The sequence below is a fragment of the Synechococcus sp. CS-1329 genome (genome assembly GCF_025128055.1).
In the GTDB taxonomy this organism is placed as follows: domain Bacteria; phylum Cyanobacteriota; class Cyanobacteriia; order PCC-6307; family Cyanobiaceae; genus Regnicoccus_A.
Map to the genome: position 1 here is coordinate 1 of NZ_JAHLYS010000001.1, position 55,354 is coordinate 55,354.

A 55,354-nucleotide genomic window follows, 5' to 3' on the forward strand; every position below is an offset into this window, starting at 1 on the left:
CCGGTGGGGCCCCAGCGGCAGACGGCAGGGAAGTTGTTCTTCGCGCAGAGCGGTGGCCAGCCGCAGCACGGGGCCCTGGTGGCGCACCACCTCTGTGAGTTCAGCGCCAGCCGCCCGCTGCAACGCGAACACCGGACTGCTGGCTTCCCCCACGGGTGGCAACTGGGCGGGATCGCCCACGAACACCAGCCGGGTGCCGTAGGGGTGGGCCCCCTGCAGGCTGAAACGCAGCAGGCTGCCATCCACCATCGAGGCCTCATCGATCAGCACCAGTCCGAGGTGCTCCAGGGCCAGGGCGGTCTGGTCGGTCTCCTCGCAGACCTCACGCCCCCCCTGGCGGCGCAGCTTCAGCCGCAACAGCCGATGCAGGGTGGAGGGGTGCCAGGTGGGGCGCAGACCCGCCAGCTCCAGATAGCCCCGCAGCACCCCGACGGCCTTGTGGGTGGGCGCCACCGCCGTCCAGCAGAGGCCCCTGGCTTCGGCCGCAGCCAGAAAGACCATCGAGAGGAAGGTCTTGCCCGTGCCGGCGTAGCCACTGAGCACGAAGGGTTCGTCCCGGGCGGGCCGCGCCAGCCATTGGCTGAAGGCCTCCACGGCGCGGCCCTGGCAGGGGGTGAGCTCCTGGTGGCCAGCGGGAGGGCTGTCGTTCAGGCCAGGGGCAGCCAACCCCACCCCTGGGCGATCTGCAGTGGTGAGCCAGCCAGCGCCAGCCCGGTGAGGGCGATCGCTGGGCCCAGCAGGCTGCCGGCCAGCACCTCAGCGCGGGTGTGGCCAAGACTTTCCTTGAGACGATCCAGCGGCGCCACCGCAGTCGTTGGCTGGGGGGGCGTGGTTTGCGCAGAGGGCTCGGTGGTCCAGAGCGTGGTGGGCAGGGCATTGAGGCGGGCAGCCTGCAGGCCCGCGGCCCGGCGCACACCGCTGGCGTCGTACATCACGATGAAGGCGATGGTGCAAGCGAAGGCGAAGAGGGGATCGGCCAAGCCCAGCTCCCAGCCGATGCCGGCGCAGGCACCGGTGACGAGGGCGGAGTGGCTGGAGGGCATGCCACCGGTTTCGAACAGCACCGCCGGCCGCCAGCGGCCATGCTCCACCAGTTCCACCAGCAACTTGCCCAGCTGGGCCAGACCGCAGGCGATCAGGGACCAGGCCAGCACACCGTTATCGAGCAACTGAATCAGGGGGCCATCCAAGAGAGAGCTACCGATCATCGGTCGCGGCTGGTGATGTAGTCGGCCAGGGCCAACAGGGGCTGGGCGCTGGCCTGCCAGGGCTGGAGGGCGGCCTTGGCCTCCGCCACCAGGGCATCGGCCCGCTGCCTGGAGGCCTCCAGGCCCAGCAATTTGGGGTAGGTGGTCTTGTCGGCGGTGAGATCCTTGCCGGCGGTCTTGCCCAGCACCTCGCTGCTGGCAGTCACATCGAGGATGTCGTCGATGATCTGAAAGGCCAGGCCGATGCCGCGGGAGTAGGTGCGCAGGCCCTCCAGCAGAGGTTCAGGAGCGCCGGCGATCATGGCGCCGGTGAGCACGCAGGCCTGCAGCAGGGCACCCGTCTTGTGCAGGTGGATGTACTCGAGGGTGGCGAGGTCCACGTCCTTGCCCTCCGATTCCAGGTCGACCACCTGACCACCCACCAGCCCCGGTGCTCCGGCGGCGAGGGACAGCTCACCCACCACCTGCAGCAGACGTTCTGCCGGCACGCCGGGGCTGCGCAGGGCCACCATCTCAAAGGCCCTGGTCAACAGGGCATCACCGGCCAGGATCGCCTGGGCATCGCCGTAGACCTTGTGGTTCGTGGGGCGGCCGCGACGCAGGTCGTCGTTGTCCATGGCGGGGAGATCGTCGTGGATCAACGACATCGTGTGGACCATCTCCAGCGCCACCGCCGTGGGCAGGGCCAGGGCCACCTCCCCGCCGGCCAGCTCACAGGCCGCCAGGCAGAGAATCGGCCGCAGGCGCTTCCCGCCCGCCAGCAGCGAGTAGCGCATGGCCTCGCGCAGCGATTCGGGCCGCTCTGGGCCCAGAGAGGCCTCAAGCGCCAGCTCCACCTGCGCCCGAGCCGACTCCAGGTAGGCGGCGAAATCAAATTCCGTGCTCACCGCCACGGCCATGGGTACCAGCGCGCTGGCGGGGATTCTCTCAGGCCATCGGCCCAGCGGTGGCTCAAGGCAACAGATCAGCCAATGGATGGTCCTGGCAGAGCGGCCCTGGATCGCCCCCCTCCGTCCGCTTCCACCAGCTCACCACGGTGTTCACCAACAGCATCGTCACCGTCATCGGGCCCACACCACCGGGCACCGGTGTGATGGCGCTGGCCAGCGGCTCCACCTCCTCAAAGCGCACATCACCACAGAGGCCGCCCTCCAGACGGTGAATGCCCACGTCCACCACCACCGCTCCGGGGCTGATGTGCTCGGCGCCCAGCAGGCGTGGCCGGCCGGCCGCCACCACCAGGATCTCCGCCTGGCGGGTGAGTGCCGCCAGCTCCCGGGTGCGGGAATGGGCCACGCTCACGGTGGCATCGGCGGCCTGCAGCATCAGGGCCATCGGCTGGCCCACGAGGATGCTGCGGCCCACCACCACCGCCCGCCGGCCGGCGGGGTCGATGCCATGGCGGGCCAGCAGGGCCATCACCCCGGCCGGCGTGCAGCTGCGCGGCCCCGGCTCGCCCTTGAGCAGCCGACCGAGGTTGAGGGTGTGCAGGCCATCGGCGTCCTTGGCCGGATCGATCGCCGCCAGCAGGGGAGCCTCCTCCAGCCCGGCGGGCAGGGGCAGTTGCAGCAGGATCCCATCCACCGCTGGATCCCGGTTGAGCGCCGTGATCGCGGCCAGCAGCTCCGCCGGTGCGGAGTCGGCCCGGAGATGCTGCACGCGGCTGTGGAGGCCCACCCGGGCACAGGCCTTGACCTTGTTGGCCACATAGACGCCGCTGGCGGGATCGTCCCCCACCCGCAGCACCGCCAGGCCGGGGGGACGGCCGGCCCTCCCCAGCCCCTCGCTGATCACGGCGCGCAGGCGGTTCTCCAGCTCCGCCGCCAGTTGGCGGCCGTCGAGGCGAAGGGCCATCAGTTCATGCTCGCGTTCGGCTCCAGCATGCAGGGGAGCGTGCGCAGGCGCCCTCGCTAGCGTTTGGTCTCAAGCGACAACAATGGTGCTGCGACGAGGTCGCCTCAAGAACTTCTGGCGGCGGCTGCTGCGGCAGGAACGCCCATGCCAGGCCCTCTGCTCCTGGGGTCGACTCGACTGGGCGATGATTCTGCTGGCCAGCGTGCTGGTGGCCGTCATCTCCAGCTGGCCCTGGCTGGTGGAGCCCAGCCTGCGCCCGGGCATCCCCGCCCCAATCAGCGTCAGCGCTCCCGCGGACGCCACCGTGCTCAACACGGAGGCACTGGAGCAGCGACGCTCCCAGCTGGGCACCCGCACCCATGTGCAGGTGGTGGATCTGGAGGCCAACCAGATGCTGCAGGAACGGCTGGAACGTCAGCTCAAGGAGCTGGATCTGGTGTCGCGCAGCAACCAGTCCCGGGTGGGACCGCTCAACCTCAGCCCCCTGGAGCAGGCCTGGCTGGTGGGGCGTGACGCCAAAGACCTCAACGGCTGGAAGCTGGCCCTGCGCAAGGCCCAGCAGCGCATGCTCAGCCAGGGGATCGTGGGCAACCTGGCCAAGCGTCAGCTGGAGCAGGCCGCCCGCCTCCAGCTCGCACCGATGGAGGAACCGGGACTGGGCCTGGGGGGCCGCCTGCTGGCGACGAACCTGCAGGGCCGCACCAACCTGCGCACTGATCCGCTGATGAGCCAGCAGCTGATCGAGGAGCTGCTCAACCAGCAGGGCATTCCCCGCATCGTCGTCAAGCAGGGGGATCTGATCGCCCGCCAGGGGGAACCGATCAGCCCCCAGGCCTACGACGTACTCGATTATTTCGGACTGGTGAACCGCCGGCCCCTGCTCTGGGCCTGGCTGGGCTATTTCCTCGAAGCCCTGGCGGGCTGCGTGGTGATGGTGCTGATCCTGCGGCGCTGGCGCTGCAGCCTGGAGCCCCGCCATGGTCTGCTGGCGCTGGCGATGCTGGCAGTGGTGCAGGGTCTCAAGCTCTGGCTGGGCAACGCCGCCAGCCCGCTGGCGTTGCTGGTGCCCCCCACGCTGCTGTTGGCCCAGGCCCTGGGAACGCCTGCGGGCCTGGGCTGGCTGGCGGTGGCCAGCCTGCTCTGGCCCCAGCCGCTGGATGATTTCAGCGAAGTGCGGCTGCTGGTGGCGGCCCTGGTGGCGGCGGCGGCGGCGGTGCTGGCTGGACGCCAGCGCAGCCGGGCCCAGCTGGTGCAGCTGGCGATCGTGCTGCCGATCGGCGCCCTGGTGCTGCAGTGGCTTGTGCTGCAGAGCGTGGCCCTCTGGCATGGGCGCACCCGGGTGCCTCCGAGCGGCACCGAGCTGGCCGCCGAGGCCCTGCTGATGGGGGGGCTGCTGATGGGAGGTCTGCTCCTGGGACCGTTGGTGGAGAGCTTCTTCGGGTTGCTGACCCGCGCCCGTCTGCTGGAGATGGCCGATCTGGAGCTGCCGCTCCTGCGCCGGCTGTCCACCGAAGCACCGGGCACCTTCGAGCACACGCTGATGATCTGTGGTCTGGCGGAGGAGGGCGCCCGGGCGATCGGCGCCGACGTGGATCTGATCCGAACGGGTTCGCTTTATCACGATGTAGGCAAACTGCACGCGCCCCAGTGGTTCATCGAGAACCAGTCCGAGGGTCCCAATCCTCACGACGAGCTCAATGATCCCTTCGGCAGCGCCAGGGTTCTGCAGGCCCATGTGGATGAGGGCCTCAAGCTGGCCCGCAAGTACCGCCTGCCCCGCCCCCTCGAAGACTTCATTCCCGAGCACCAGGGCACCCTGCGGATGGGGTATTTCTTCCACCAGGCCCGTGAGCGCGACCCCTCCACCCCGGAGTCCGCCTTTCGTTACCGCGGCCCCACCCCCCAGAGCCGCGAAACAGCGATCCTGATGCTGGCCGATGGCTGCGAAGCGGCCCTGCGTTCGCTGCCACCGGGCACTTCGGAGCAGGAGGCCGCGGCGATGGTGCGACGCCTGATCGATGCCCGCCGGCTGGATGGTCAGCTGCGCGACAGCGGCATCAGCCGCGGCGAACTGGAGCTGGTGATCCGCTCGTTCGTGAGGGTGTGGCGGCGCATGCGACACCGCCGCATTCCCTACCCGATTCCAGCGCGCAAGGCCTACAGCGCCTGAGGCTGGGCCAGGGCTCCATAGAGGTCGGTGCGACGGTCGGAGAGGTAGGTGGTGCCCTCGGGATGGCTGGGACCGTAATCGCCCGGGCGGCAATCGGCGATCAGCAGGGTGGGTTCATCGCTGGCCGCCAGCAGCAGCGTGCCATCGGGGGCCGCCACCACGCTGTTCCCCAGATAGGCCCCCCTGACCTGTCCGTCCACGCTCTCCTCGCCGCAGCGGTTGGCATAGGCCACGAAGCACTGGTTCGAGAAGGCATGGGCCGGCAGCAGGGTGCGCGACACATCCGGGTAGGGGCGGTCGGTGCGGCGCCCATCGGAGAGCAGCATCCAGGCATCGGCAGCGGTGGGAATCAGCACCAGCCGGGCCCCGGCCAGCACCAGCAAGCGGGTGAGTTCAGGGAATTCGCCTTCGTAGCAATTGAGCAGGCCCAGGGGAAAACCGTTCACCTCCTGCACCGTGTAGGCCGGTCCCTCCTCGGCTTCCCTGTAACCGGCCGTCCAGAGCAGGGCTTCATCGGGGCCCCACAGGTGGGTCTTGCGGTAATTGCGCAGCAGCTGTCCGCCCTGATCGAACAGGGCGATGGCGTCATAGAGGCACTCACGGCCCGCCACCACAGCCCGCTCCGGATAGGGGCAGGCGATGGCCAGACCATGGCGGCGGGCCGTGGCCGCCACCCGCTCAAGGCTGGGACCGTTGGGCGCTTCTGCCAGCCGCCAGGCCGCCTCGGCGCCGAGGGCATAGCCGGAGAGATAAAGCTCTGGGAAGGCCAGGAGCTGCACCTGATGGCTGGCGGCGCAGGCAGCCACGGATTCGAGGCGCTCGAGGTTCTCTACCAGGGCCTCGGGGGTACCGGCCGCCCCTGCTCCCTGCCAGAGGCCCAGACGAACTCCCTGGCCCCAGGCCGGCGGTTGGCGGCGGACAGCACTGCGAATGAGGGGATCGATGGAGTCGATGGCGACCAAGGAAGGCTCCATGGTTGAGGCGTGCTGGCGGACCCAGCACCTGGAAGTCTCCTCAGAGTGGGCCCCTGAGACACCCGGGTCATCAGCTGCTCGGCTCAGGGGCGCTGATCAGTGGCTCGGTTCAACCGCCAGAGACGGAAGCTCAACCCTGGAAGAAAAGGGTGCCCAGGCCGATCTGGTGGATGATTCCCTGGCCGGTGAGGGCTTCGGTGAGCACGCCGATCACAAAACCGAGCATGGCGGCACGGCCGTTGAACAGCTCCACGCGGCGCAGCTGCTCCTCATGAATCTGGGCGGCAGAGGCGTTCTCGTACCAGGACTGGCCTGCGGCAGCCGCGGCAGAGGAGGGGGAGCTGGTGGTGGTGGTCATGGATCGTGAAGCGAACTTGAAGCAATGTAACAGTATCTTGCGCAAGGTTGACAGCCCAGTGAGTCAGCCTGCCACTCGCTGCCCATCCAGGCTTCTGGGCTGCGCCAGGGGAGAGCGATAGGGTCGCTTGAGGCAGGATGGCCCATGGTTTCTTCTTTCGTGCAACCGCTCACGGCCCTTGGCCCCCACGGCAAACTCGGCGTGATGGTCTGCGGCCACGGCAGCCGCAACCGCCTGGCCGTGGCCGAATTCGCCCAGCTGGCCGAGGGGCTGCGTGAGCGCTTGCCGGGCGTGCCTGTCGACTACGGCTATCTGGAATTCGCCCGGCCGATCCTGCGCGATGGCCTCGACAACCTGCGCGCCCAGGGGGTGGAGCATGTGCTGGCGGTGCCGGGAATGCTGTTCGCGGCCGGCCATGCCAAAAACGACATCCCCTCGGTCCTCAACACCTATGCGGCCGAAACCGGCCTGCGCATCGACTACGGCCGGGAGCTGGGGATCGATCGCAAGATGATCCAGGCCGCCGCCGCCCGCATCAGCGCCTGCCTGGAGCAGGCCGACCCCTCGGTGTCACGGCACGACACGCTGCTGGTGGTGGTGGGCCGTGGCTCCTCGGATCCCGATGCCAACTCCAATGTCAGCAAGGTGACGCGGATGCTGGTGGAGGGCATGGGCTTCGGCTGGGGGGAAACCCTCTATTCGGGGGTCACCTTCCCGCTGGTGGAACCGGGCCTGCGCCACGCCCTCAAGCTGGGCTTCCGCCGCATCGTCGTCTTTCCCTATTTCCTCTTCTCGGGGGTGCTGGTGAGCCGGATCCAGCAGCACAGCCAGCGGGTGGCCGACGACCATCCCGAGATCGAGTTCCTCTCGGCCAGCTATCTGGGGGATCACACCCTGGTGCTGGACACCTTCCGCGAGCGGGTGGAGGAGGTGATCCGGGGGGACACGCAGATGAACTGCTCCCTGTGCAAGTACCGGGATCAGGTGCTGGGCTTCGAGAGCGAGGTGGGGGCCCCCCAGCGCAGCCACCATCACCACGTGGAGGGCCTGGTGGAGAGCTGCACCCTCTGCGAGCGGGAGTGCACCGGCGCCTGCCAGCCCGATGGGGTACCGATCCCCCTGGGCCACACCCACGACCACCACGGGCACGACCACAGCCATGACCACAGCCACGGTCCGGCTGGAGACCATGGCCCCGCCGGGGAGCACGCACACACCCATGCGCCCTACCCCCAGGCGGATCATCCCCTCGGCCCCCTCAGCCTCGCCTCAGCTGGCTCACCTGTCTCGATCCCAGCCGAGTCGCAGGAGACACGACAGGCATAAGCCCTGCTGATGTGTCAACGATTTCCCCAGGTCGAGGGGGTTTTCCCCAGGTCGAGAGGGGTTTTTCCACAGGTTGAGGGCCCGAACAGGCCGCCACGGCGTTGGGCCTGGGGATTCCGCCCTTCCCCAGGCCCGCAACTTGACAGTCCGCCGTCAGCCCTTTTCGCCCTCTGCCCAGGGGCTCGCCAAGGGGGCCCAGAGCGCTCATGGGCTGGCTGTCTCAGCCTTGGGCCGGATGGATTCACCGCCGCAGGGCCGCTTTGACGACACCCCCCTCCCCGTGGCTTTCTGGGTCCAAGCGAAAGGATCCATGCCCATGCATCACGATGGTCAAGAGCCCCGGGGCAGCGCTGACATCAGCCTGGAAGCGGAAATCCCCGAAGACCTCTTCAACGGCATGCACGAGTTCATGCGCAGCCACCCCCACTGGGATCAGTACCGCCTGATCACCTCTGCGCTGGCCGGCTTCCTCTTCCAGAACGGCTGCAGCGATCGCTGTGTGACCCAGCACTACCTCGATGGCCTGTTCATGAAGGCCGGCTCCAACTAGGGCACAACTGGGGCATATCTGGCACAAAAAAAAGCGGAAGCTGCCGCTCCCGCCGTATCTCCCTTGCCCGACCCGTTGAAAGGTCGCCCGCAGATTGTGCGGCCTGGGATCCAGAGCGGTTGTGGTGATCGACACCAGTTTGCGCCGCTGGTGTGCAGCCGCTCACAGAGCCGAGCCGCGCAGATCCGCCGCCGCCCGCTCACAGGCCCGCCAGGTGATCGCCATTTCGGTCAGCGTCGGGCTCTGCCAGCCGGCACTGGGCCAGCAGGAGCCATCGCTCACCAGCAGGTTCGGCGCCTGCCAGTGGCGGTTCCAGGGATCGAGCACACCATCCTGCGGGCGTGAGGCCATCCGAGCCCCGCCCAGCTCGTGGATGTAGTAGCCGGGCGGGGCCGCCGTGGGGGCCAGGGCCACGCCGCGGCAGATCAGGGGTTCAGCCAGGGGGAAGACGAACAGATCCTGGAGGGGGCGGATCTCGCCGCCGCCGGCCGCCACCACTTGCCCCATGCGCTCCTGCATGTGGGCCACCATGCGCAGCTCGTTCTCCCCCCAGTGGCAGTCGATGTGGGCGGCCGGCAGCCCCCAGGCATCTCGGAGCGAGGAGCTGAGCGTGAGCCGGTTTTCAGCCCGGGGCAGCACCTCACCGTGGCCGATCAGGAAGCCCACCGCCTCGCTGGGGTGGCGCTTGAGCGGCCCCGGTGGGTCAAAGCGCTGCACCCCCACCCAGAGGCCGTAACCACGCAGAAAGGGCAGATCAGCGCCGCTCCCGAGGTTCACCGTGTTGGGGATGAACGCGCTGCCGGCCCCGGAGAGCTCCACCGCCTCAGCCGGCGGCGGCTGATCGGGCAGGGCGAAGAAGCGACTGCTGGAGATGTGATCCATCAGGTACCGCCCCAGGCAACCGGAGCCGTCAGCCAGGCCCCCGGCCTGGTGCGCTTCGCCGGAGTGCAGCAGGATGCGCACGCTCTCCAGCGTGGAGGCGCAGAGCACCACCAGCCGGGCGCGGGCGCGCTGGCGCACACCGCTGAGGCGATCGAGAAAGACGACAGCTTCGGCGTGGCCGCCGGGGCCGATCTCCACATGGCTGACCACCGCATCGCTGCGCAGGCAGACCTTGCCGCTGGCCAGGGCGCGGGAGAGGGCACCGCCCTGGGCACAGGAGCGGGGCCAGGGGCTGGCAGCCGTGCGCCGCTGCAGCCGGAAACCGCGGGAGTGGATCAGGGGCAGGCCCAGCTCGCGGGCGACCGCACCACCCAGGTGCTCCTCGGCAGGGGTGAAGGGCAGGGGAGGCAGGTACTGGCCATCCGGAAGCTGGGGCAGACCGTCGCGCTGGCCATGGACCCCGAGCATGCGCTCCAGCCGGTCGTAGTAAGGGGCCAGATCCTCACCGGCGATCGGCCAGGGCAGGCCATGGCCATCCCGCTCGGCCGCCTTGAACTCGTGGTCGGAGAGGCGCAGGGTGATGCCGCCCCAGGTGAGGCTCCTGCCGCCCACCTGGCGGCCGCGGCTCCAGAGGAAGGGCCGCTGCTCGGGGGTGCTGTAGGGGTTCTGGATCTCATCGACATAGAGATCAGGGTTGGCCTTCCAGTACCCCGGGTGCTGGCTCTGCAGCTTCTGGCGACCACTGCTGAGGTTGGCCAGGCGCCGCAGGCTGTTGCCTGGCTCCCGGCCGAAGGCCTGCGCCGGGCTCAGGTCGGGGCCCGCCTCGAGCACCAGCACCCTCAGGCCCGCCTCCGCCAGCACCATCGCCGCCACCCCACCGGTGGCTCCAGAGCCCACCACCACCGCGTCGTAGGTGAGGGATGGATCGAAGCGGGGGGACACGGCAAGGCCAGACGACATCCGAGGGCTTCCCAGCCGGCAGCAGAGATCGAAGCTAGGCCAGGGCTTCAGAGGGAGGCTGAGCCTTGAGCTCAGCAGCAGAGATGGGCCGTGCAGCCATCAAAAAGCCCGGCCATCTGGGATGACCGGGCTTCGTGATGTGGTGGCGGGGAGGAGATTTGAACTCCTGACCTTCGGGTTATGAGCCCGACGAGCTACCAGACTGCTCTACCCCGCGGCGCCGAAATGAGAGTACCAGCCCGAGGTACCCGCCAGCAAACCCCTGCCCTCAGGAGCTGGCCGCGTCGAAGCGCAGCTCGCCGCTCACGGCCAGCTCCAGACCTTCACCGGGCACCAGGAACTGGCGCTTGAGATCCTCAAGGGTGATCGGCGTGAGCCAGTCGAGCTGCTCAAGCAGGTGCAGAGCCACGGCGTGTTTGGCGCGGCTGGCGCCGTCCTCCACCTTGATGGCCAGACCCAGACCCTCACCCACGCGGCTGAGGCATTGGATGCCCTCGGCACCGCCCTTGCTGATCACCATCCCGTGCCCCCCGGCCATCAGCTCGGTGTCGAAGCGACCTTCGCCGGCCACCAGCTCCGGGTGGGCCAGCATCGCCCGGCTGAGCCGCTCCAGGTCCGCGTGCTCCGAGGAGCCGAGGTGAGCAAAGAGCAGGGCCATCTGGGCCAGGGGCAATTGCAGGGTGGGGGCGCCGCAGTCGTCGCGGGCAGTGACCAGCTCAGCCCCCGGCAGCCCCAGCAGCTCGCCCACCCGGCGCAGCATCTGCTGCTGCAGCGGATGGTCCACGTGGAGGTAGCTCTCCAGCGGCCAGTGCAGGCGCCGGCAGGTGGTGAGAAAAGCCGCATGCTTGCCGGAGCAGTTGTGCTGCAGCGGACTGTCAGCCCCCACCGGGGTGGGGCACTGCAGCTGTTCGGCCTCGATGTCGGCGCTCCAGAGCAGCTTGAAGGCCTCGCGGGCATGGGCGGCGGTGCCGGCATGGGAGGCGCAAGCGATGGCCAGTCCGCGGTCGCCGCTGCCGGTCTGATCGGCGGCGCCGCTGCTGACGAAGAGCATGGCCTGGAACGGCTTCAGCGCCGAGCGCACAAAACTGAGCTGCTGGGGGTCACCGGCACGCATCAGCACCCGGCCGCGCTTGTCGCAGACCGCCGCATGGACGCGATGGAGCGACTCCGCGATGCCGTTGCGCAGCAGGCGCACCTCCAGGGGAGGGACCCCGGGGCGTTGGGGGCTGCCGAAGCTGGAGGACAGGGTCATCGGGGATCGAAGGGGACCGCGGATCGGGCGTTCACAGAGCCTGGCAGAGGCCAGCACCACCCAGGAGCAGAGCCAGGGCGAGGCTGAGGGCCTGGCGCAGACGCACCAGCACGGGCCGCACCTGGTGGCGCGCCACCAGCAGATCCTGCTGGCGCCAGGCCAGGGGTTTCTCCCACACCTGACCGTCGTACCAACCGGATTCCTCGTACTCCACCCGCTCGGAGATCAAGCGGCGGTTGACGTAGGACCAACCCAGCCACTGACGCGTCAGCAACAGCAGGGCCGGCAGCACCGCCGCCACCGCAGCTGAGGCCGCCAGCCGCAGCGGGTCGTGGCGCAGGGGCCAGCTGCCGTAACTGATCAAGGCGGTGAACGGCAGGGCCAGAACCCAGCTGATCAACAGCGGCTTGCGCAGCCCCGCGTTGGTGAGCGCCGGCCAGGCGAAGAACCAGGAGGCGCAGAGCTGGCGGTACTCCTCAAGGGGGCGCTGCTCGGGCGGCACCGGGCAGGGACTCTCCGAGCAGGCCTGATCCATGGCAGTCACAGGGACGTCCCCGGGAAGTGGCTGGGTTGATGCCGAGCGGTCCCCGGGGGACAGCTCATTGGGGCTGTGGCTCCTGCGAGCTTAGGAATGGCTCGTGCTCGCCGTGTCCCCAGAAGGATTCCAGGTCGTAGTAACGGCGCTCGGCCGGGGTGAGCACATGCACGATCAGCTCGCCGTAATCGAGCAGCACCCAGCGGCCTTCGCTCTGGCCTTCCTTGCGCAGGGGCAGGCGATCGGCCTCCAGCTCCAGCCGGTCTTCAACGGAGCGGGCGATGGCACGCACCTGCACATCGGAGAGGCCGGAGCAGATCACGAACCAGTCGGCGAGGGAGGACACCTCCTCCACCCGGATCATGCAGATCTCGACGGCCTTGCGGTCGTCACAGGCCTCGGCGGCCAGCAGGGCCAGGGCCCGGCTGTCAGCAGAGGCCACAAGGGCTGGACTGGGGGCTGACTCAGCCATAGACGTTCTCACTGGTCACGGACTCGCGGCTTCCCTGTTGCTGAGCCATCTCAGCTCTGGCACGGCCCGCACTCTTGCGCAGAGCCTCCAGCCGGTCTTCGTAGAACGAGCGCCGACGCTTCTTGCGGGTCTGCTCCAGCAGTTCCTTGAGGGCACCCCCCAGGCTCTTGTAGGCGTTGGGCAGGGTGTAGCCGAAACGGCAGGCCAGGGAGATGGCCCGCTCATCGGCGGCGATGGCCTCCTGCAGGCGCTTCTCGTTGTTGTTCTTGAGGTAGAGGCGGTAGCCGGCGAAACCGGAGAGCCCCAGGGCCATCATCAGCAGCAGCCCGTCCTGCACCCAGAGCTCACCGATGGCGCCGCCGAGGCCGATGGCCAGGGCCGCCATCTCCCAGCCGTCGCGAGGAACGGCATCGTTCTGGATGCGCCCCACCTCATGCCAGAAGAGCAGGTTGCGGTGGTCGAGGGCGAAGGGTTCCCACTTGAGCAGGTCCACCTGCACCTCCACCTCATCGCGGCCGATCTCCTCGATGGTGATCAGCGGGGGGTCAGCGGAGGCTGCCGCTTCCACGAACACCCAGCTCTGCATCTCCGGAGGGAGGAGCCCCTTCAGGCGCTGGAGTTCGCTCATGGAGCCACGACCTCTGATCACAAGATCCTCACGTTAGCGAGGACAGAGCACCCCACCGACCAGATCGGTGATGGGGCCGTGAGAGGCTGGCGTCGTTTGGCAGCTCAAGCTCCGCCCATGCCCCGCCGGTCGGATCTGCGTCGCATCCTTCTGCTGGGCTCGGGACCGATCGTGATCGGCCAGGCCTGCGAATTCGACTACTCAGGCACCCAGGCCTGCAAGGCCCTGCGCGACGAGGGCTACGAGGTGGTGTTGGTGAACTCCAACCCCGCCTCGATCATGACCGATCCGGAGATGGCGGATCGCACCTACATCGAGCCGCTCACCCCCGCTGTGGTGCGACAGGTGATCGAACTGGAGCGCCCCGATGCCCTGCTGCCCACCATGGGCGGCCAGACGGCCCTCAACCTGGCGGTGGCCCTGGCGGAGGACGGCACCCTCGAGCGCTTCGGTGTGGAGCTGATCGGCGCCAACCTCCAGGCGATCCAGAAGGCCGAAGACCGGCGCCTGTTCAAGGAGGCGATGGAGCGGATCGGCGTGGCGGTGTGCCCCTCGGGCATCGCCTCCTCCCTGGAGGAAGCCGAGCGGGTGGGTGCCGAGATCGACACCTACCCGCGCATCATCCGACCGGCCTTCACCCTGGGCGGCTCCGGCGGCGGCATTGCTTACAACCCCGAGGAATTCCAGGCTTTCTGCAAGAGCGGCCTCGAGGCCAGCCCGGTGAACCAGATCCTGATCGAGCGCTCGCTGATCGGCTGGAAGGAATTCGAGCTGGAGGTGATGCGCGATCTGGCCGACAACGTGGTGATCATCTGCAGCATCGAAAACCTCGACCCGATGGGGGTGCACACCGGCGACTCGATCACCGTGGCGCCGGCCCAGACCCTCACCGACCGGGAATACCAGCGGCTGCGCGACCAGTCGATCGCGATCATCCGCGAGATCGGCGTTGAAACCGGCGGCAGCAACATCCAGTTCGCGATCAACCCCGCCAACGGCGATGTGGTGGTGATCGAGATGAACCCACGGGTGAGCCGCTCCTCGGCGCTGGCCTCCAAGGCCACCGGCTTCCCGATCGCCAAGATCGCCGCCCGCCTGGCGGTGGGCTACACCCTCGACGAGATCCTCAACGACATCACCGGCGCCACACCGGCCTGCTTCGAGCCCACGATCGACTACGTGGTCACCAAGATTCCGCGCTTCGCCTTCGAGAAGTTCCGCGGCTCTCCGGCGGTGCTCACCACCTCGATGAAATCGGTGGGCGAGGCGATGGCGATCGGCCGCTGCTTCGAGGAATCGTTCCAGAAGGCCCTGCGTTCGCTCGAAACCGGCCATGCCGGCTGGGGCTGCGACCGGCCCGATGAGCCCCTGGAGCCCAGCGATCTCGAGCGGATGCTGCGCACTCCCTCGCCGGATCGCATCTTCGCCGTGCGATCAGCCATGGTGGCGGGCCGCACTGATGAGGACATCCACCAGCTCAGTGCGATCGATCCCTGGTTCCTGGCCAAATTGCGCCGCCTGATCGAGGCCGAGGAGCGGCTGCTGCGGGGCCGGTCTCTGGACCAGCTCTCGGCGGCGGATCTGCTGGAGCTCAAGCAACTGGGCTTCTCCGACCGTCAGATCGCCTGGGCCTGCGGCAGCGATGAGCTGAAGGTGCGCCGCAGCCGCCAGGGCCTCGGCGTCAAGGCCCTGTTCAAGACCGTGGACACCTGTGCGGCGGAATTCGCCTCCAGCACCCCGTACCACTACGCCACCTACGAGCGACCCCTGGAGCAGCTGGCGGCCGACGGCTCCCTGGCACCCCTGCCGCCGCAGGACGAGGTGCAGAGCGAAACCCGCCGCAAGGTGATGATCCTCGGCGGCGGGCCCAACCGCATCGGCCAGGGCATCGAGTTCGACTACTGCTGCTGCCACGCCTCCTTCGCCCTGCGGGCCGATGGCTTCGCCACGGTGATGGTCAACAGCAACCCGGAAACCGTCTCCACCGACTACGACACCTCCGACCGCCTCTACTTCGAGCCGCTCACCCTCGAGGACGTGCTCAACGTGATCGAAGCGGAGAAGCCCGAGGGAGTGATCGTGCAGTTCGGCGGCCAGACCCCGCTCAAGCTCGCCCTGCCGCTGCTGCGCTGGCTGGCAACACCAGAGGGCCAGGCCACCGGCACCAAGCTCTGGGGCACCTCACCGGAGTCGATCGATCAGGCCGAAGACCGCGAGCAGTTCGAGGCGATCCTGCGCCGTCTGGAGATCCGCCAGCCCCGCAACGGCCTGGCCAGAACCACCGACGAAGCCAGAGCGGTGGCGGCGGCTGTCGGCTACCCCGTTGTCGTACGCCCCAGCTACGTGCTCGGCGGCCGTGCCATGGAGGTGGTCTTCGATGAGGCGGAACTCAACCGCTACATGGTGGAGGCGGTGCAGGTGGAGCCCGACCACCCCGTGCTGATCGACCAGTACCTCGAGAACGCCATTGAAGTGGACGTCGATGCCCTGGCCGATCGGCAGGGCTCGGTGGTGATCGGCGGCCTGATGGAGCACATCGAGCCGGCCGGCATCCACTCGGGCGATTCAGCCTGCGCCCTGCCGGCGGTGTCACTCTCCAAGCAGGCCCTGGCCACCATCCGCCAGTGGACCGAAGCCCTGGCCCTGGCCCTGGATGTGAGCGGTCTGATCAACCTCCAGTTCGCCGTGCAGTCGCACCCCGTGGATGGGGATCGGGTGTTCATCATCGAGGCCAATCCCCGCGCCTCGCGCACGGTGCCCTTCGTGGCCAAGGCCACCGGTGTGCCCCTGGCCAAGATCGCCAGCCTGCTGATGGCCGGCCACAGCCTCAGCGAACTGGGCCTGACCAGCGAGCCGAAACCGCCCCTGCAGAACGTCAAGGAAGCGGTGCTGCCCTTCAAGCGCTTTCCCGGCTCCGACACCCTGCTGGGACCGGAGATGCGCTCCACCGGCGAGGTGATGGGCAGTGGCGCCAGCTTCGGCATGGCCTACGCCAAGGCCGAGATCGCCGCCGGCGAAGGTCTGCCCACCAGCGGCAGCGTCTTCCTCTCCACCCACGACCGCGACAAGCCCTCGCTGCTGCCCGTCGCCCAGCGCCTCTCTCAGCTGGGCCTGGCCCTGATCGCCACCAGTGGCACCGCCGCCGTGCTGCGGGAGGCGGGCCTGGAGGTGGAATCGATCCTGAAGGTGCACGAAGGCCGCCCCAACATCGAGGACGCCATCCGCTCCGGCCGCATTCAGCTGATCGTGAATACGCCGATCGGCCGTCAGGCCACCCACGACGACAAGTACCTGCGCCGAGCCGCCCTCGACTACGCCGTGCCCACCGTGACCACCCTGGCCGGCGCCCGCGCAGCCGTGGAAGCGATCGCCACGCTCCAGAGCCAGGAGCTCACCGTGGCCGCCCTCCAGGACATCCACCCCGGGGCTGCTCGTTAGGGTTGAGGGCCTTCGCGTCTGGATCCTTGACCGGTACCGCCACCCCCCCCATCAGCGCCAGCACCAGCGCCTCGATCGCTCCGGGCAGCGACATCCGCGAGCTGTTCCGCGCCGCCTACGAGAACCGTTACACCTGGGAGCCGGGCTTCGGCGGCTACCGCGGACGCTGCGTCTGGGAGCAGGGAGAGCAGCGGGCGGAGGGCCAGTTCCATGTGGGCGCCGATCTCAAGGCCAGCGTGGAGGGCATCGAAGATGAGGAGATCACCAAGGCGGTCGGCTCCCAGCTCTGGGAGGTGTGCATCCACCGGGTGCGCCGCAGCTTCGAGCAGACCCATGGCGCCAACACCTTCAGCGCCGGCGACAGCGACGCCGTGGGCCTTGAGGTGATCGTGGGCGGCAAGAACGCCGGGGATCGCTACCGCATCAAGGATTCGGTGGTGACGATGGTGCATCGCCAGATCCACGGCACCGTGGTGACGATCTTCACCGGCAGCACCACCGACACCGGAGCCGGCTACCTCAGCCACACCTACAGCAGCCAGTACAGCGATCCGGCCACGGGCGAAGCCCGCGGCGGCAAGAGCACCTTCACCGACACCTTCGTGCCCCTGGCGGGCGTGGGGCCCTGGGTGCTCTCCGAGCGGGTGATCAGCAGCGAGGATCCCGAAGCTCAAGGTGGCCAGAGCGTGCAGACCTTCCGCTTCGAGGCCCTCGAGCCGCTGCCCCAGGCGGCCCAGGAGACTCCCGCCTCCTGAGATGATCAGCGGCTGCTGATCAACCGTTCCGCTCAGACCCCGTCCGGCAGGGCGGGGATGGTCTTGAGCCGCTCGTTCAGCTGAAAGGCCATCGACTGGCGGCCCACCGCCAGCACCTTGAGGGTGTCCTCGTAGAGGCGCAGCTGGGCATCGGCCACCTGCATGCCCCGCACCAGTTCCTTGACATCGTCAGGAAGAACGTTGAGCTCGTAGCGCTTGCCCTCGAAGGTGAGCACGGGGGGCTGGTTGGAAGAGGCCGTCAAGGGTCACCACTTGTGTCGTCGGGGGCAGGTTAAGCCGCCCCCGGCGGGCCTTCGGCGGCTGGAGCGCTCAGCGACGGGCCGGCCGGAGGCAGCTTGGCCGGAGCGGGGCGACGAATCCGCTTGAAGAAGAACATCAGCAGCGGACCCACCTGGGCCGCCTCCACCATCTCCCAGCCCTCCTTACCCAGCAGATTCATGAAGAACTGCAGCTGCTCAGCCGGGTGGCGGGGGGTCTGGGTCTGGGAGGCGCCGTAGAACTCGGGAAATTCCCGGGCGATGAATTCAGGGCTGAGGATTCCCTGCAGCTTCTGGCTGGCGGCCTGGGGATCCGGCGGTTGGGGTGGGGAGGTGTTCTCCACATTGATGTGGATCACCCGGTACTCCCACTGGGGCATTTCAGCCATGATCGCTCGAGCGTGGAAGGGAACGGCGGAACCTGGAGGGTGGCCTCAGGAGTGGCCTCAGGAGTGGTCTCAGGAGTGGTCTCAGGAGTGGTCTCAGGAGTGGTCTCAACGGTGGCCGCTCAGGCAGCCACGCGGATCAATTGACGGTCGCACAGCTCGCGGTAGCGGCCGGGACGTGCCATCAGCTGATCATGACTGCCACGCTCGATGATGCCGCCACCCTCGAGCACCAGGATCTGGTCGGCCCCCTGCACCGTGGAGAGACGGTGGGCGATCACCAGCACGGTGCGCCCGGCCATGGCCTGCTTGAGGCCCTGCTGCACCGCCTCCTCCGCCTCGGCATCGAGGGCGCTGGTGGCCTCATCCAGCAGCAGCACGGCGGGATCGCCGAGCACCGCCCGGGCGATGGCGATGCGCTGGAGCTGACCACCGGAAAAATTGCTGCCCCGCTCCTCGAGGCGGGAGTGGTAGCCCTCGGGGAGGGCCTCGATGAAGCCGGCGGCATTGGCCAGCCTGGCCGCCTGAGCCACCTGCTCGTCGCTGGCGGGACGCCCGAAGCGGATCGCCTCGGCGACGCTGCCGGAGAACACCCGGCTCTGCTGGGGCACCAGGGCCACGGCCCGGCGCAGGTCGGCGGCCCGCAGGCTGGCCAGATCCTGGCCGTCGAGCAGCACCCGCCCACGCTGGGCGGTGTTGAAGCGCAGCAGCAGCGAAAACAGAGTGCTCTTGCCAGCTCCCGAGGGTCCCACCAGGGCCACCAGCTGGCCGGGCTGGGCGCAGAGATCGAGATCGCGCAGCACCGGTTGGTCGGCGTCGTAGCCAAACCAGACATGCTCCAGACGCAGCTCTCCGCGCACCGCTCCCAGGGGCTGGGCCGTGGGGCTGTCAGGGATCTCCACCGGCTCGCGCTCGATCTCGCGCAGACGGTTCAAGGAGGCCTGCCCCTGCTGCATCTCGTTGTAGTTGGTGGTGAGGTGGGAGATCGGGTCGATCAGCATCAGCAACGCCGCCACGTAGGAGCTGAAGCCCTGGCTGTCGAGCCCACCGGCCTGGATGCGGGCCGCACCGATCAGCAGCACCGAGAGAATGCCGGCCGCTTCGATGAAACCCACCACCGGATGCTGCAGGGCCAGCAGGCGCAGGGTGCGGTATTTGGCACGACGATGCAGATCGATCTCCTGCTCGAAGCGGTTCTGCAGCCAGTCTTCGGCGGCGAAGGCGCGAACCAGGGGCAGACCACCGATGGCCTCCGCCAGCAGCCCCGCCAGTTCGCTCACCTGTTTCTGGCTGCGCTCGGCCGCGCCCATCACCCGGGCGCCGAAGCCGCTCACCATCAGCGCCACCAGCGGCGCCAGCAGCAGGGTGGCCAGGGACAGCTTCCAATCAAGGAACACCATGTAGCCGAACACCACCACCAGCTGCAGCAGGCTGGGGGTGGTGTCCTGGATCGTCTTGTAGATCACCTCACCGACCCGGTCGGCGTCTTCGGTGAGGCGGTAGGTGAGATCGCCGGCCGAGAGCTTCTCCAGGGCCGCGAATTCCAATCGCTGCAACCGGGCGAACAGCTGACTGCGCAACGCCTGGCTCACCTGGAGCGCCGGTGAGGCCAGCAGGGTGTCCTGGCCGAACTGGGCCAGCTTCTGCACCAGGAACACCAGCAGCGCCAGGGAGATCGCCCGCAGCACCCCAGGAAAGTCGCCCGCGCCGATGGCCGGGATCAGCTGACCGGCCAGGGCCGCCAGCAGTGGCCAGCAGGCCACAAACACGAGCATGCAGAGCCCGCCGTCCACCAGCCTGCGGCGATGGGGCTTCAGCAGCGGCAGCAGCCCGCGAAAGCCGGCCGGTGGGGGTGCGAGCATCGGCGAACCTTATCAGCGCCGATCCGGCTCCCCTTCCCTTGCGGCTTGACCAATTCCTCAAGTACCAGGGCCTGGTGGCCACCGGTGGTGAAGCCAAGGTGAGGGTGCAGGCCGGCGAAGTGCGGGTCAACGGAGCGGTGGAGCGTCGCCGCGGCCGCCAGCTGTTGCCTGGGGACACGGTGGAGTTGGGGCGGGCCCGCGAGGTGGTCCCCACCGACACCTAAGTTGTGGGGCACTTCTGGGCGAGGACAATCCTGTGCGTCAAGCCGTGATTGCAGGCAACTGGAAGATGCACATGACCTGCGCCGAAGCGCGGGCCTATGTCGCCGCCTTCCTGCCGCTGCTGGGGGATCTGCCCAGCGATCGGGAGGTGGTGCTGGCTCCGCCGTTCACCGCCATTGCCGCCACCAGTGAGGCTCTGACGGGCAGCGTGGTGCGGATCGCCTCCCAGAACGTCCACTGGGACGATGGCGGTGCCTACACCGGCATGATCTCCGCGCCGATGCTGCTGGAGCACGGCGTCAGCCACACAATCGTGGGCCACAGCGAGCCGCGCAAGTACTACAGCGAAACCGACGAGCAGATCAACCTGCGGGCGCGCACGGCCCAGAAATCGGGGATGGTCCCGATCCTGTGCGTGGGCGAGAGCGATTCCCAGCGGGAGGCCGGCGAGGCCGAGCGGGTGATCCGCCGCCAGGTGGACCAGGGCCTTGAGGGCCTCGATCCCACCCAGTTGGTGGTGGCCTACGAACCGATCTGGGCGATCGGCACCGGCAAGACCTGCGGCGCCGAAGAGGCCAACCGCCTCTGTGGCCTGATCCGTGGCTGGGTGGGCTACGAGGATGTGGTCATCCAGTACGGCGGTTCGGTCAAGGCGGAGAACATCGATCTGCTGATGGCCCAGCCCGAGATCGATGGCGTGCTCGTGGGCGGCGCCTCCCTCGATCCCGCGGGCTTCGCCCGCATCGCCCGCTACCAGGTGCCGGTGGCCGTCTGAGCCTGGTTCAGCTTCAGAACACCTCGATCGCCTCCGTCCGTGACGGATCGGCCGTTTCTGCCCCAGGGCCCTCAGCGCCGGCGTCTTCATACCCATCCACCTGAACGCGCACGCTGCGGGCACGGCGGGCCGATTCGCCGCAACTGCGGGGGGTGGGGAAGAGCTTGCCGGGGTTGGCGCGGCCTTCAGGATCGAAGGCGTTGCGCACCAGCTGCATCGTGCCCAGGTCGTCGGGGGAGAACATCCAATCCATGTAGCAGCGCTTGTCGGCGCCGACGCCATGCTCGCCGGTGATGCTGCCGCCGGCCTCGATGCAGAGGCGCAGGATGTCGGCACCGAGGGCCTGAACCCTCTCGTGCACGTCGACTTCGCTGGCGTTGTAGAGGATCAGCGGGTGCAGATTGCCATCGCCGGCATGGAAGACGTTGGCCACCGGCAGCGCATAGCGGCGACTGAGCTCCTCGATCGACGCCAGCACCTTCGGCAGGGCGCTGCGGGGCACGACCCCGTCCTGGACGTAATAGGTGGGGGTGATCCGGCCCACGGCCGCAAAAGCCGACTTGCGGCCCTTCCAGAGCAGGGCCCGATCGGCTTCCGATTCAGCCCGGCGCAGGGAGCGGGCACCAGCCTGGCAGCACAGCTCCATGGCCCGTTCCGCCGCGGCACCCACCTCCTCCAAGCGGCCGTCGAGCTCGATCAGCAGCACCGCCGCGGCATCGCGGGGGTACTCATCGCAGCCGAAGAGGTCATCGACAGCGTTGATCGTGAAGTTATCCATGATCTCCATCCCCGCCGGCAGCACCCCCGCTTCGGTGACCAGGCGCACGGCCTCCCCGGCCGCCTCCATCGAGGGAAAGTCCGCCAGCAGCACCTGCACCGTCTGGGGCTGGGGCAGCAGCCGCAGGGTGATGGCGGTGGCGATGCCGAGGGTGCCCTCGCTGCCGATGAAGACCCCGCGCAGGTCCAGGCCGGGCATTTCCGCCAGGCCTCCCCCCAGGCGGGTGATGCGGCCATCGGGGAGCACCACTTCCAGCTCCAGCACGTGGTTGCTGGTGACGCCGTACTTGAGGCAATGCACCCCACCGGCGTTCTCGGCCACATTGCCGCCGATGCTGCAGACCACCTGGCTGGAGGGGTCAGGGGCGTAATAGAAACCATCGCCGGCCACGGCGCGGGTGACCCAGCTGTTGATCACCCCCGGTTGCACGGTGATGCGCTGGTTCTCCAGATCCAGGGCCAGCACCGAGCGCATGCGGCTGGTCACCACCAGCAGCGACTCCTGCTCGGCCACCGCACCCCCGGACAGACCGGTGCCACTGCCCCGCGCCACGAAGGGCAGCCCTTCCTCCTGGCAGAGGCGCAGCACGGCCGCCACCTGCTCGGTGGTTTCGGGCAGCACCACCAGGGGGGGCTCATGACGATGCAGGGTCAGGCCATCGCTGTCGTAGGTGAGCAGCTCCGGGCGACGGGCCACCACGGCCCGGGCGGGCAGCAGCCGGCGCAGACGCCGCTCGATCCGCCCCCAGGGCAGGGTCAGGGCAGGCGGCTCAGCCAAGGTGTCAGCCAACAACAACAGGCAGCTCCGTGACCATAGCGAGCGTGGCGGCTGAGCACCCGCATGGAGCCCGGGGCTGGGGAAACTCGTTGCGAAATCAGGCCTGGGCCGGGGATGGACTGGCACCAAAAGGGATGATCAGCCAGAGTTGAAGGCCTTGGCTGCCGCATCGGCAGCGCCTTGGGCGAGAATGCGTCTTGGTCTGGTGAGGCCAGGGCAACCCTCAGGGTCGGCCCCAGCCCCAAACTCCCCTGAACGTTCGCGGATCACGCCTTGACTTCGGCCCCTGTTTCGGTTCCTGCTCTGAACACCTCCCGTTCCCAGGACCTCTTCAGTGCCGCCCAGACTCTGATGCCCGGCGGGGTCAGTTCACCGGTGCGGGCGTTCCGTTCCGTGGGTGGTGACCCGATCGTCTTCGACCGGGTCAAGGGCGCCTACGCCTGGGACGTGGACGGCAACCGCTACATCGATTACATCGGCAGTTGGGGGCCGGCGATCTGCGGCCATGCACGGCCCGAGGTGATCGGTGCCCTGCACGAAGCCCTCGACAGGGGCACCAGCTTCGGTGCCCCCTGCGCCCTGGAGAACACCCTGGCGGAGATGGTGATCGAGGCGGTGCCCAGCGTTGAGATGGTCCGCTTCGTCAATTCCGGCACCGAGGCCTGCATGTCGGTGCTGCGGCTGATGCGGGCCTTCACCGGCCGCGACAAGCTGATCAAGTTCGAGGGCTGCTACCACGGCCACGCCGACATGTTCCTGGTGAAGGCCGGCTCGGGCGTGGCCACGCTCGGGTTACCGGATTCCCCTGGAGTGCCCCGCTCCACCACCGCCAACACCCTCACCGCCCCCTACAACGATCTGGAGGCGGTGAAGCAGCTCTTCGCCGACAACCCCGGTGAAATCGCCGGCGTGATCCTCGAGCCGGTGGTGGGCAACGCCGGCTTCATCACCCCCGAGCCTGGCTTCCTGGAGGGTCTGCGCGAACTCACCACGGAGCACGGCGCCCTGCTCACCTTCGATGAGGTGATGACGGGCTTCCGCATCAGCTACGGCGGTGCCCAGGCCCGCTTCGGCATCACCCCCGACCTGACCACCCTGGGCAAGGTGATCGGTGGCGGCCTGCCCGTGGGGGCCTACGGCGGCAAGGCCGAGATCATGGCGATGGTGGCTCCGGCCGGACCGATGTATCAGGCCGGCACCCTCAGCGGCAATCCCCTGGCCATGACCGCCGGCATCAAAACCCTCGAGCTGCTGAAGCAACCCGGCAGCTACGAGCGGCTCGAGGCCATCACCAAGCGTCTCAGCGACGGCATCCTGGCGGCGGGGCGCGAGGCCGGCCTGCCCATCTGCGGGGGCTCGATCAGCGCCATGTTCGGCTTCTTCCTCTGTGATGGTCCCGTGCGCAATTTCGAGGAGGCCAAGGCCACCGACAGCCAGCGCTTCGGCCGCCTGCACCGGGCCATGCTCGAGCGCGGTGTTTACCTGGCCCCCAGCGCCTTCGAGGCCGGCTTCACCTCCCTGGCCCACAGCGACGCCGACATCGACGCCACCCTCAGCGCCTTCCGCGACTGCTTCGCCGCCATCGCCTAAGGACTGCGGCAGCGATCAGCCCAGCATCAGGCCACCCTCCTGGCGCAGGCACTCCTGGGTGCTGCGCAGGTCGTAGAGCAGCTCTTCAAGGCTGAGCCGGGCCAGCTCCCGCTCCAGCGCCAGTTGCAGGCGTCGCTCCAGGGCGAGGGCCACCTGCTCGCCGGCCTGCTCAGCGTTCAACTGGGAGACTTCGGTGGCCTCCAGCTGCTGGGAGGGATCGGCCTCCACCGCCCGCAGCACCTCCAGCAGTGGGATGGCGGCGGTGGAACGCTGGAGTCTGTAGCCACCGTGGCGCCCCCTTCGCGCCTCCACCAACCCGGCGCGGCGCAGCTGCAGCAGCACCTGCTCCAGCATCGGCTCGGGAATTCCCTGGCTGGCCGCCAGATCGGGCCCTGAGCGCCAGCGCCCGGGCTCCAGGGCCAGTTCCAGCAACGCCTGAATCGCCTGCAGGCCCCGGCGCTTGAGCATCACCGCCCCAGAGAGTGCATCGGCCTAGGCGCTGCGGGCGGCCAGGCGCTCCAGCACGTGCTCCAGGGTGTAGCCGAACAGCGCCGGATCGGGATCACTGGCGTCGATGTCGGCCAGGCCCAGCTCCACCCAGCGCCGATCCACCCGGGCCTCCTGCTCAGCGGTGCGCCGCAGCGGCTCGCCCCAGTCGTGGCGCTTCTCCGGCCCGATCTTGGTGGTGGCATCAATCGCCAGACGGCCACCGAGCCCCAGCCGCTCACTGGCGAAATCCAGGGTGTCGAAGGGGGTGTCCTCGAGCACGAACAGATCCCGCTGGGGGTCCACCTGGGCGCTGATCGCCCAGATCACCTGGCGTGGATCGCGGATGCTGATCGTCTTGTCGACCACCACCACGAATTTGGTGTAAGTGAACTGGGGCAGGGCACTCCAGAAGGCCATCGCCGCACGCTTGGCCTGGCCCGGATAGGCCTTGTCGATGGCGATCACCGCCAGCTTGTAGCTGAGGCCCTCCATCGGCAGGAAGAAATCAACGATCTCCGGCACCTGCTGACGAAGGATCGGCGTGTACATCCGGTTGAGGGCGATGGCCAGCATCGCCTCCTCCTTGGGCGGCCGGCCGCTGAAGGTGGTGAGGAAGACCGGATCACGCCGCTGGGTGACGCAGTGGAAGCGCACCAGGGGGGAGTCTTCAAGGCCGCCATAGAAGCCCATGTGATCGCCGAAGGGGCCATCGGGGAGCACCTCGCCCGGAGCGATCGTGCCCTCCAGCACCACCTCGCTATGGCTGGGCACCTCCAGGTTGAGCGTCTTGCACTTCGCCAGACGCACCCCCTCCCCGGCATAGATGCCGGCGAACAGCCACTCGGAGAGCTGCACCGGAATCGGGGTGGCGGCGGCCATCACCAGCAGGGGATGCACGCCAATCGCCACCGCCACCTCCAGGGGCTTGCCCAGGGCTGCGGCCTTGCGCAGGTGGCGGGCGCCGCCGCGCACGCTCAGCCAGTGCACGGTCATCGTGTTCACCGACTGGCGCTGCAGGCGATAGACCCCCACGTTGGGCACCCCTGTTTCCGGGTCCTTGGTGATCACCAGGCCCAGGGTGACCACCCCACCGGCATCACCAGGCCAGGGGCGCAGCAGCGGCAGGGCCTCGAGGTTCACCTGATCACCCCTGAACACCTGCTGGTGGCAGGGGGGCAGCAGGTCGAGGTCGGGGCGGGCCTTGACCACATCCCAGAGCACACCACCGAAGCGGGCCGCCTCGCGCAGGCCCTTGGGGGGGCGCGGCTGCTGCAGCAGGGCCAGGCGCTCCCCCAGGTCTTCGAGCTGCTCGGCCCGCTCCAGGCCCATGCTCCAGACCACCCGCTCCACGGTGCCCAGCAGGTTGACCGCCACCGGCATCGGGCTGCCGATCACGTTCTCGAACAGCAGGCCTGGGCCGCCGCGGGCCAGCACCCGGTCGGCGATGGCCGCCAGCTCCAGATCGGGATCCACCGGAGCGGTGATCCGCCGCAGCTGACCACGCTGCTCCAGCAACGCCAGGAAACCCCGCAGGTCTCGGGTGGTGCTCCGCGGCAACACTGCCTGCATTCAGTTCAGATCCGTTGCTGCCTACTGTGGCGCACCCTCCCCGCCCGCCGTGCCGTGCTGATCCAGACCTTCCACACCTCCGAGTGCGTGCCGGCGGCGGAGCGTGCCGAAGGCGGCAGCCCGGATGCGGCGGTGGTGATCGATGTGCTGCGGGCCACCACCACCATGGCCTGGGCCCTGGAGAACGGCGCCGAGGCGATCCAGGCCTTCGCCGACCTCGAAACCCTCAAGGCCAGTGCCGCCGCCTGGCCCGCCGAGCAGCGTCTCACCGCCGGCGAGCGCGGCGGGGCCCGGGTGGAGGGCTTCGACCTGGGCAATTCACCCCTGGGGGTGACCCCGGAGCTGGTGAGGGGCAAGCGCATCTTCATGAGCACCACCAACGGCACCCGCTCCCTTGATCGGGTGCGGGATCTGCCCTTGCTGCTCACGGCCTGCCTGCCGAACCGCACTGCCGTGGCCAGACGCTTGATCGAGCGGGGTGTCCAGAACGTCTGGATCGTGGGCAGCGGCTGGGAGGGCGCCTATTCGCTCGAGGACACCCTGGCGGCCGGCGCCGTGGGCGCCGCGCTGATGGAGCTGGCGCCTGCGGCCGGCATCAGCGTGGCGGCAGGCAACGATGAGATGGTGGCGGCCCTGGCCCTCTGGCAGCAGTGGGGGCATGACCCCGAGGGCTGCCTGCGCACCGCCAGCCACGGCCAGCGGCTGGAGAGACTGGGCAACCACGACGCCGATTTTCAGTGCTGTGCCGCCCTCGACACCCTGACGATCGTGCCGATGCAGGCGGAACCCGGGGTGCTCAAGGCCAGCTGAGGCCGGCCCCCTGACGGACCTCCCCCTAAAGTTCCGCCGACCTGGCACTTTCTTCTGGTGACGAGCTTTCTGGCTGCCGCCGTGCAACTCACCAGCACGCCCGATCCGGACGCCAACTTCGCCGCCGCTGAAGAGCAGATCGAACTGGCCGCCCGGCGCGGTGCCGAGCTGGTGGGACTACCCGAGAACTTCGCCTTCATGGGCGACGACGACCGCCGCCTGGAGCTGGCCCCCAGCCTGGCCGACCGTTGCAGCCGCTTCCTGGTGACCATGGCCCGGCGCTACCAGGTGACCCTGCTCGGTGGTGGCTTTCCCGTGCCCGCCGGTGAGCGGGTCACCTACAACCGTGCGGAGCTGGTGGGGCGCGACGGCCAGCTGCTGGCCCGCTACGACAAGATCCATCTCTTCGATGTGGACCTGCCCGACGGCAACACCTATCGGGAATCGGAGACCGTTCAATCCGGCACCGCCCTGCCGCCGGTGGTCGATGCCCCCGGCCTCTGCCGGATCGGCCTCTCGATCTGCTACGACGTGCGCTTCCCTGAGCTCTACCGCCACCTGGCCGATGCCGGCGCTGAGCTGATCATGATTCCGGCGGCCTTCACCGCTTTCACCGGCAAGGATCACTGGCAGGTGCTGCTGCAGGCGAGGGCGATCGAGAACACCGCCTACGTGCTGGCCCCGGCCCAGACAGGGCTGCACTACGGCCGGCGCCAGAGCCACGGCCATGCCCTGGTGATCGATCCCTGGGGCACGGTGCTGGCTGATGCAGGCATCGGCGTGGGGCTTGCGGTGGCCCCCGTCGACCCCGACCATGGCCAACGGGTCCGCGCCCAGATGCCGAGCCTCAACCACCGCCACCCTTCGCTGTTCTGATCCTGAGCAAGCCACGCCTGCCCCGACTCGGCCCGCTGAGCACCGTTGTTGTCGGCGGAATGCTGCAGGCGGCCCTGCTGCTGGCCGCCCTGCCGGCATGGGCGGCCAGTGCACTGGCGGCCTGGCGCATCAACAGCGATGGAGTGCTGGAGCTGCGCACTTCACCGTCGATTTCCCTGCAGGCCTTCTACGAGGCCGGCCAGGGCAACACCGGCCCCAGGGTCTGGATCGATCTGCCGGGAGCCCCCGGCCGCACCCGCAACATCCGTGGCAACGGCGTCCTGCGGGAGGTGCGCATCGGCAAACCCGATCCCACCACCACCCGGCTGGTGCTGGAGTTCCAGCCCGGCACCCGGCTCGATCCCAGGCGCCTGAGGTTGGTGGGCACCTCCCCAGACCGCTGGAAGCTGGACTTCGAGGGTCTGCCCAATCGCAGCCTGCGCACGATGGGTGAAGGAAACATCAATGCCGCTTCGGTCCCCTGGCGCTCCAATCCGGGTTTCACCCCTGGCATCAGCCGCCGGCCTATCTCCTCCGCCGGCCTTCCCGATGTGCCCCGTGGCCGCTTCCGGGTGGTGATCGATCCGGGCCATGGGGGTCCCGACCCGGGCGCGGTGGGCATCGGCGGTCTGCGTGAAACCGATGTGGTGCTCGATATCAGTCTTCAGGTGGCCCGGCTGCTCCAGACCAAGGGGGTGCAGGTGGTGCTGACGCGCACCTCGGAAATCGACGTGGACCTGCCACCCAGGGTGTCCCTGGCCAACAGCAGTCGCGCCAATGCCTTCGTGAGCATCCACGCCAACGCCCTGAGCATGGCCCGGCCCGATGTCAACGGCATCGAAACCTTCTATTTCCAGAGCTCCCTCTCCCGTGCTCTGGCGTCGGCGATCCAGTCGGAGGTGGTGGCGGCGTCACCGGGCAGTCCGGATCGGGGCGTGCGCACGGGGCGTTTCTTTGTGATTCGCCGCACCGTGATGCCCGCGGCCCTGGTGGAAACCGGCTTCGTCACCGGCAACATCGACTCCCCCCGCCTGGCCACCGCCTCTCACCGTCAGCAATTGGCACAGGCAATCACCACAGGTATTCTGCGTTATCTGGCTGGGGGCTGATGGAGCAGCGGATCGGCCTGCTGGACAGTGGATTGGGCGGGCTGACGGTCTTGCGGCGGATGCTTGAGCATTACCCCGACGTTCCCTTTGTGTATCTGGGCGACACCGCCCGTGTGCCCTACGGCCATCGCTCCCCCAATGAGATCCGCCGAATTGCGGCGGAAGTGGTGGGCTGGCTGCGCCAGCAACAGGTGGGTACGGTGCTGATGGCCTGCAACACCACCAATGCGCTGGCCTTCGACATCGCCCAGGCCGAGGCCGGCAGCGGGCTGCCCGTGTTCGGGCTGATCGACTGCGTGGCCAGTCAGTTGAACTTCCGCAGGGTGGGGGTGCTGGCCACGCCGGCCACGGCCTCCAGCGGCGCCTACGGCCGGGCCCTGCGCCTGGTGGATCCCTCCTGCCATGTGATCGAGATCGGCTGCCCCGCCTTTGTGCCCCTGATCGAAGACGGCAATTTCGCCGACCCACGCCTGCGCGCCGCAGCCATCGCCTACCTCGAGCCGCTGCTGGCGGAGGGGGTGGAGGCAATCGTGCTGGGCTGCACCCACTACCCCCTGCTGGAGGAGCTGCTGCGGGAGCTGCTGCCGCCTGAGATGGTGCTGGTGGATCCGGCCCAGGCCGCGGTGGCTCAGCTGGGCCGACGGCTGGGGTGCAGGCCCCTGCAGCAGATCCGCAGCTGCGGCCTGCACCCCAGGGAGGTGTCGGCGGAGCGGGGACGGTTCTGCGTCACCGGCGATGCCGAGGCCTTTGCGCTGGCCGCAGCCCCCTGGCTGGGCTGGCAACCCCAGGTGGAGCAGGTCTGCCTGCGTTCGACGGTGGGAGCCTTCTAGGATCTGCTCACCGGGCGGGAGACATGGCCACCGTTGCAGAGCTGCTCCAGCCGGTCGAGAACGACCTGGAAACTCTTCTGAGCGATCTGCGCTCTTTGATCGGAGCAGGGCACCCCATTCTTCAGGCCGCCGCTGAGCACCTGTTCAGCGCTGGAGGCAAGCGGATCCGGCCGGGCATTGTGCTGCTGCTCTCCCGCGCCCTCTCTCCAGACGGCGAACTCTCCAGCCGCCACCGGCGCCTGGCGGAGATCACCGAGATGATCCACACCGCCTCGCTCGTCCACGACGATGTGGTGGATGAGGCCTCCACCCGGCGCGGTGTGGACACGGTTCACAGCCGCTTCAACAACCGCCTGGCGGTGCTGGCGGGCGATTTCCTCTTTGCCCAGGCCAGCTGGCACCTGGCCAACCTCGACGACCTCGCAGTGGTGAAGCTGCTCTCCCGCGTGATCATGGATCTGGCCGATGGCGAGGTGCGCCAGGGGCTCTATCGCTACGACACCGGTCAGAGCTTCGAGACCTACCTCGACAAGAGCTATTGCAAGACGGCTTCACTGATCGCCAACAGCGCCAAGGCCTCAGGCGTACTCAGCGGCCTTGGCAACGACCGTCTCGAAGACCTCTACCGCTTCGGGCGCCAGCTCGGCCTCGCCTTCCAGGTGGTCGATGACATCCTCGATTTCACCGGCAGCGACCAGCAGCTGGGCAAGCCCGCCGCCAGCGACCTGGCCACGGGCTACCTCACGGCTCCGGTGCTCTATGCCCTGGAGGAACGCCCCGCCCTGGCGGGGCTGATCGAGCGTGAACTCTGCGAGCCCGATGATCTCTCTCAGGCTCTGGCCCTGGTGCGGGGCTGCGAGGCGATCCCCCGCTCCAGAGCCTTGGCGGAAGGGTTTGCCCGCGAGGCCGGTGAGGCCCTGCAATGGCTCAACCCCTCCGACTCACGCACGGCCCTGCTCAGCCTGCCCGAGTTCGTGCTCAGCCGGCTTTATTAGTCCCGCAGCCTCCTTCGCCGCTCCCCGGGCTGGTTGACCACCAACAGCAGCCCGGCCACGATCGCCAGGTTCTTCAGCAGCTGAATGCGCTCGCCGGGGTCGCCCAGATCATGATGAAAGATCAGGCTGGTGGGCACCAGGAAGAGCAACAGCAGCGCGGCCCCCAGGCGCTGACGCCACCCCAGGATCAGCAGGGCCGACCCCACCGCCAGCACCAGCAGCACAGGGGCCAGGGGAAGGCCGGTGGCGGCGATCTTCTCGGTCACCCCCGCAAAGTTCGTGAACTTGCCCACCAGGGCATGGACGAACACCAGGGCCAGCAGAACGCGGGCCAACCCGTCGATCCAGACGCCGGCCCGGGGCCGTTGGGCTGATCGGGAGAGACGCAGCCGGGACCTGGAGCTGCTCATCGGGACTCATGCATCGAACCGCAGTCTGCGTCGGCTGGCCGTCGGCGCGATGCAGCAGAGCGCCCTGACACCATCAGACCTTGCGTCCATGATGGGGCCATCCATCGATGGCAGCCCCAGCGTGAGTGAGCGAGTGTCCCAGCCAGCGGAGTCCGTCGAGCCGGCAGTGGCGGCCGACTCCTCCGCCAGCGAGCGACTGCCTGCCCTGGTGAACCTGGGTCGGGCGCTGGCCGAGGCCCGCGAGGCCCAGGCCATCCCCCTGGCGGTGCTGGCGGAGCAGAACTACATCTCCAGCGACCGGCTCGAGGCCCTGGAGTCGGGCGATCACACGCGCCTGCCCGAGCGGATCTATCTGATTGCCCAGGCCCGGCGGGTGGCCACCAGCCTCGGCCTCAATGCCGAGGGGCTGACCGAGCCCCTGCTGAACCTCGACCTGCCTGGAGTCAGACGCACAGCCTCCCCTAGCCCAGCTCCTGTGGCCAGGGTGAGCCTAGCGGCTCCCGCCATGGCCCCGCGCGAGCCCGGCTCGCCCTCCCTGCTTGGGCCAACCCCACAGCTGCGCCGCACCGGAATCGGCTGGCGACTGACAGGGGCTGCCGGCGTGCTGGCGCTGGCGGGGGGTCTGGCCTTCGGCTGGAAGCAGAGCCAACCGGCCGCCAGCAACCCGGCGAGCCCCCCCGTGGCAGCTGAGGCCAGCGAAGCCACAGCCATCAGCCCCACCAGCCAACCCAGTGAGACCGCCAAACCCGCCCAGCTCAGCCAGGGGAGCCTTCAGCTCAGCAGCCGGGAACCCTGCTGGCTGGAGGTGCGCAACGGCGAAGGCCAGGAGCTGTTTCGGGGTCTGTTCAGTGGCAGCAGCACCTTTTCCCTGGCAGCGGGACTGCAGGTGTTGGCAGGCCGCCCGGATCTGATCACGCTGACCACCGCCTCAGGCCAGACCCAGACGCTGGGCACCATTGAGCAAGTGCGCTGGCAGCGCTTTTCCAGCAGCGGGGAGCGCCAGCCGTCCACGGGCAGCAGCAGCCGCTGAACCGATCCGAGGGAAGATGGCCATGGCCCCTGGAGCAGCCCGATCGAGCGCATCTGCGAACCCGAACTGATGGAGGGGGCCGAGCAGGCCCTGGCCTACGCCGCTGCTGATTTCAGTGCCACGGACCAGGCGGTGCTGGAACGCATCACCTCCTGCTTTGGAGCCCAGCTGGGAGAGCGGATCATCGATCTGGGCTGCGGCCCCGGCAACATCTCCTTCCTCCTGGCTGGCCGTCACCCCTGCTGCCAGGTGGTGGGAGTGGATGGCTCCGCCGCGATGCTGGCCATCGCCGGCGCCCGGCTGGAGCAGCGACGGCAGCAACAGCGCCAACAGGCTTCTCCCTCCGCTGGATCCCTGCGCTTTGAGCAGGCTCTGCTCCCCGCTCCTGAGCTGCAGGGGGGCTACAGCGCCGTGGTGAGCAACAGCCTTCTGCATCACCTGCACGACCCCCAGGTTCTCTGGTGCACAGTCCAGCAACTGGCGGCCCCCGCAGCCGCGATCTACATCAAGGATCTGCGCCGCCCCACCGATCAGGCCAGCCTGGAGCGGCTGGTGGCCACCCATGCCGCCGCGGCACCGCCCGTGCTCCAGCACGACTACCGCCACTCCCTCCGGGCTGCCTTCACGGTGGAGGAGGTGGAGGCCCAGCTGGCTGAGGCCGGCCTGAGTGAGCTTGAGGTGGGAGCCGTGGGTGATCGCTATCTGGAGATCTTCGGCCGGCACCCGGCTTGAAGCTGTCCCCTTGAGAGCGTTGGTTGATCCACTCGGGCGGAACTGCCGGCCACCTTTACCCTGACCGCACCGTCAGTCTTCACCGAAGCCGTTGCGCCGAACTGTTCTTGCCCTCACGGCTCTGATCTCCGCCCTGATCGCCCCAGCTGCTGCCGTCGCCGAGGAGATCGACATGGAGATGGAGATGGAGATGGAGATGGAGATGGAGATGGAGGTGGAGGTGGAGGTGGAAGTGGAAACCGCCGAGGCACCAGCCCCTTCGCCCTGGAGCTCCACGGTGGAGGTCTATGGCTTCCTGCCCCTGCGCACCACCGGCAGCACCACGGTGAGGGACCTCACGGCCGATCTGAATCTGGATCTGGATCAGGTGCTGCGGCCGCTGACCATGGCCGCCTATGTGCGGGGCAGCGTCGAGTACAACCGGCTCGGCATGCTCACCGACCTCAGCTATGTGTCCGTGCGTGGCCAGGAGGGCAGGACATCCCGGGATGGAAGGCGGCGGCTGGATGCCTCACTCAACAACATCCAGGGCATCTACGACCTGGCTGCGCGCTACCGCTTCGGTGACCGGGAAGAAGCCATCGCCAAGGCCGGCAGCTTCAGTGTGATTCCCTATGCCGGCGTGCGTTTCGTCGAGATGCGCTACGACCTGGATGTTCAGTTCGAAGGGCCGAACCTGAGCGCCTCCCGCTCCCGGAGCTTCGGCGGCACCGTGGCCCAACCGTTGATCGGCACCCAGGCCATGGTGTTTCTCACACCACGGCTGCGCCTGTTCGCCCGCGGCGATCTCGGTGGCTTCGGCGTTAACAACTCCGATGATTATTCCGCCAACGCCCAGGTGGGCCTCGGCTATGCCGTGGGGAACAACACTCAGCTCAATCTCTCCTGGCGCTACATGCACCTGGGCGGCACGAATGATCGGTCCCCCGAAAATTCCTACAGCATCAACCAGAACGGCGTTGAGCTGGGGGCAAAATTCTTTTTCTGAGTTCAGCCATGGCCTGGCTGCCCCTGGGGCTTTATGTCCTGCTGAAGGGGCTCAACGCCACCGCATTGAAAGGACTGCAGGCCTATGGGGCGGCCAATCCGATCGGCGGTGAGAACCCGATCAGCTTCTGCAACGTTTTCTTTGTGGCCCAGCTGATCGTTGGGCTCGCGGCACTGCTGCCTGGGCGGCGGCAACTGCCCGCACTGCTGAGGCAACTCCGTGGAGGCGATCGCCGTCTGCTGGCCCTCGACACCCTGCTGGGATTGCTGCTGGGACCCGTGGCCTTCTACTTCTCCCTCGAGTCGCTCACGGTGATCAGCCAGACCCTGCTCTTTGCCCTGGTGCTCCCCCTCTCGGCACTGCTGGCCCGGCGGTTCCTGGGGGAGGCACTGCCGCGGGGCTTCTGGCTGAGCTTCGGCCTGATCGCCCTGGGATTGCTGCTGCCCCAGCTGGGGATGGCTGGCCTGGGCGGCCCGATGGATGAACTGCGGGGGGTGATCTGGGCGCTGCTGGGGGTGCTGGCCTTCGCCGGGGCTGGGGTGAGTGGCCGTGCCATCGCCCAGCGCGGCTGGCCCATCTCCCTCACGGTCGGGTTCACCACCACCATCTCAGCGCTGATCTTCGGTGCACTGGCCCTGGTTCTGTTCGGCCCCACCCATTTCCACCTGCTCAGTGCCCGCTGGGTGGTGGGGGTGATCATGGTCTATGGGATCGGCCTGTCCCTGGGCAGTGAACTGGCGCTGCGCCAGGCCTACCGCCGCTGGAGCGTGGCCCAGGTGTCGCTGTGGGGGTCGCTGACGATCGTGGTGTCGGTGGTCAGTGCGGCCCTGCTGCTGGGGGAACCGGTCCTGCCGGCAACGGTGCTGGGACTGGTGCTGGTGCTGCTGGGCACCAGGATGGGAACCATCGTCGGTGGGGCATGACATGAGCAAACGCAGCGCAGGCGCCTGGGCTTGCCTCGGGCTGGCCCTGGCGGGCCTGCTCACGGTCCCGCTCGCAGCGCCGCTGGCCCAGGCCCGCCCGCCGGCTGAGCCGGCGGGCGAAGCACCCCGTCGCTCGCCCCTGGAGGGGAGTGCCTGGCTGCTGGAGTCGCTCCCAGGACGCAGGGCCTTGATTGCACCCACTCCGACGCTGCGCCTGGAGCAGGGCCGCGTCAGCGGCAGCGACGGCTGCAACCGCTACTCCGCTGCTGTGCAGGTGCGGGATTCGATCTTTCGGCTGAACGAACAGGGTCCCTCCACCCAGATGGCCTGCCCCGACAAGCAGATGCGCCAGGCCGAAGCCTTCAGGGCCGCCCTGACGGCAGCGAGGGGCTACGCCCTGCGCAACGGCCAGCTGGAGCTGATGGCCGCCAATGGCAAGCCGCTGGCCCGCTTCCGGCCCCAGCCCCAGGAGATCGCCGGTGCCCTCTGGATCGTCACCGGTCTGAACAACGGCAAGCAGGCGGTGGTGAGCACCCTGACCGGTACCACCCTCAGCCTGGAGCTCAGCTCCAGGGGCCGCCTGGCTGGAACGGCTGGCTGCAACCGTTACAACGCAGCGGCGGTGGTGGGCCAGGGAACGATCCAGGTGAGTCGTCCACCGGCGGCGACCCGCAGGGTCTGCGTGCGGCCCCGGGGCGTGATGGAGCAGGAAATCCAGTTTCTGAACGCCCTTCAATCCGCCAGCCAGTGGCAGATCGAAGCGAACCGGCTGGAGTTGCGCCGCCCCGATGGGGCCCTGGCGATCACCCTGCGCCGCGCCGACGGCCGATGAGCGGCAGGGCCGCCGCCATGGGTCATCCTCTGGGGCTGGGATTGGGGCTCGCGGGCCTGCTGCTCGCGGGTTCGGCCCCCAGCTCTGGGGCTGAGGCCATCACCACAGCGGCCTTGATTCAGCTGGGGGGGCCACCGCTGGCGCCCGGTCGCAGCAGCGGCCAGGTGAGTGCTCCCCTGGAGCGGGCCAGCGGCGGTGACACCCCCGTGCTGAGCCTCCAGAGCAGCGGCGGCCCAGTGCGGTTGCTGCTCGACACCGGCGCCTCCACCACCCTGGTGAGCCCCGATCTGGTGCGCCGCCTGGCTCTTGAGAGCCAGCTGGTGGATCCGAAGACCTTTGCCCTCGCCGGTGCCGGTGAGGCCTGCCCCGACCTCAAGCCGCGGCGGGTGCGTCTGCCCGACCTGGAGATCAGCGCAGCTGGCAACCGACTCCAGATCAAAGGCATGGAGGCGCTGGTGCTGCCGGTGGCAGGGCTGCCGGAGGGGGTGGATGGGGTGCTGGGGGCGCCGCAGCTGCGGCAGCAGCCGCTCTGGATCGACCCCCTGGGCCAGCGCCTCAGCCTGGGTCCGCTGGCCCTCGTCGATGCCGAGCGCTTTCGCCGGGCAGCCCCCGCCACCATCCTGCCGCTGCTCTGGCGCGAAGGAGTGCCGCTGATGCCCTTGCGGACCCCCGCGGGTTCGGCCCTCGCCCTGGCCGACACCGGCGCCGAGGGGCTGTTCATCACGGCGGGCCTGGCGACAAAGCTGCGGCCCCTGGCACCCGCCAGTGCTGTGCGGCTGGCGGGGTTCTGCGGCGAGCAGAGCGCCAGCCTCCAGACCCTCTCCGGCCTGGCTCTGCCGGGGGGTGATCCAGCCCAGCGCGTTGAGGCCATCGTGACCGCCAACCCGATCTTCGAGAGCCTGCGGGTGGAGGCGATCGTGGGGCAGGAGTTGTTGCGCCGAAGGGCCCAGCTCTGGCGGCTGGATGCGCTGCCTGCAACGCTGAGCCTCTGGCCCTAGCACCGCGCTGATGCCGCAAGGAGTCCCGTTCACCGCCCGCCTGAGCCGTGCCCGCCACCGGCTGGGGCGGCTGATGGGCAGGCTGCTGCAGCGCTCGGGGAGCCTCAATGGCCAGCCCCTGAACAAGGCCAGCCTGCTGGTGATCCTGCTGGTGGATCTGCTGTTGCTGGTCAACATCTTCAACGGCATGGCCGCCATCGCCGAATGGCCCCTGAGCCCCCAGCAGGCCTTCCCCTGTCAGGCCGAGTGGAGCCTCCAGCGCACAGGCAGCCCGGATCGGCGTGAGCAGAACCTCGCGATCCTGCGCCGGGCCATTCCCCGCCGCTCGCCGGGAGAGAGCCAGGCGTCAGCCCCAGAACCGGGAGTCCGGGCCCGGGCCATCGGGGACGGCCGCGACCGCCTGGGCCAGGTGGCGCCCCTCTGCCTGGAGTTCGCGGGCCATCAGGACCGCATCGCCGCCCAGCCGCAGCTGCGCCAGCGGCAGAGGGAGCTGGATGCGGCCGAAAGCGAGATCACCGGCCTGGAGCAGGACACCGCCGCCATCCGCTCCCAGTACGACTCCAGCCTGCTGGAGCAGATCGCCGGGCAACCGGCCTCCCAGTCGATCCAGACGGTGCCGGCCTCCCAGGCCCGGCGTGAGATCGAGGCCAACAAGGCCCGCACTACCATCCTGCGCTCCGAGGTGGTGACGCTTGGCCAGGACCTGCTGGAGGCCCCTGAGAGCCAGGCGTTTCTGGCCTTCCTCAACCGCAGCGGCAACTTTGAGGCGATGGAGCGGGGCTTCGCGCGGGCTCAGTTCTGGGCCCCCAGCCAGCGTCTGCTGCTGCAGGGCCTCTTCCTGGTGCCCCTGGTGCTGCTGAGCCTGCTGATCCACCGCCACGCCCTGCGCCACAACCACGGCCTGCTGGCCCTGGTGAGCTGGCACCTGCTGGTGATCTCCCTGATCCCGCTGCTGCTGAAGCTGGCGGAAGTGGCCCAGGTGGGGGTGATCTTCGAGCTGCTGCTGGCGGCGGTGCGAGCCCTGGCGGGCAATCTGCGCTTCCTGGTGAATTACCTCTACCTGCTGGCGGTGCCAGTGGTGGGTTTCGCCCTGATCAAGCTGCTGCAGGCGCTGGTGTTCAACCCCAGGCTGCAGGCGGCGGAGCGGGCCCAGCGCGGCCGCTGCCTGCACTGCGCGCGCAAGCTCGCCAACGCTGATCGTCACTGCCCCCACTGCGGCTACGCCCAGCTCCGCGACTGCGTCCACTGCCACGAGCCCACCCGCCGGCACCTGCCCTACTGCAGCCACTGCGGTGCCGCCCAGCTGGAGGTGGCCCCAGCGGCCCAAAGCCCCCGACCATGAGATCGGCATTACCCCCCGGGCGGCGACCAGGCCCCTGGTCCCGTGCTCGGCGGCCACTGCTGCTGCTGACCCTGGTGGTGTCGCTGCTGCTGGCTCCCTCCCTGGCCGGCCCGCCCTCCCCTGGCAGCAGCTACGCCCTGGCCCAGGCCGCCCCCTTCAACCGACCCAGCCACTACCCGCTGGCCCAGCGCCCCGATCCGCGCCTGTATCAGCCGCATGCCGACTGGATCGGGCGGTTGATCCTGCCCAGCGCCGCTGAAACCGAGCGGGATCCCGGCGACTGGGTGTGGGTCGAGATCGAGCACGCGCCCACGCCAGCCGTGGCGCTCCAGGGGCAGGTGCTGCGCCTGGGCTGGGCCCAGCGGCCGGCCCTGCAGGAGCTGGTGGAGCGGGTGAGCACCGATGTGCGCTTCGCGCCCGAGGCCCAGGCGATCGAGGCCCAGGGCAACCTGCTGCCAAGGCGGCTGGATGGGCGCCGGCGGGTGGGACCGCTGCAGTCGCTGGCGGGAGCGCGCCCCAACGACGATCTGATCGTGCAGCTGGAGGAGGTGGAGCTGGAGCCAGCTGTGGCCGGCTCCAGCCGGCTGAGCATCGGCCGACCGCCGCTGCAGATCAGCGGCCGCTACGTGGGTCTGGGGCAGATCCTTGGGCCCGTTGCCGGCCAGCCGGAGCGTTTCCGCGTGCGCCACTGGAGCCCGGAGCAGGGGGACTTCAGCGGCCCCGAGGATGTGGTGCGGGTGCCCCAGCAGCCCCGCGACCGCTCCGGCCGCTGGATCTCCACACCGCGGGGGCTCAGCTCCAATCCCGTGGGGGCCCAGGGCTGGTACCTCTATGGCGCGCCCGATGCCGAGGGGCTGTTCACGGTGCAGGCCATCCGGCCCAGGGCCCTGAACCTGCTGAGCCCCGATGACGTGCTGCCCACCACCCGCGAGGGAATCGCCTACATCCTCCGCGGCAACTGGGCCGACACCCCCCGCCAACGGGGGCGGATCAGGCGGGTGTTGCTGGGCGAAAACTGGCAGGCCGGGGATAGGGCCCTGCTGATCCACAGCTTCGGTGGCATCGGCGGGCCGGGCGGTGAGCGGATCAGCGGCGCCACCGTGACCGGCCACTTCGCCTTCGGAGAAGCGCGGGTGGTGAACGATGCCATCACCGGCGAGCCCCGCTTCGACCTGCGCTACCACCAGATCTATGCCAACAACCCCAATGGCATCGTCTCGGGGACCCAGGACTGGACGGCCTTCAGCGGTGATCTGCAGCGGGGCTGGCTGGGCTCGCGGCCCATCTCCGATGTGCTGATCAAGCTGCGCCCCTTCGATGACCTGACGGTGGCCGGCCAACCCCTGTCGTTGCTGCAGGAGCTAGCGATCCAGGCGGAGGTGCTGATGGCCCGCTACCGCAGTGGCGATGGCAGCGGCGTCTCCACGGTGACCCCGGCCACCTCCTGCGTGCAGGATTCGAGCCAGGCGCTGTTCATCGCCATCGATCGCCTGCGCCAGCGCACGGCCAACGAACCCGAGCTGCGCCGCTGGATCAAAGCCCACCCCCAGGAGAACTCCAGCCAGGCCTTCCGCCAGCTGGCGCACCTTTCCTCCTCCCTCGATGAGCTGCTCAGCCCCTTCGGCATGGTGCGCTCCGATTGGCGCCACAACGCGGCGGTGGTGGCGGGTGGGAGCTTCATGCGCGGTGAAACGGGTGTGGATGCGCTGCTGAGCTGGCGCTCGATGCTGCCCCGCCGCGCCCACGACGACATGGCGCGGGTGTTCCTGCAGCACGGCGCCAGCCTCTGGTTCCTGCGCAGCAACCAGCTGGCCGGCGGCGACACCAGCCTTGAGCCGCTGGCCCCCACCCTGCTGCTGGGTCAGATTCCGGTCCTCTCCACCCTGCTGCGACGCCTCAGCGATGCCCTGTTCGCGCCCCTCGGGCCTGCCAGCCTGGGGAGCGCCGTAGCGGTGGTGGCGGCCTACGCGGCGCTGGCTCTGCCGCTGGGCTGGCGCTCGGGTTTTCTGAGCCCCTGGAGGCTCGAAGCAGTGGGGCCGGCGCTGCGGGCCGTGCCGGGCCTGCTGCTGATGCCGGCCCTGGGGGAGGAACTTCTGTTCCGCGTAGCCCTGCTGCCCCACCCGCTTGAAGGGGAATCCCTGGCCAGCTCAGCCGCCTGGGGAGCCCTGAGCGTGGGCCTGTTCGTGCTGTATCACCCTCTGGCGGCCCGTTGCTGGTACCCGGCGGGGCGAGGGGTGTTCGGCGACGGCCGCTTCCTGATCCAGTGCACCCTGCTGGGGGCGGCCTGCGTGCTGATCTACGGGCTGAGCGGCTCCCTCTGGCCGCCGGTGTTGCTGCATGGGCTGGCTGTAACGCTCTGGCTCTGGGGCCTGGGGGGCAGAGCGAGGATGCAGGAGCAGCCGCAGCCCTCGCCGTGACCCTCGATCGTTTCAAGCAGGCCCTGGCGGCTCTGATGGAGAAGGCGCCGTCGGACCCCCTGGAGCGTGATGAATTCTTTGAAATCACCCCCCTGCCCGCCGAGGACGGACCGTTCGAGGTGGTGGTGGTGGATGAGGAGGCCTCAATCTTTGCGGTGCTCTACCTCGATCGGCTCTTCAGCGATGAGGAGAGTGAGGGCCAGCAGGAGGTGGAAGCCCTGGTGCCCCACTACCTCAGGTCACATTTTCAGCTTGAAGAGGGGGAGTGGGCCTCCACAGCCCCGTTTGATCTGGGCTGGAGAAGCCGCGACTTCCTCTGGTTCCAGGAGTTCACGGTGCCGGGACTGAGCCCGGCCTGCCGCTACGACTGAGCCTCAGCGACGCCCGTTGACGATCACCGGGGTGCCACCGCCGACTGTGCCCGGCAGGGCCGGCACCACGGAGGTCTGGCCGTCCCACTTGTCGAGGAAGAGCTTGAAGAGCACCTGATCATCCAGGCTGGAATTGAGGATCTGGTAGCGCTTGGCCTCCTGTTCGGCGATCTTCACTTCGGTCTGGGCGCGCAGCAGCCGCTGGTCGGCGATCTGCTTCTGCTCGATCGCTGCGCGGTATTCCTCGGCGATCTGCAGGCCGGTGAGGTCGAGCCCCTGCACCTGCACATAATCGAACTTGACCAGTTCCTGGGCCACCTTGTCCTGGACAAGCTCAGAGATGCTGTTCCATTCAGTGGCGATGGTCACCAGCTCGTACTGGGAGAACACCGACTTGAGTGCTTTGAGCAGCGACGGCTGAATGATGCGGGGGTAGATCTGCTGGTTGTCGGTGGCGATCGTTTCGTAGATTCGCCCTGCTTCTTTGGGCTTGATGGCGTATTTCACCGTGGCCGTGGCCTCGATCACCTGTAGATCCTTGGTGAGCGTGGAGAACTGCTCAGGGCGCACCTGGGTGCGCACATCAAAAAACGAAGTGGCCTGAATCAGCGGCACCTTGACGTTCGGGCCGGGGCTGCGCTGACCGCCCGTGACGCGTCCCAGGGTGGTGACCACGGCGACGGTGCCGGCCGGAACGATGAAGATCGTCTGGGTCAGCAGGATCAGCAGCGCCACAGCCACCGCAGCGATCAGCTGAAAACCAGTTCCTGGTCCATCACCACCGGCCGGGCGCATCGAACTCTGCATGAACAAAGGAATCCAGGGGCCCAGACCCTAGGGCCACCACCACGCCCACTGACCTGGCCAGAACGCCATCCGCCCATGGTCGTGACAGAAGAACGGATGCATGGCTTGCAGCAACCGAGACCGAGAGAACGATCTGCTCCATCCAATCTGGAAAGAAACGCGCACACTTTACTGGGCATAGTCCCTGCTGATCCAGCGCTTGAACGCCGCTCAGATGGCGGCATTCAGCTCCAAGGTCTTCAACAATCGTGACACATTTCAAACAGGCTGCAGCAACTGTCTGATTGGCATCGCTCAACCGCAGACCACATCAAGGGGCACCCATCTGCGTTGACTGACATCAACTATGGCTAGCCTTTGGTTGAGTTCCGCGTAGGTGTGAGTTTTATGCGTATTCAGCTGGGTGATCTTGTTGCCGCTCTCACAGCAGCGCTTCTCACGGTCTTCACAATGCTGACCCCAATGACGGCTACAGCTGTCGCCTCAGACCACATTTCTATCCCCATCACAATTGGAACCATGTCAAATAACTTAGACGCTTCCACCAAAGACGCAGAAGGGAAACTGGAATCCGCCTATGGTGAACTCACAGGTGACGCTGGACATCAGATCAAAGGAAAGGCCAAGCAGGTGCAGGCGTCGGCCATGAATACCGCAGACAATCTCAAGCAGGGCGCCAAAACAGTTGCCAAGGGCATCAGCAAGGCGGCAGACAATCTGGCTGATGATCTGAGCTGAAGATCACAGCCGTCCCCGCCTCATGGCAGGGACGGCTGCTGACTACCGGACACCATTGACAGATAGAAGCTCTGAAACCAGAGCCGTATAGCCATATTGCGACATCTCTCCACACACGCGGACTGAATGATGCTGGGATTCATTGCAACTGCATTGGTCATACTCTGGTTACTGGGTCTGCTGACCAGCTATACACTGGGTGGCTTGATTCACGTCTTACTGGTGATCGCAGTGATTGCGATCCTGCTCCGCTTGATTCAAGGGCGCGGCATCTGAATACTTTCGGACTGGCATGGGGCCTGCAACAACCTCTCAACCTTGGCGACCAACAGGTGGGCCAGTGAAGCAGACTCTCTGCTCCTGAAGCTTGTCCTTGCCGTGGTACCTGAGCCGTTGATCGAGCACCCTGAAGGCGGGCGGTTCTGTGAACTGTTCCGCTCCAGCCAGCGTGTATGTACAGCAGCAGGGCAGGGCCGTTGCGCACTCACCCACATTTATTTCCAGTTGCGTGCTGGTGAACGAAGCCTGTTTCACCGGGTGGCCTCCGACGAGGTCTGGAACCTCTACCAAGGCTGCGGTCTGCGGCTATACAGCTGGGATGGAACCAGCAGCTCCCCTAGCTGTGTCACGCTCTCAGCCGAGACCCGCACGTTCTGCCACGTGATTCCAGCTGGCCTCTGGCAAGCCGCTGAACCGATCAGCGATGAGGTCTTGGTGGGATGCACCGTGGCCCCTGGCTTCGAATTCAGTGATTTCCAGCTGCTGAGCCCTGATTCAGAGCAAGCTCAGCAGCTCATCAACCGGGATGCGGCGATGGCCAGGTTTGTTCCCCACTGAATCTCAAGATCTCCAAACAACGCCGAGGCGTTCATGCTGATCAAAACCTCACGCTCACTGCTGATGGACTGGATCTTGGCTTGGTGCCTGGGCCAGCGATTGGAGCAGGCGCCTCAACGATGACGACCATGAAGGATCACGGATCCTTGATCCAGGTTCGTGCCCTGAAGCTCCTGGCAGAGCTCACCACATCCGAAAAGCTGGCGCTGCTCGACGGCGACACCCCGTTCTGGTCCGGCATGGCGGACATCGCTCTCCACCAGGCGTCCCACCGCCATCCCTGGCCGGCGGCGGGGATCCCGCGTCTTGGCCTGGCGGGGCTTCAGTTTGTCGACGGCCCCCGCGGCGTGGCGCTGGAGGGAGGAGCCACCACTTTTCCGGTGCCGATAGCGCGGGGTGCCTGCTGGGACCCTGATCTGGAGGAGCGTATCGGCGAGGCCATTGGCCGTGAGGCCCGATCCTTCGGGGCGAACTGGGTGGCCGGGGTGTGCATCAACCTTCTCCGCCATCCGGGCTGGGGCAGGGCCCAGGAGACCTACGGGGAGGACCCTGTTCATGTGGGCGCCATGGGTGCCGCCATGACCAGGGGGCTGGAACGCCATGCCGTGGCCTGCGTCAAGCACCTGGCCCTCAACTCGATCGACAGCTCCCGCTTCCTGGTGGACGTCCAGGTCAGTGAGCGGGTGCTGCATGAGCTCTATCTACCCCACTTCCGTGACTGCGTGGAAGCGGGCGCCGGTTCGCTGATGAGCGCCTACAACCAGGTCAACGGCCTGTGGTGCGGCCAGCACCCGCAGCTGCTGCGGCGGATCCTCAAGGAGCGCTGGGGATTCGGCGGCTTTGTTGTCACGGATTTCATCTTCGGCGTGCGGGATGGCGTTGGCGCCCTGTTGGCCGGCCAGGACCTGGAAATGCCGTTTCGCATGGTCTTCGCAGGCTGCCTGCCCGAGGCGGTGGCTGACGGCCGGGTGCCGATGCAGTGCATCGACGAGGCTGTGCTGCGGCTGCTGCAGGTGCAGCTGGGCGTGCCCCCAGGGGCGTATCCAACCTCGCTTCGCTCCTGCCAGCAGCACCGAGCCCTGGCCCGCGAAGCAGCCACCAGCTCGATCGTGCTGCTGCGCAACGAGGGCCAGGTGCTGCCCTTCAACGGTCTCAGCTCGCTGGCGGTGATCGGCCGGCATGCGTCGGTCGCCAACCTGGGAGATCGAGGCTCCTCAGACACCAGGCCCATGGCTGGATCGGTGGTGACACCGCTCAGCGGCTTGCAGGCCGCCGCTCCTGATCTGCGCATTGAGCAGGCCAATGGCAGCAGCCCCCAGGCCGCGGCGGAGCTGGCGGCGCGCTGCGACGCTGCCGTGGTGGTGGCCGGTCTGGACTGGCACCTGGAGGGCGAGCACATCCACCCCGGGGACATCGCCCCGATCCTGCGCCTGATCCCCCCGCCCGAGTGGATGCTGCGTCTGCTGGGGCGGCACCGGCTGATGCCGCTGTGGCGTCCAGTGGCCCACTGGCTCGCCTGGATCACCAGCTTCGCCTCAGCCCGCCAGGGTGGCGACTTTGCCGCCGGGGATCGCACCGACCTGAGCCTGCCCGCCGAGCAGGTGGCCCTGATTCGCCAGGTCGCCGCCGCCAATCCACGCACCGTGGTGGTGCTGATGGGTGGTGGAGCCCTGGTCATCGAGGAATGGCGGCAGCTGGTTCCAGGCCTTCTGCTGCTCTGGTATCCAGGCGAACAAGGCGGTGCGGCCCTGGCCGATGTGTTGCTTGGCAGGGTGTCGCCCTCGGGGCGCCTGCCCTTCTCCATGGTGGCCGACACCTCCCAGCTGCCGCCCTTCGAACCGCGGGCGCGGCGGGTCGTCTACGACCTCTGGCATGGCTACCGGCGCCTGCAGCGTGACGGCCATCCCGCCGCCTATCCCTTTGGCTTCGGGCTGTCCTACAGCCAGTTCACAGCGTCCGACCTGACAGCTGAGCTCCAGCGCAGCGATGGGCGGATGGATCAGCTGAAGGCGAGTGTCACCATCACCAACACAGGCGAGGTGGAGGCGGCCGAGGTGGTTCAGCTGTACCTGGAGCCGCCCGCTCGGGAGATTGAGCGTCCGGCTCGAACGTTGGTGGCGTTTCAGCGCCTGCTCCTGGCCGCTGGTGAATCCCGGCGCCTCACCCTGGTCATCCCCCTGCGGGCCTGCGCCACGTTTGATCCGGTCATGGATGGCTTCGTGACCGAAGGGGGAGTGCACCGGCTTGTCCTGGCCCGGCATGTGGAGGAGGAGGGCCTGGCGGTGGAGCTGGAGCTGGAGGCTGCGCTGGTGTGCCGCTGAGGGGATGTCCACCCCCTCAGCCCCCCATGGAGGAACGCTGACGCTGGTTGGGGTGTTGCCTGCCGAGTGTCCGGCGCAGCGTCCTACCGAGGCGCAATCGGTTGTAGCGCTGCAGCAGCAGGCAGGGCAGGTTGAACAGGGTCGCGAAGAGCAGGTTGATCAGCACCCCAGCCGGAGGCAGCCAAAGGGCCGTGACCATCCAAGCGGGCCAGAGCAGGCAGTGCACCAGCTCCGCCCGACGGGTCTCCAGGCTGAGCCGTTGCAGGGCCAACGGGTCACGACGGGCCAGGCTCCCCTTGCGGATGCCTCCGGGTAGGGCGTTACCGGCATCGGGGATCCAGGGCTTCCAGATCCGGATCCGCAGCCACTGTTCGTAGAACCGCAGCGGTGCCGCACCCGGATGGTCAGGTTGGCAGGGATCACGCCCGCCGAGCAGCCGATCCGGAAGTTGGTTGGCGAGGGCCCCGATCACCAGCGACCAGACCAACCACAGCATCGCCGTGGCGACCACCGCACCCCATCCACTGAGTGTGGCCATCAACGGGTGCTGAACAGGCGGCCCTTCCAGAGCACCTCACCGCTCTCCAGTTTGACAATTGCCTGCACAAATACCCCGAGGAAGAACAGCACCGGGATGGGGAACAGCAGATTGATCCAGGTGAAGCGACCAATCGACCGGGTGATCACCAGCAGCTGGATCACATAGGCCCCGTAGACCAGCGCATTGCTGAGTATGGAGTGGTCACCCACCAGTGGCCAACCCAGGAGCGAGGCCGGCAGGCACCAGGCGGCCCAGAACAGGCCGGAGAGCCAAAGCACTACCGCCAGCATCCAGATCCAGCGCACTTCACCGGCAGCAGTGGCGAAATTCTTGTTGAACCCCACCACCATGTCGCGCAGTCCGCCCGGGTACATGCGGTAGGCGATCTGGCCATGGCCGAGGAACGCGCTCACCGGCAGAGCGGCCCGTTCGTAGGCATGGGCCAGGAACCAGTCCTCGACCACCTTGCCGGCGACGGCCTCATGACCGCCGCTGCGGTCATAGTCGGCGCGGCTGGTGACCATCGCCGGCCCGAAAGCCACCCCACAGGCGGCCCCCAAGGGCACGGCCATCAAGCCCACCAGGTTGAACAACAAGGAGAGCTGCTCATAGGGCTTCTCCGTGCGGTGATAGGGCTGCACCGACACCAGCCCACCGAGCTGCTGGTGCGCCGCCACCAGGCACTGGAGGAAGTCAGGGGTGGGCTCGGTGTCGGCATCAAGGAACATCAACAGCTCCCCCCGACTGGCCAACACGCCGTTGTGCAGGGCCCAGGTCTTCCCGCACCAGCCCTGGGGCAAAGAGGGCGCAGCGCACACGGTCACAGTGAGGTCGCTCCAGGGCTCACTGGCGATGGCGGTGGTGAGATCTGTGGAGTGGTCGTCGATCACGATCACCTCCAGGGGCATCAGGCTCTGTCGGGCAAGACAACTCAGTAGACGGGGAAGCGTGGACTCCTCGTTACGGGCTGGGATCAGCACGGAAAGCCTGGGCGGGTCCACTGGCGAGCCCCGGGGAAGCACGGGAAACCGCAGGCCCAAGACCCAGCCCACGAGCCACCGCACCACGATCGAAACGCCAACCCAGCCCATGGACAGCAAACCAGCTGAACCAATCAATCCTATGGGCAGGGGGAACGCCCAGGGCTCGCTCACTCTCGGATCAACTCCTTGGCCAGAGGTCTGATGGCGGCCTGGTCCCGCAGCAGCTGGGGATGGGTCGCCACAGGCAGCTGCGTCCTTGCACCGATCGGGAGAACGGCTCGCCATCCCGGAAGCACGGCCAGATCAATGGCGGAGTAGAAGCTGTGGCACTCAATGCGATGGAGGGTGTCGAGGTTGCCGTTCAGGGTCTCCAGCAGGCCACTGCCCCACTTGAGATCAGCCAGGCCCTTGAAGATGCGTCCTGGCCAGGGCTGAGCCGTGAGGGTGCCCTGCTGGGGGCTGCCCACGCTGATGAAGCGACGTGTCCGCTCGTGTCCCCCCTGGAGCTGAATCCAGGTGCGGGCAATGACGCCACCGATCGAGAAGCCCAGCAGGTCGATGGGGTCGTCGAGTCCCAGGTTTTCCCGGATGTGGGCTCCCAGCAGTTCAGCGGCCTCTGCGATCGGGGTGAGACCCAGGCGCAGCGGCAGTGCCGGGATGAGGAGAGCCTGTCGGCGCCCCCCCAGCGCCTGACGGAGTCGGTTGAACACCGCTGGACTGTCCAGCAGCCCATGAACCAGAACCAGGGGAGGAGTCGAAATCAAGAGCACGCTGATGAAGCCTATCCATTCAAAACGATGACAACCCTGAGCAGTGAAAAGCGTGAACACCCCACCGGCGGGGGGCAAGAACTCTTGCGCTGTGATTCCAGCGGGGCCCAACAGCTCCTGGCGCTCGATCCGGCCATGGCGCGCTTCCTTGCCGGGTGATGAGTGGCACAATGCCGCTCATCACTGGGATGGGAGCATGGCCACAGCCAAGGCGAGCAGAGGCCACCAGTTCCATCCACTGACCTTGCTACGGGGTCACGGTCTTGGGCTGAGCCTGACTCTGGGGCTGGCAGGGGCCGGCGGCCTGGTGCTGGGCCTGCCGAGCGCGGGCCTGGCTGAGGCCCCACCCAAGTGCACCTTCCTCAATCCGATCGGCGGTAACGGCGTCAGCCCGATCGTGGCCAAGTCGGTGGGGCGCGACAAATTGATCGGCCGATCGAACTGGAACACGGATTTCATCGTGGATCAGCCCTTCACCAGCTTCAAGTTCTTCTTCACCGCCAACTCCTCCGACAGCGGCGCCAAGTACCCCGTGGAGGCCTTCATGAAATTCAGCGATGGCAGCTCGCTTCAGGTGGTGAATGAAACGATGAATCCACCGATCGGCACCGGTCGCATGTTCGGTCCCTTTGCGGCCGTCGCCGGCAAGCAGGCCAGCCAGATGAACTTCAAGGTGGGAGCCAGCAGCGACCCCGGCGCCCTGGGGTTCAGCTACCGCATCTCCGTTCAGGGCTGCCTCTGATCCAGCAGGCGCTGCCTCTGATCCAGGCCCCGGCGATGGGGCCTCATACCCTCAGCCCAGCCGCACAACCCCCGTCATGACCCTGCTCACCAGAGGCCCCTCAGGGATCAAGGGAACGGCAGCAGCCCTGCTGGCTGTGGTGGCCACCAGCAGCTGGGGAGCCGTGGTCCGCTCCGGGGAGTTCAGCCTCAGCAGTCCCCAGATCCAAGCCAACGGCAGCATCGCCGCCAGACACGTATTCAATGGCTTTGGCTGCACGGGGGAGAACATCTCACCGGCCCTGAGCTGGAGTGGAGCCCCGCCCCAGACCCAGAGCTTCGCCCTGCTGGTGCACGACAGCGATGCCCCCACCGGCGGCAGTGGTTGGTGGCACTGGCTGGTGGTGGACATCCCCGCCGGCAGCTCCCAGCTCAAGGCCGGCGCGGGCACTGCGGATGGGAAGGGCCTTCCTGCCGCTGCCCGTCAGATCCGCGGCGACTACGGCAGCCCCGGCTGGGGCGGGCCCTGCCCGCCGCTGGGCAACGCCCCCCACCGCTACACCTTCACCCTGCACGCCCTCAAGGTGAAGACCCTGGAGCTGCCGCCCGACCCCTCAGCCGCTCTGGTGGGCTTCGTGGTCAACAGCCAGAGCCTGGGCAAGGCTTCCTTCAGCGCCCTCTACGGCCGCTGATCGCTGATCCAGCAGAGATCAGCCGGAATCAGCTCAGGTACCAGGCCAGCACGGCCCCCAGCTGGCCGACAATCCCTTGGCCGGTGAGCCACTCGCCAACGATGGCGGCGCTGAACCCCAGCATCGCGACGCGGCCATTGAGCAGCTCCACCCCGGCGAGGGCAGTGGTGTTCCAGGGGCGGCTGGTGCTGAGCCCTTCGCCGAATTTCTCCACCGGCTCGTAGCGGAAGTTGTCGCTGCTCATGATTGGTGGCTCATCGGGCAAGGATCCGAGGTGATCATTCTCGCCGGCAGGGATTCCAGCAAGGGGCAGCCTATGGGCTGGGCTGCGGACTGCGGGCTGCGCCGGCGTCAGCAGACCAGCAGCAACAGGCGATTGCCCTCCGGATCAGCGATCCAGGCCTCGGCGCCGAAGGATTCCAGCCGGGGCGCCTCCTGGGCCGTGGCCCCCAGAGCCAGGGCCTGAGCCACCCAGGCCTGCAGCTCCGGCAGGCGCTCCTCGGCGGGGCTGGAGCGTTGCAGGCAGAGGGCCAGGCGACCTGGACTGCGGGGCTGCGGCCGCTGCGATGAGGGGGCATAGATCTCGAGGCGGCCGCCGCCGGGCCAGGCCAGCCGCCAGTGGCTGGAGGCAAGGCCCTGCTGGGCTTCGCTGCCGAGCAGGGTGGCGTAGAACCCAGCCAGGCGCTGGGGCTGATCAGCCGCCAGCACCAGGGTGGTGTCGGTCTGGGCGGTGGACATGCTGGCCCTGGTGACGGCAGAAGCCACTCTGGGCGGGCAACGGCAGCATGGGGGCAGCAGCAGTGATCCAGCCATGGCCCCATCCCTCAGCCGACGTCAGGTTCTCAGCCTGGGGGGCCTGGCCCTGGGGGGGGCGGCCTTCGCCAGCTGGCAGCGGGCCCAGGCTCAGGCGACCCCAGCGGCGGCGCTGGCCGCGGGCGCTGGCTCAGGCACTGGCGGTCTGAGGCTTCCGGCCCGCGGCGACCGGCGGCTGGTGCTGATCAGTGATCTCAATGCCAGCTACGGCTCCACCAGCTACATCCCCGAGGTGGGCCAGGGGATCGCCCTGATCCCCTCCCTGCGCCCGGATCTGGTGGTCTGCGCCGGCGACATGGTGGCCGGCCAGAAGCGAAGCCTGAGCACCGCCCAGCTGCAGGCCATGTGGGCCGGCTTCGATCGCCAGGTGCTCAGGCCCCTGCGCCGCGCAGGCCTGCCCTTCGCCCCGACGATGGGCAACCACGACGCTTCCAACAGCAGGGTGGGCGGCAGCTATGCCTTCGAGCGGGAGCGGCAGGAGGCCAGCCGCTACTGGCGCCGCCAGCAGGCTGACCTCGGACTCAGCTTCGTCGACGCCTCCGGCTTTCCCTTCTTCTATTCCGTGCTGCAGGGGGAGATGTTCCTGCTGGTGCTCGACGGCTCCTCCGCTCAGATCCCAGCGGAACAACTGCGCTGGGCCGAGCGGAGCCTGGCGAGCGCTGGGGCCCGCGGCGCCAGACGCCGCCTGGTGATGGGCCACCTGCCGCTGCTGGGGGTCTCCCAGGGACGCGACACCCCAGGCAATGTGCTGGCCCAGAGCCAGGAGTTGCGCCAGCTGCTGGAGCGCCACAGGGTGGAGGCCTACATCAGCGGCCATCAGCACGCCTACTACCCCGGCCGGATCGGCCAGCTCGATCTGATTCAGCTGGGTGCGCTGGGCAGCGGACCCCGGAAGCTGCTGGGGCAGAGCGCGGCGCCGTTCCAGACCATGACCGTGCTCGATTACGACTGGAGCAGCGGTCAACGCCGGGACAGCACGCTCAACATGCGCAGCAGGCAGCTGCTGGATCCAGCCGGGCTGCCACCGCGCCTGAGCGACAGCCGCGGCCGCACCCAGGTGCGCCGCTCGGCCGTTACAGGAGGTTGATGCGGTAGAGCACCTCTTCGAGGGCATCGGCCGCCAGCACCCCGGCCTGGCGCTGGGGATGCTCCGGGGTGCAGCAGCTTGCCAGGGGCGCCAGCAGGGTGGAGGGCCGGGCGTGGCAGAACTGCACCACGCTCAGCCGCTCCTGGAGTGAGTCGGGCGGCGCCACCACCCGGTGCAGGCCGGCGGGGATCAGGCCGTTGCTGAGCCGCTCCAGCATCAGGCCGCTGTTGATGATCACCTGGCCCTCGGGCGGCAGCGCCGGCACCCAGCGGCCGTCCACCTCCACCTCCAGGCCGGCACCGGTGGCCCTGGGCAGGGCGGTGATCAGGTTGATGTCGCCGTGGGCGGCGGCCCAGAGATGGCCGGGGCCGGGGGCCGCCGCCATGGGCGGGTAGCGGATGGCGCGGCTGAGGGTGGGGGCCTCGCTGACCATCTCCTCGAAGAAGCCCTCTGCCGCCCCCAGGCCCAGGGCGATCACCCGCAGGACGCGCCGCTGCAGATCAGCCAGCGCCGCATGGAAACTCAGCAGCACCGCGGTGATGCCGGGCACCACGGCTTCCGGCAGCAGCGGCTCGGGGTAGAGCAGCGGATAGCGGCGGCGCAGGGGGTGGGCGGCCGGGATCGGCGCCGACCAATTGAGCATCTCCTTCCAGTCGGCCCGCTCGCTGCCGGCGGCGGTTTCCACCAGCAGACCGGTGTAACCCGTCTGGCCTGAGGCCCCAGCGGCCGTGAAGCGACCCTTGCTCTCGGCCTCGAGGGCAAAGAAGCGGGCCAGCATCCCGTAGGCCGAATCGAGCAGATCCGTGGAGAGATCGCTGCTGGTGTAAAGGAAGCCGGTGGCCAGGCTGCGCCTCACCCCCTCCACCACCGCCCGCCGGCGCCGCTCGTCACCCCGCTCGAAGGCCAGCAGATCGACATCGAGGATCGAGGACTCCATCGGCGCAAGCTACGCCTCACCGCTCGGATCCTGCAGGAACAGCTCGGCGCTGGAGGCCATGGCCGGCGCGGCCTCGCCGCGGCTGAAGGCCAGCCAGCGGAAGTCGCCGAGGGCGGCGGGATCCACCAGGCGCAGCAGGGCCTCACGCCGGGCCAGCAGATCGGCCAGTGGGCCCGGCTGCTGCAGGCCGTGCAGGCGCTGGGCCAGTCCCAGGGCCAGCAGGGCTTCCCCCTGGCGGCGCTGGCCCAGGCAGCTCCAGCCGCCCGCCTCGGCGGCCTCCAGCACGCTCTCGATGCAGAGGTGTGCGGTGAGGTCCCACTGGCCGGGCTCCTGCAGCGGATCGGCGCTGGCCCGCTGGGCGCGGTAGGCCATCAAGGTGCCGTTGCTGCGCTGGGGGGCGTAGAAGCGCCAGGCCTCATGGGCGTAGTCGATCACCAGCAGGCGGCCGCGGGCCACAGCGGCGGCGCAGGCCGCCAGCCACGGGGCCAGCCCAGGGTGGAGTTCGCTGCACCAGCCCTCGGGGCGCCGTGGATCGTGGGGCAGCAGCCCGAGGGGCTCCAGTCGCGCCTGATCCTCCGGCTCCAGGGGTTCGCCGGGCTCCAGCCGCAACACCCCCTGCTGGAGCGTTATGTGCTGGCGGCGCCACTGCTCCCCGCAACGCTCGATTCGCTCCACCGCCAGGGCATCGAGCACCTCATGGGCCAGCACCACAGCGTTGAGCGGAGCGGCGGCCATCTCCTCAAAGCTGCTCCAGCGCAGCGGCAGCGGGCAGCCCTGGAGGCGCTGACGCTGGCGGGCCGCCATGCCGGCGTTGGGCTCCACCAGCACCAGCTCCAGCCGCTGGGCCAGCTGGGGCCAGCCGGCGGCCAGGGCCTCGGCCAGCTGGGCCGCCAGGTTGCCCTCGCCGGGGCCGGTCTCCACGAGGCTGAGGCGGCCGCCCGGCAGATCCTCCAGCCAGCGGGCGAGCTGGGGGGCGAGCAGGGCCGCGAACTCCGGGCCCAGAGATGGGGCGGTGGCGAAATCACCGCCGGGGCCGATGCTGAGGCGGCCGGCACCGTAGGCGCCGTGATCGGGGTCGTGGAGCACCCACTCCATGTAGGTGCGAAAGGGCACGCTGCCGCCGGCCTGGAGCAGGCGCTCATGGAGCCAGGCGGGCAGGGACACGGCCGGGAGGCAGCTCAGGGAGAATGCAGGGCCACTGAAGCAGCCGCATGGCCCCTGGCGCCAGATCTCTCCTCCGCACCATCCTTGCCGGTCTGGCCGCCCTGGTGCTGCTGCTGGCGCCGCTGGGGGGGGCGGCGGGCGGGATGGCCCAGGCCGCCGACAATCCCTCGCTGCTGCCGGATCACCCCACCCCCGTGATCGATCTGGCCCGGGCGCTCACCGATGGCCAGCGCGCCAGCCTGGAGGAGCACCTGGAGGCGTTTGAGACCAGCAGCGGCTGGAAGCTGCGGGTGCTCACCCAGTACGAACGCACCCCTGGCCTGGCGGTGAAGCAGTTCTGGGGGCTGGATGAGCGCAGCCTGCTGCTGGTGGCCGATCCCCGCGGCGGCAACCTGCTCAATTTCAATGTGGGCGATGCGCTCTTCGCGCTGATGCCGCGCACCTTCTGGGTGGAGCTGCAGACCCGCTTTGGAAACCAGTACTACGTGCGGGACCACGGCGAAGACGGAGCGATTGTCGATGCACTCGCGGCGGTGGAAACCTGCCTGGAACGCGGCGGCTGCCAGGTGGTGCCCGGCCTGCCCCAGGAGCAGTGGCTGCTCACCTTCTGCACGTCACTGCTGGGCGGCCTGATCGTGGGTTTCGCCGGCTATCCGCGCAAACAGGGCGATGTTGTGGCCTGGAGCTGGATCCTGCTGCTCTCGCCGCTGTGGGTGATGCTCTTCGTGGTCTTCGGACTGGGGCCTGTGGTGACCCGCACCTCCGATCTGCTGCCGGTGCTGCGCAATGCGCTGGGCTTCCTGGGCGGAGCCGTTGGGGCCTACCTCATCGCCCAGAAAACCTTGGGGATTCCGGGCGCCACTGAGGGGTCCGGCAGCGGCGAATGAAGCCCTGCCCCTGCGGGTAACTCAGCGGCCGGCGCTGGCTTCCTGCAGGGCGCAGCTGAGGCTGCCGCCGGTGCAGGCGGGCTTCAGGGGAGGAGCGGCCTGGGCCACATCCGTGCGCAGGGTCCTGTTGGCCTCGATGGCGCGCAGGCTGGCCAGATTGGCCTCATAGAAGGCCCTGAGCTGGCTGTAGCGCTTCACCGGCTGGCCGTAGAAGCTGCGGCCGGCCAGGGTGGGGAAGGAAGCCCATTCCGGCGCCAGCTTGGCGGTCAGTTCGGGGGTGAGCACACCGCGATCAGTCTTGGCCAGGGCGCCACGGCGCTGAATCAGGAAAATGGCGGCCTGATCCTGCACTTCGGGACCGAAGCCCCGGATACCCAGGGCACGGGTGGCCATGGCCCAGGTGGGCGGCATGAACTGGTAGGCACCGGCGGCGGCGCTGGCGTAACCCACGGTGCGGTTGACCCGATCGGGGTGGCGATCCAGAGAGGCCATCAGGCTGCCGCCGAACATGATCCGGTAACCGACGTCTTCACCGTTGGCCCAGGTGCCCTCAGCGAAGCGGATGGTGTTGAGCAGAGCCCGCCGCTCAGGGGTGATCTCAAAGACGGCGCGCATCCCCGGCAGGTTCTGGGGAGTGGCGATCGCCAGCGAACGGGGCTCGCTGACTGGTGCCTCACCGGGCAGGCGGATCTCCTGCCAGGAGGTGGCGTGGGCTGGTGCGCTGATGGCGACCACCAGAGCCGGCAGGAGGAGGCGACTGAGGCGGGAGACAGTAGCGAGCAAAGGATTCAGGGGAGAAAGAATAGTTGCAGGCACGCTTGAGCCCGGTGGATTCCCTAGGAATCGGCCGGAAGCTGCGCTGCTGTGTTGAAGAAAAGATTTGGAGAGGGAACTTGAGCCGTTCGTAACTGCTGAGCGGGGCAAGAACTGATGGAGCGAGAAGATCTGATGACGTCGATCAGAAACACTGATGAATGCAATCAGGCTTGTTGATCGGTGAAGAACTCAGAGAAAACCGTCGAAGCGATGGAAGACTACATCTCGGCTGGCTTTGGATGCAGGCCAATGTGTCGAACGGGCCCTTCTCCGGGGATCGTATTAGTGACAGTCGCACAACCGTCCACCGGCTATCAGAATTGGCTGCCGGGTTCACATCACTGTTCAGCACAGGGTTTGTTGATGCAAAATCATTCGACACTCTGATCATCAGTTCTGCTGATTGAGGCTCCTAACGCGGTAGCGACCGACACAAGATCGCTTGCGCTGCAATGCTCCCCAGCAATCTCAGCTGTAGGCGAGCGCCTGA

58 protein-coding genes and 1 tRNA gene (1 of these 59 cut by a window edge) are annotated in these 55,354 nt (G+C 68.1%); 30 read left to right on the forward strand and 29 right to left on the reverse strand.

The genetic code is table 11. The features are described from left to right. The 4 genes from KQ304_RS00005 to folD all read right to left on the reverse strand — a co-directional run. On the reverse strand, positions 1-672 hold a 672-nt coding region (locus KQ304_RS00005; RefSeq protein WP_259735078.1), incomplete at its 3' end, for an AAA family ATPase. Next, complete coding sequence (locus KQ304_RS00010) at positions 648-1,208, reverse strand: divergent PAP2 family protein (protein ID WP_259735079.1); 561 nt, start codon at positions 1,206-1,208, stop codon at positions 648-650. The genes KQ304_RS00010 and KQ304_RS00005, both read right to left, overlap by 25 nt. After that, positions 1,205-2,107, reverse strand: coding sequence for a geranylgeranyl diphosphate synthase CrtE (gene crtE, locus KQ304_RS00015; RefSeq protein WP_259735080.1), 903 nt, complete (start codon positions 2,105-2,107; stop codon positions 1,205-1,207). Before crtE ends, KQ304_RS00010 begins: the two co-directional genes overlap by 4 nt. Before the next feature lie 52 nt (positions 2,108-2,159). Continuing rightward, positions 2,160-3,062, reverse strand: a complete 903-nt coding sequence (gene folD, locus KQ304_RS00020) for a bifunctional methylenetetrahydrofolate dehydrogenase/methenyltetrahydrofolate cyclohydrolase FolD (protein ID WP_259735081.1) — start codon at positions 3,060-3,062, stop codon at positions 2,160-2,162. An 82-nt stretch (positions 3,063-3,144) separates the two neighbouring features. Between folD and KQ304_RS00025 the strand changes: the two genes are divergently transcribed. Beyond that, positions 3,145-5,232 carry an HDIG domain-containing metalloprotein gene (locus KQ304_RS00025; protein ID WP_259735082.1) on the forward strand — a complete coding sequence of 696 codons (2,088 nt, stop codon included), beginning with the start codon at positions 3,145-3,147 and terminating at the stop codon, positions 5,230-5,232. Here the strand turns inward: KQ304_RS00025 and KQ304_RS00030 are convergent. Both KQ304_RS00030 and KQ304_RS00035 read right to left on the reverse strand, forming a co-directional pair. After that, positions 5,220-6,206, reverse strand: a complete 987-nt coding sequence (locus tag KQ304_RS00030; protein ID WP_259735083.1) for a carbon-nitrogen hydrolase family protein — start codon at positions 6,204-6,206, stop codon at positions 5,220-5,222. The two genes, KQ304_RS00025 and KQ304_RS00030, sit on opposite strands and share 13 nt — an antisense overlap. A 130-nt stretch (positions 6,207-6,336) precedes the next feature. Continuing rightward, complete coding sequence (locus KQ304_RS00035; protein ID WP_259735084.1) at positions 6,337-6,564, reverse strand: chlorophyll a/b-binding protein; 228 nt, start codon at positions 6,562-6,564, stop codon at positions 6,337-6,339. A gap of 144 nt (positions 6,565-6,708) precedes the next feature. On the opposite strand from KQ304_RS00035, the gene KQ304_RS00040 reads away from it, so the two are divergent. After that, on the forward strand, positions 6,709-7,890 hold the full coding sequence (locus KQ304_RS00040) for a sirohydrochlorin chelatase (protein ID WP_259735085.1): 1,182 nt from the start codon (positions 6,709-6,711) through the stop codon (positions 7,888-7,890). Between the two features lie 316 nt (positions 7,891-8,206). Then, positions 8,207-8,440: a DUF2811 domain-containing protein gene (locus KQ304_RS00045; RefSeq protein ID WP_259735149.1), complete on the forward strand. Its 234-nt coding sequence runs from the start codon at positions 8,207-8,209 to the stop codon at positions 8,438-8,440. Between the two features lie 162 nt (positions 8,441-8,602). Here KQ304_RS00045 and KQ304_RS00050 read toward each other — a convergent pair whose 3' ends face one another. The 6 genes from KQ304_RS00050 to KQ304_RS00080 all read right to left on the reverse strand — a co-directional run bounded on the left by KQ304_RS00050 (position 8,603) and on the right by KQ304_RS00080 (position 13,169). Then, positions 8,603-10,282: a GMC oxidoreductase gene (locus tag KQ304_RS00050; RefSeq protein ID WP_399227990.1), complete on the reverse strand. Its 1,680-nt coding sequence runs from the start codon at positions 10,280-10,282 to the stop codon at positions 8,603-8,605. A 140-nt stretch (positions 10,283-10,422) separates the two neighbouring features. Beyond that, positions 10,423-10,499: transfer RNA gene (locus KQ304_RS00060), tRNA-Met, on the reverse strand. 51 nt (positions 10,500-10,550) lie between these two features. Then, the gene (locus KQ304_RS00065) at positions 10,551-11,534 is read right to left on the reverse strand and encodes an asparaginase (RefSeq protein WP_259735086.1); all 984 of its coding nucleotides are present in this window, start codon (positions 11,532-11,534) and stop codon (positions 10,551-10,553) included. 31 nt (positions 11,535-11,565) lie between these two features. Then, on the reverse strand, positions 11,566-12,069 hold the full coding sequence (locus KQ304_RS00070; protein ID WP_259735087.1) for a CGLD27 family protein: 504 nt from the start codon (positions 12,067-12,069) through the stop codon (positions 11,566-11,568). A 64-nt stretch (positions 12,070-12,133) separates the two neighbouring features. Then, the gene (rsfS, locus tag KQ304_RS00075) at positions 12,134-12,541 is read right to left on the reverse strand and encodes a ribosome silencing factor (protein WP_259735088.1); all 408 of its coding nucleotides are present in this window, start codon (positions 12,539-12,541) and stop codon (positions 12,134-12,136) included. Beyond that, positions 12,534-13,169 (reverse strand): DUF3318 domain-containing protein, encoded by a 636-nt coding sequence (locus tag KQ304_RS00080; protein ID WP_259735089.1) that lies wholly within the window; start codon positions 13,167-13,169, stop codon positions 12,534-12,536. The genes rsfS and KQ304_RS00080 overlap by 8 nt, the downstream gene beginning before the upstream one ends. A 117-nt stretch (positions 13,170-13,286) precedes the next feature. Here KQ304_RS00080 and carB point away from each other — a divergent pair, with 117 nt between their 5' ends. Both carB and KQ304_RS00090 read left to right on the forward strand, forming a co-directional pair. Further along, a complete protein-coding gene (carB, locus tag KQ304_RS00085; protein WP_259735090.1) occupies positions 13,287-16,607 on the forward strand; it encodes a carbamoyl-phosphate synthase large subunit in 3,321 nt (1,106 codons plus the stop codon). Between the two features lie 50 nt (positions 16,608-16,657). Continuing rightward, positions 16,658-17,362 (forward strand): DUF3386 domain-containing protein, encoded by a 705-nt coding sequence (locus KQ304_RS00090; protein ID WP_259735151.1) that lies wholly within the window; start codon positions 16,658-16,660, stop codon positions 17,360-17,362. A 32-nt stretch (positions 17,363-17,394) separates the two neighbouring features. Here the strand turns inward: KQ304_RS00090 and KQ304_RS00095 are convergent, their stop codons facing one another. The 3 genes from KQ304_RS00095 to KQ304_RS00105 form a co-directional block, all read right to left on the reverse strand. After that, positions 17,395-17,625, reverse strand: a complete 231-nt coding sequence (locus KQ304_RS00095) for a DUF6447 family protein (RefSeq protein WP_259735091.1) — start codon at positions 17,623-17,625, stop codon at positions 17,395-17,397. A 29-nt stretch (positions 17,626-17,654) separates the two neighbouring features. After that, positions 17,655-18,029 (reverse strand): hypothetical protein, encoded by a 375-nt coding sequence (locus KQ304_RS00100; RefSeq protein WP_259735092.1) that lies wholly within the window; start codon positions 18,027-18,029, stop codon positions 17,655-17,657. Between the two features lie 119 nt (positions 18,030-18,148). Continuing rightward, positions 18,149-19,888: an ABC transporter ATP-binding protein gene (locus KQ304_RS00105; RefSeq protein ID WP_259735093.1), complete on the reverse strand. Its 1,740-nt coding sequence runs from the start codon at positions 19,886-19,888 to the stop codon at positions 18,149-18,151. Between the two features lie 38 nt (positions 19,889-19,926). On the opposite strand from KQ304_RS00105, the gene KQ304_RS00110 reads away from it, so the two are divergent. Both KQ304_RS00110 and tpiA read left to right on the forward strand, forming a co-directional pair. Further along, positions 19,927-20,112, forward strand: a complete 186-nt coding sequence (locus KQ304_RS00110; RefSeq protein WP_259735094.1) for an RNA-binding S4 domain-containing protein — start codon at positions 19,927-19,929, stop codon at positions 20,110-20,112. A 32-nt stretch (positions 20,113-20,144) separates the two neighbouring features. Beyond that, positions 20,145-20,885: a triose-phosphate isomerase gene (gene tpiA / locus KQ304_RS00115; protein WP_259735095.1), complete on the forward strand. Its 741-nt coding sequence runs from the start codon at positions 20,145-20,147 to the stop codon at positions 20,883-20,885. Positions 20,886-20,898: 13 nt separating this feature from the next. Here tpiA and KQ304_RS00120 read toward each other — a convergent pair whose 3' ends face one another. Continuing rightward, complete coding sequence (locus tag KQ304_RS00120) at positions 20,899-22,452, reverse strand: FAD-linked oxidase C-terminal domain-containing protein (protein WP_259735096.1); 1,554 nt, start codon at positions 22,450-22,452, stop codon at positions 20,899-20,901. Between the two features lie 261 nt (positions 22,453-22,713). Here KQ304_RS00120 and hemL point away from each other — a divergent pair, with 261 nt between their 5' ends. Continuing rightward, entirely contained in the window at positions 22,714-24,030 is a 1,317-nt protein-coding gene (gene hemL, locus KQ304_RS00125) for a glutamate-1-semialdehyde 2,1-aminomutase (RefSeq protein WP_259735097.1), read from the forward strand. Between the two features lie 15 nt (positions 24,031-24,045). On the opposite strand, the gene KQ304_RS00130 is transcribed toward hemL, so the two are convergent. Both KQ304_RS00130 and KQ304_RS00135 read right to left on the reverse strand, forming a co-directional pair. Then, positions 24,046-24,498 (reverse strand): Rrf2 family transcriptional regulator, encoded by a 453-nt coding sequence (locus KQ304_RS00130; RefSeq protein WP_259735098.1) that lies wholly within the window; start codon positions 24,496-24,498, stop codon positions 24,046-24,048. Positions 24,499-24,522: 24 nt separating this feature from the next. Further along, on the reverse strand, positions 24,523-26,088 hold the full coding sequence (locus tag KQ304_RS00135) for a UbiD family decarboxylase (RefSeq protein WP_259735099.1): 1,566 nt from the start codon (positions 26,086-26,088) through the stop codon (positions 24,523-24,525). A 54-nt stretch (positions 26,089-26,142) separates the two neighbouring features. Here KQ304_RS00135 and KQ304_RS00140 point away from each other — a divergent pair, with 54 nt between their 5' ends. From KQ304_RS00140 to sds, 5 genes are read left to right on the forward strand one after another with little or no spacing between them, the layout of a single operon-like run. Next, a complete protein-coding gene (locus KQ304_RS00140) occupies positions 26,143-26,898 on the forward strand; it encodes a 2-phosphosulfolactate phosphatase family protein (RefSeq protein ID WP_259735100.1) in 756 nt (251 codons plus the stop codon). A gap of 57 nt (positions 26,899-26,955) precedes the next feature. Beyond that, complete coding sequence (locus KQ304_RS00145; protein WP_259735101.1) at positions 26,956-27,774, forward strand: carbon-nitrogen hydrolase family protein; 819 nt, start codon at positions 26,956-26,958, stop codon at positions 27,772-27,774. 59 nt (positions 27,775-27,833) lie between these two features. Beyond that, positions 27,834-28,883 (forward strand): N-acetylmuramoyl-L-alanine amidase, encoded by a 1,050-nt coding sequence (locus KQ304_RS00150; RefSeq protein WP_259735102.1) that lies wholly within the window; start codon positions 27,834-27,836, stop codon positions 28,881-28,883. After that, positions 28,883-29,713 carry a glutamate racemase gene (murI, locus tag KQ304_RS00155; RefSeq protein WP_259735103.1) on the forward strand — a complete coding sequence of 277 codons (831 nt, stop codon included), beginning with the start codon at positions 28,883-28,885 and terminating at the stop codon, positions 29,711-29,713. The genes KQ304_RS00150 and murI overlap by 1 nt, the downstream gene beginning before the upstream one ends. Positions 29,714-29,736: 23 nt before the next feature. After that, a complete protein-coding gene (gene sds, locus KQ304_RS00160; protein WP_259735104.1) occupies positions 29,737-30,708 on the forward strand; it encodes a solanesyl diphosphate synthase in 972 nt (323 codons plus the stop codon). On the opposite strand, the gene KQ304_RS00165 is transcribed toward sds, so the two are convergent. After that, positions 30,705-31,118, reverse strand: coding sequence for a DoxX family membrane protein (locus KQ304_RS00165; RefSeq protein WP_259735105.1), 414 nt, complete (start codon positions 31,116-31,118; stop codon positions 30,705-30,707). The genes sds and KQ304_RS00165 overlap by 4 nt on opposite strands. A gap of 133 nt (positions 31,119-31,251) precedes the next feature. On the opposite strand from KQ304_RS00165, the gene KQ304_RS00170 reads away from it, so the two are divergent. The 9 genes from KQ304_RS00170 (at position 31,252) to KQ304_RS00210 (ending at position 40,751) form a co-directional block, all read left to right on the forward strand. Beyond that, complete coding sequence (locus KQ304_RS00170) at positions 31,252-32,148, forward strand: RodZ domain-containing protein (RefSeq protein ID WP_259735106.1); 897 nt, start codon at positions 31,252-31,254, stop codon at positions 32,146-32,148. Between the two features lie 69 nt (positions 32,149-32,217). Further along, positions 32,218-32,880: a trans-aconitate 2-methyltransferase gene (locus KQ304_RS00175; protein ID WP_259735107.1), complete on the forward strand. Its 663-nt coding sequence runs from the start codon at positions 32,218-32,220 to the stop codon at positions 32,878-32,880. A 91-nt stretch (positions 32,881-32,971) separates the two neighbouring features. Next, the gene (locus tag KQ304_RS00180) at positions 32,972-33,868 is read left to right on the forward strand and encodes a hypothetical protein (protein WP_259735108.1); all 897 of its coding nucleotides are present in this window, start codon (positions 32,972-32,974) and stop codon (positions 33,866-33,868) included. A gap of 8 nt (positions 33,869-33,876) precedes the next feature. After that, positions 33,877-34,791: a DMT family transporter gene (locus KQ304_RS00185; RefSeq protein WP_259735109.1), complete on the forward strand. Its 915-nt coding sequence runs from the start codon at positions 33,877-33,879 to the stop codon at positions 34,789-34,791. 1 nt (position 34,792) lies between these two features. Further along, positions 34,793-35,623 (forward strand): META domain-containing protein, encoded by an 831-nt coding sequence (locus KQ304_RS00190; protein ID WP_259735110.1) that lies wholly within the window; start codon positions 34,793-34,795, stop codon positions 35,621-35,623. Next, on the forward strand, positions 35,620-36,621 hold the full coding sequence (locus KQ304_RS00195) for a retroviral-like aspartic protease family protein (RefSeq protein WP_259735111.1): 1,002 nt from the start codon (positions 35,620-35,622) through the stop codon (positions 36,619-36,621). The genes KQ304_RS00190 and KQ304_RS00195 overlap by 4 nt, the downstream gene beginning before the upstream one ends. A 10-nt stretch (positions 36,622-36,631) precedes the next feature. Beyond that, positions 36,632-37,963, forward strand: coding sequence for a hypothetical protein (locus KQ304_RS00200; RefSeq protein WP_259735112.1), 1,332 nt, complete (start codon positions 36,632-36,634; stop codon positions 37,961-37,963). Next, on the forward strand, positions 37,960-40,380 hold the full coding sequence (locus KQ304_RS00205) for a type II CAAX prenyl endopeptidase Rce1 family protein (RefSeq protein ID WP_259735113.1): 2,421 nt from the start codon (positions 37,960-37,962) through the stop codon (positions 40,378-40,380). The genes KQ304_RS00200 and KQ304_RS00205 overlap by 4 nt, the downstream gene beginning before the upstream one ends. After that, positions 40,377-40,751 (forward strand): hypothetical protein, encoded by a 375-nt coding sequence (locus tag KQ304_RS00210; protein ID WP_259735114.1) that lies wholly within the window; start codon positions 40,377-40,379, stop codon positions 40,749-40,751. The genes KQ304_RS00205 and KQ304_RS00210 overlap by 4 nt, the downstream gene beginning before the upstream one ends. 3 nt (positions 40,752-40,754) lie before the next feature. On the opposite strand, the gene KQ304_RS00215 is transcribed toward KQ304_RS00210, so the two are convergent. Beyond that, complete coding sequence (locus KQ304_RS00215) at positions 40,755-41,558, reverse strand: prohibitin family protein (RefSeq protein ID WP_259735115.1); 804 nt, start codon at positions 41,556-41,558, stop codon at positions 40,755-40,757. 357 nt (positions 41,559-41,915) lie between these two features. On the opposite strand from KQ304_RS00215, the gene KQ304_RS00220 reads away from it, so the two are divergent. The 4 genes from KQ304_RS00220 (at position 41,916) to KQ304_RS00235 (ending at position 45,454) form a co-directional block, all read left to right on the forward strand. Next, the gene (locus KQ304_RS00220) at positions 41,916-42,296 is read left to right on the forward strand and encodes a CsbD family protein (RefSeq protein WP_259735116.1); all 381 of its coding nucleotides are present in this window, start codon (positions 41,916-41,918) and stop codon (positions 42,294-42,296) included. Positions 42,297-42,425: 129 nt separating this feature from the next. Continuing rightward, positions 42,426-42,572, forward strand: a complete 147-nt coding sequence (locus KQ304_RS00225; RefSeq protein ID WP_259735117.1) for a lmo0937 family membrane protein — start codon at positions 42,426-42,428, stop codon at positions 42,570-42,572. A gap of 102 nt (positions 42,573-42,674) precedes the next feature. Next, positions 42,675-43,133 (forward strand): cupin domain-containing protein, encoded by a 459-nt coding sequence (locus KQ304_RS00230; RefSeq protein WP_259735118.1) that lies wholly within the window; start codon positions 42,675-42,677, stop codon positions 43,131-43,133. Positions 43,134-43,279: 146 nt separating this feature from the next. Then, positions 43,280-45,454: a beta-glucosidase gene (locus KQ304_RS00235; protein WP_259735119.1), complete on the forward strand. Its 2,175-nt coding sequence runs from the start codon at positions 43,280-43,282 to the stop codon at positions 45,452-45,454. Positions 45,455-45,470: 16 nt separating this feature from the next. Here the strand turns inward: KQ304_RS00235 and KQ304_RS00240 are convergent, their stop codons facing one another. The 3 genes from KQ304_RS00240 to KQ304_RS00250 all read right to left on the reverse strand — a co-directional run bounded on the left by KQ304_RS00240 (position 45,471) and on the right by KQ304_RS00250 (position 47,748). Further along, positions 45,471-45,992 (reverse strand): hypothetical protein, encoded by a 522-nt coding sequence (locus KQ304_RS00240; protein ID WP_259735120.1) that lies wholly within the window; start codon positions 45,990-45,992, stop codon positions 45,471-45,473. Beyond that, positions 45,992-46,975, reverse strand: coding sequence for a glycosyltransferase (locus tag KQ304_RS00245; protein ID WP_399228005.1), 984 nt, complete (start codon positions 46,973-46,975; stop codon positions 45,992-45,994). Before KQ304_RS00245 ends, KQ304_RS00240 begins: the two co-directional genes overlap by 1 nt. A 170-nt stretch (positions 46,976-47,145) precedes the next feature. Then, positions 47,146-47,748 carry a triacylglycerol lipase gene (locus KQ304_RS00250; RefSeq protein WP_259735122.1) on the reverse strand — a complete coding sequence of 201 codons (603 nt, stop codon included), beginning with the start codon at positions 47,746-47,748 and terminating at the stop codon, positions 47,146-47,148. A gap of 244 nt (positions 47,749-47,992) precedes the next feature. Here KQ304_RS00250 and KQ304_RS00255 point away from each other — a divergent pair, with 244 nt between their 5' ends. Both KQ304_RS00255 and KQ304_RS00260 read left to right on the forward strand, forming a co-directional pair. After that, a complete protein-coding gene (locus KQ304_RS00255) occupies positions 47,993-48,490 on the forward strand; it encodes a hypothetical protein (protein ID WP_399228007.1) in 498 nt (165 codons plus the stop codon). Positions 48,491-48,566: 76 nt separating this feature from the next. Beyond that, a complete protein-coding gene (locus tag KQ304_RS00260; protein WP_259735123.1) occupies positions 48,567-49,160 on the forward strand; it encodes a YbhB/YbcL family Raf kinase inhibitor-like protein in 594 nt (197 codons plus the stop codon). Positions 49,161-49,188: 28 nt separating this feature from the next. Here KQ304_RS00260 and KQ304_RS00265 read toward each other — a convergent pair whose 3' ends face one another. Then, positions 49,189-49,404 carry a chlorophyll a/b-binding protein gene (locus KQ304_RS00265; protein WP_259735124.1) on the reverse strand — a complete coding sequence of 72 codons (216 nt, stop codon included), beginning with the start codon at positions 49,402-49,404 and terminating at the stop codon, positions 49,189-49,191. 107 nt (positions 49,405-49,511) lie between these two features. Then, entirely contained in the window at positions 49,512-49,898 is a 387-nt protein-coding gene (locus KQ304_RS00270; protein ID WP_259735125.1) for a VOC family protein, read from the reverse strand. Here KQ304_RS00270 and KQ304_RS00275 point away from each other — a divergent pair. Then, positions 49,873-51,060 carry a metallophosphoesterase gene (locus KQ304_RS00275; protein ID WP_259735126.1) on the forward strand — a complete coding sequence of 396 codons (1,188 nt, stop codon included), beginning with the start codon at positions 49,873-49,875 and terminating at the stop codon, positions 51,058-51,060. The genes KQ304_RS00270 and KQ304_RS00275 overlap by 26 nt on opposite strands. Here KQ304_RS00275 and KQ304_RS00280 read toward each other — a convergent pair. Both KQ304_RS00280 and KQ304_RS00285 read right to left on the reverse strand, forming a co-directional pair. Continuing rightward, a complete protein-coding gene (locus KQ304_RS00280) occupies positions 51,047-51,997 on the reverse strand; it encodes an isopenicillin N synthase family oxygenase (RefSeq protein WP_259735127.1) in 951 nt (316 codons plus the stop codon). The genes KQ304_RS00275 and KQ304_RS00280 overlap by 14 nt on opposite strands. A 9-nt stretch (positions 51,998-52,006) precedes the next feature. Continuing rightward, positions 52,007-53,161, reverse strand: coding sequence for a class I SAM-dependent methyltransferase (locus KQ304_RS00285; protein WP_259735128.1), 1,155 nt, complete (start codon positions 53,159-53,161; stop codon positions 52,007-52,009). Positions 53,162-53,208: 47 nt separating this feature from the next. Between KQ304_RS00285 and KQ304_RS00290 the strand changes: the two genes are divergently transcribed. Next, positions 53,209-54,048, forward strand: a complete 840-nt coding sequence (locus KQ304_RS00290) for a TPM domain-containing protein (RefSeq protein ID WP_259735129.1) — start codon at positions 53,209-53,211, stop codon at positions 54,046-54,048. Positions 54,049-54,069: 21 nt separating this feature from the next. Here the strand turns inward: KQ304_RS00290 and KQ304_RS00295 are convergent, their stop codons facing one another. Together KQ304_RS00295 and KQ304_RS00300 are read right to left on the reverse strand one after the other, a co-directional pair. After that, entirely contained in the window at positions 54,070-54,831 is a 762-nt protein-coding gene (locus tag KQ304_RS00295) for a glycoside hydrolase family 104 protein (protein ID WP_259735130.1), read from the reverse strand. A gap of 501 nt (positions 54,832-55,332) precedes the next feature. Continuing rightward, a protein-coding gene (locus KQ304_RS00300; RefSeq protein WP_259735131.1) for a hypothetical protein crosses the window boundary here: on the reverse strand, positions 55,333-55,354 show its 3' portion. It continues 1,046 nt past the right edge of the window; the window shows 22 of its 1,068 coding nt (coding positions 1,047-1,068); the start codon falls outside the window, past its right edge — the gene reads right to left on this strand; the stop codon is at positions 55,333-55,335.

Bases quoted from the DNA above. Each gene is read 5' to 3' on its own strand.
- KQ304_RS00010 (WP_259735079.1), bottom strand. From the start codon at position 1,208: ATGATCGGTAGCTCTCTCTTGGATGGCCCCCTGATTCAGTTGCTCGAT.
- crtE (WP_259735080.1), bottom strand. From the start codon at position 2,107: ATGGCCGTGGCGGTGAGCACGGAATTTGATTTCGCCGCCTACCTGGAG.
- folD (WP_259735081.1), bottom strand. From the start codon at position 3,062: ATGGCCCTTCGCCTCGACGGCCGCCAACTGGCGGCGGAGCTGGAGAAC.
- KQ304_RS00025 (WP_259735082.1), top strand. From the start codon at position 3,145: ATGGTGCTGCGACGAGGTCGCCTCAAGAACTTCTGGCGGCGGCTGCTG.
- KQ304_RS00030 (WP_259735083.1), bottom strand. From the start codon at position 6,206: ATGGAGCCTTCCTTGGTCGCCATCGACTCCATCGATCCCCTCATTCGC.
- KQ304_RS00035 (WP_259735084.1), bottom strand. From the start codon at position 6,564: ATGACCACCACCACCAGCTCCCCCTCCTCTGCCGCGGCTGCCGCAGGC.
- KQ304_RS00040 (WP_259735085.1), top strand. From the start codon at position 6,709: ATGGTTTCTTCTTTCGTGCAACCGCTCACGGCCCTTGGCCCCCACGGC.
- KQ304_RS00045 (WP_259735149.1), top strand. From the start codon at position 8,207: ATGCATCACGATGGTCAAGAGCCCCGGGGCAGCGCTGACATCAGCCTG.
- KQ304_RS00050 (WP_399227990.1), bottom strand. From the start codon at position 10,282: ATGTCGTCTGGCCTTGCCGTGTCCCCCCGCTTCGATCCATCCCTCACC.
- KQ304_RS00065 (WP_259735086.1), bottom strand. From the start codon at position 11,534: ATGACCCTGTCCTCCAGCTTCGGCAGCCCCCAACGCCCCGGGGTCCCT.
- KQ304_RS00070 (WP_259735087.1), bottom strand. From the start codon at position 12,069: ATGGATCAGGCCTGCTCGGAGAGTCCCTGCCCGGTGCCGCCCGAGCAG.
- rsfS (WP_259735088.1), bottom strand. From the start codon at position 12,541: ATGGCTGAGTCAGCCCCCAGTCCAGCCCTTGTGGCCTCTGCTGACAGC.
- KQ304_RS00080 (WP_259735089.1), bottom strand. From the start codon at position 13,169: ATGAGCGAACTCCAGCGCCTGAAGGGGCTCCTCCCTCCGGAGATGCAG.
- carB (WP_259735090.1), top strand. From the start codon at position 13,287: ATGCCCCGCCGGTCGGATCTGCGTCGCATCCTTCTGCTGGGCTCGGGA.
- KQ304_RS00100 (WP_259735092.1), bottom strand. From the start codon at position 18,029: ATGGCTGAAATGCCCCAGTGGGAGTACCGGGTGATCCACATCAATGTG.
- KQ304_RS00105 (WP_259735093.1), bottom strand. From the start codon at position 19,888: ATGCTCGCACCCCCACCGGCCGGCTTTCGCGGGCTGCTGCCGCTGCTG.
- KQ304_RS00130 (WP_259735098.1), bottom strand. From the start codon at position 24,498: ATGCTCAAGCGCCGGGGCCTGCAGGCGATTCAGGCGTTGCTGGAACTG.
- KQ304_RS00135 (WP_259735099.1), bottom strand. From the start codon at position 26,088: ATGCAGGCAGTGTTGCCGCGGAGCACCACCCGAGACCTGCGGGGTTTC.
- KQ304_RS00150 (WP_259735102.1), top strand. From the start codon at position 27,834: ATGCTGCAGGCGGCCCTGCTGCTGGCCGCCCTGCCGGCATGGGCGGCC.
- murI (WP_259735103.1), top strand. From the start codon at position 28,883: ATGGAGCAGCGGATCGGCCTGCTGGACAGTGGATTGGGCGGGCTGACG.
- sds (WP_259735104.1), top strand. From the start codon at position 29,737: ATGGCCACCGTTGCAGAGCTGCTCCAGCCGGTCGAGAACGACCTGGAA.
- KQ304_RS00165 (WP_259735105.1), bottom strand. From the start codon at position 31,118: ATGAGCAGCTCCAGGTCCCGGCTGCGTCTCTCCCGATCAGCCCAACGG.
- KQ304_RS00175 (WP_259735107.1), top strand. From the start codon at position 32,218: ATGGAGGGGGCCGAGCAGGCCCTGGCCTACGCCGCTGCTGATTTCAGT.
- KQ304_RS00185 (WP_259735109.1), top strand. From the start codon at position 33,877: ATGGCCTGGCTGCCCCTGGGGCTTTATGTCCTGCTGAAGGGGCTCAAC.
- KQ304_RS00190 (WP_259735110.1), top strand. From the start codon at position 34,793: ATGAGCAAACGCAGCGCAGGCGCCTGGGCTTGCCTCGGGCTGGCCCTG.
- KQ304_RS00195 (WP_259735111.1), top strand. From the start codon at position 35,620: ATGAGCGGCAGGGCCGCCGCCATGGGTCATCCTCTGGGGCTGGGATTG.
- KQ304_RS00200 (WP_259735112.1), top strand. From the start codon at position 36,632: ATGCCGCAAGGAGTCCCGTTCACCGCCCGCCTGAGCCGTGCCCGCCAC.
- KQ304_RS00205 (WP_259735113.1), top strand. From the start codon at position 37,960: ATGAGATCGGCATTACCCCCCGGGCGGCGACCAGGCCCCTGGTCCCGT.
- KQ304_RS00215 (WP_259735115.1), bottom strand. From the start codon at position 41,558: ATGCAGAGTTCGATGCGCCCGGCCGGTGGTGATGGACCAGGAACTGGT.
- KQ304_RS00225 (WP_259735117.1), top strand. From the start codon at position 42,426: ATGCTGGGATTCATTGCAACTGCATTGGTCATACTCTGGTTACTGGGT.
- KQ304_RS00240 (WP_259735120.1), bottom strand. From the start codon at position 45,992: ATGGCCACACTCAGTGGATGGGGTGCGGTGGTCGCCACGGCGATGCTG.
- KQ304_RS00260 (WP_259735123.1), top strand. From the start codon at position 48,567: ATGACCCTGCTCACCAGAGGCCCCTCAGGGATCAAGGGAACGGCAGCA.
- KQ304_RS00265 (WP_259735124.1), bottom strand. From the start codon at position 49,404: ATGAGCAGCGACAACTTCCGCTACGAGCCGGTGGAGAAATTCGGCGAA.
- KQ304_RS00270 (WP_259735125.1), bottom strand. From the start codon at position 49,898: ATGTCCACCGCCCAGACCGACACCACCCTGGTGCTGGCGGCTGATCAG.
- KQ304_RS00280 (WP_259735127.1), bottom strand. From the start codon at position 51,997: ATGGAGTCCTCGATCCTCGATGTCGATCTGCTGGCCTTCGAGCGGGGT.
- KQ304_RS00290 (WP_259735129.1), top strand. From the start codon at position 53,209: ATGGCCCCTGGCGCCAGATCTCTCCTCCGCACCATCCTTGCCGGTCTG.